The organism is Streptomyces sp. NBC_01255, from assembly GCF_036226445.1.
Classification (GTDB): domain Bacteria; phylum Actinomycetota; class Actinomycetes; order Streptomycetales; family Streptomycetaceae; genus Streptomyces.
The window spans coordinates 1,204,501-1,262,171 of the sequence record NZ_CP108474.1; the positions used below are offsets into that span (position 1 = coordinate 1,204,501).

Annotated in this window: 48 protein-coding genes and 2 pseudogenes (2 of these 50 only partly in view); 21 read left to right on the forward strand and 29 right to left on the reverse strand. The window is 71.7% G+C overall.

Annotation, left to right across the window (positions count from 1 at the left end):
* Both tmpA and OG357_RS05055 read left to right on the forward strand, forming a co-directional pair.
* On the forward strand, window positions 1-324 hold the 3' end of the coding sequence (tmpA, locus tag OG357_RS05050) for a 2-trimethylaminoethylphosphonate dioxygenase (protein WP_329619980.1). 771 nt of this gene lie to the left of the window's left edge; only the last 324 of its 1,095 coding nucleotides appear in the window; its start codon lies off the left edge, out of view; the stop codon is at window positions 322-324.
* A complete protein-coding gene (locus OG357_RS05055; RefSeq protein ID WP_329619981.1) occupies window positions 321-869 on the forward strand; it encodes a phosphonate degradation HD-domain oxygenase in 549 nt (182 codons plus the stop codon). Before tmpA ends, OG357_RS05055 begins: the two co-directional genes overlap by 4 nt.
* A 34-nt stretch (window positions 870-903) precedes the next feature.
* Here OG357_RS05055 and OG357_RS05060 read toward each other — a convergent pair whose 3' ends face one another.
* From OG357_RS05060 to OG357_RS05085, 6 genes are all read right to left on the reverse strand, one after another.
* The gene (locus OG357_RS05060) at window positions 904-1,659 is read right to left on the reverse strand and encodes a GntR family transcriptional regulator (RefSeq protein ID WP_329619982.1); all 756 of its coding nucleotides are present in this window, start codon (window positions 1,657-1,659) and stop codon (window positions 904-906) included.
* Between the two features lie 25 nt (window positions 1,660-1,684).
* A complete protein-coding gene (locus tag OG357_RS05065) occupies window positions 1,685-2,338 on the reverse strand; it encodes an HAD family hydrolase (protein WP_329619983.1) in 654 nt (217 codons plus the stop codon).
* The gene (locus OG357_RS05070) at window positions 2,335-3,408 is read right to left on the reverse strand and encodes an ABC transporter ATP-binding protein (protein WP_329619984.1); all 1,074 of its coding nucleotides are present in this window, start codon (window positions 3,406-3,408) and stop codon (window positions 2,335-2,337) included. Before OG357_RS05070 ends, OG357_RS05065 begins: the two co-directional genes overlap by 4 nt.
* Complete coding sequence (locus OG357_RS05075) at window positions 3,405-4,238, reverse strand: ABC transporter permease (protein WP_329619985.1); 834 nt, start codon at window positions 4,236-4,238, stop codon at window positions 3,405-3,407. Before OG357_RS05075 ends, OG357_RS05070 begins: the two co-directional genes overlap by 4 nt.
* Window positions 4,226-5,107: an ABC transporter permease gene (locus OG357_RS05080; RefSeq protein ID WP_329625489.1), complete on the reverse strand. Its 882-nt coding sequence runs from the start codon at window positions 5,105-5,107 to the stop codon at window positions 4,226-4,228. The genes OG357_RS05075 and OG357_RS05080 overlap by 13 nt, the downstream gene beginning before the upstream one ends.
* A gap of 133 nt (window positions 5,108-5,240) precedes the next feature.
* The gene (locus OG357_RS05085) at window positions 5,241-6,461 is read right to left on the reverse strand and encodes an ABC transporter substrate-binding protein (protein WP_443066626.1); all 1,221 of its coding nucleotides are present in this window, start codon (window positions 6,459-6,461) and stop codon (window positions 5,241-5,243) included.
* A 144-nt stretch (window positions 6,462-6,605) separates the two neighbouring features.
* Between OG357_RS05085 and OG357_RS05090 the strand changes: the two genes are divergently transcribed.
* From OG357_RS05090 to OG357_RS05100, 3 genes are read left to right on the forward strand one after another with little or no spacing between them, the layout of a single operon-like run.
* Window positions 6,606-7,010, forward strand: a complete 405-nt coding sequence (locus OG357_RS05090) for a GntR family transcriptional regulator (RefSeq protein ID WP_329619986.1) — start codon at window positions 6,606-6,608, stop codon at window positions 7,008-7,010.
* On the forward strand, window positions 7,007-7,903 hold the full coding sequence (locus tag OG357_RS05095) for an ABC transporter ATP-binding protein (RefSeq protein ID WP_329619987.1): 897 nt from the start codon (window positions 7,007-7,009) through the stop codon (window positions 7,901-7,903). Before OG357_RS05090 ends, OG357_RS05095 begins: the two co-directional genes overlap by 4 nt.
* Window positions 7,900-8,910: a transporter gene (locus OG357_RS05100; RefSeq protein WP_329619988.1), complete on the forward strand. Its 1,011-nt coding sequence runs from the start codon at window positions 7,900-7,902 to the stop codon at window positions 8,908-8,910. Before OG357_RS05095 ends, OG357_RS05100 begins: the two co-directional genes overlap by 4 nt.
* A gap of 131 nt (window positions 8,911-9,041) precedes the next feature.
* Here OG357_RS05100 and OG357_RS05105 read toward each other — a convergent pair whose 3' ends face one another.
* The 10 genes from OG357_RS05105 to OG357_RS05150 form a co-directional block, all read right to left on the reverse strand.
* Complete coding sequence (locus tag OG357_RS05105; protein WP_329619989.1) at window positions 9,042-9,980, reverse strand: ATP-grasp domain-containing protein; 939 nt, start codon at window positions 9,978-9,980, stop codon at window positions 9,042-9,044.
* Window positions 9,981-10,313: 333 nt separating this feature from the next.
* Window positions 10,314-10,730 (reverse strand): ankyrin repeat domain-containing protein, encoded by a 417-nt coding sequence (locus tag OG357_RS05110; protein ID WP_329625490.1) that lies wholly within the window; start codon window positions 10,728-10,730, stop codon window positions 10,314-10,316.
* Window positions 10,731-10,744: 14 nt separating this feature from the next.
* Entirely contained in the window at window positions 10,745-11,878 is a 1,134-nt protein-coding gene (locus OG357_RS05115) for a M48 family metalloprotease (RefSeq protein ID WP_329619990.1), read from the reverse strand.
* A gap of 366 nt (window positions 11,879-12,244) precedes the next feature.
* Window positions 12,245-12,796, reverse strand: a complete 552-nt coding sequence (locus OG357_RS05120) for a Pycsar system effector family protein (protein WP_329619991.1) — start codon at window positions 12,794-12,796, stop codon at window positions 12,245-12,247.
* Window positions 12,793-14,010: a PE-PGRS family protein gene (locus OG357_RS05125; protein WP_329619992.1), complete on the reverse strand. Its 1,218-nt coding sequence runs from the start codon at window positions 14,008-14,010 to the stop codon at window positions 12,793-12,795. Before OG357_RS05125 ends, OG357_RS05120 begins: the two co-directional genes overlap by 4 nt.
* A 102-nt stretch (window positions 14,011-14,112) precedes the next feature.
* Entirely contained in the window at window positions 14,113-16,485 is a 2,373-nt protein-coding gene (locus OG357_RS05130) for a hypothetical protein (RefSeq protein ID WP_329619993.1), read from the reverse strand.
* Complete coding sequence (locus OG357_RS05135; RefSeq protein WP_329619994.1) at window positions 16,482-17,375, reverse strand: hypothetical protein; 894 nt, start codon at window positions 17,373-17,375, stop codon at window positions 16,482-16,484. Before OG357_RS05135 ends, OG357_RS05130 begins: the two co-directional genes overlap by 4 nt.
* 177 nt (window positions 17,376-17,552) lie before the next feature.
* Entirely contained in the window at window positions 17,553-18,239 is a 687-nt protein-coding gene (locus OG357_RS05140) for a Crp/Fnr family transcriptional regulator (RefSeq protein WP_329619995.1), read from the reverse strand.
* A gap of 159 nt (window positions 18,240-18,398) precedes the next feature.
* Complete coding sequence (locus tag OG357_RS05145; protein ID WP_329619996.1) at window positions 18,399-19,169, reverse strand: helix-turn-helix transcriptional regulator; 771 nt, start codon at window positions 19,167-19,169, stop codon at window positions 18,399-18,401.
* A gap of 31 nt (window positions 19,170-19,200) precedes the next feature.
* Window positions 19,201-20,922, reverse strand: a complete 1,722-nt coding sequence (locus OG357_RS05150) for an amidohydrolase (protein ID WP_329619997.1) — start codon at window positions 20,920-20,922, stop codon at window positions 19,201-19,203.
* A 253-nt stretch (window positions 20,923-21,175) separates the two neighbouring features.
* Here OG357_RS05150 and OG357_RS05155 point away from each other — a divergent pair, with 253 nt between their 5' ends.
* The 9 genes from OG357_RS05155 to OG357_RS05195 all read left to right on the forward strand — a co-directional run bounded on the left by OG357_RS05155 (window position 21,176) and on the right by OG357_RS05195 (window position 32,546).
* Window positions 21,176-22,432, forward strand: a complete 1,257-nt coding sequence (locus OG357_RS05155; RefSeq protein ID WP_329619998.1) for a hypothetical protein — start codon at window positions 21,176-21,178, stop codon at window positions 22,430-22,432.
* Complete coding sequence (locus OG357_RS05160) at window positions 22,429-24,063, forward strand: VWA domain-containing protein (RefSeq protein WP_329619999.1); 1,635 nt, start codon at window positions 22,429-22,431, stop codon at window positions 24,061-24,063. Before OG357_RS05155 ends, OG357_RS05160 begins: the two co-directional genes overlap by 4 nt.
* Window positions 24,047-24,841: a hypothetical protein gene (locus OG357_RS05165; RefSeq protein WP_329620000.1), complete on the forward strand. Its 795-nt coding sequence runs from the start codon at window positions 24,047-24,049 to the stop codon at window positions 24,839-24,841. The genes OG357_RS05160 and OG357_RS05165 overlap by 17 nt, the downstream gene beginning before the upstream one ends.
* Before the next feature lie 78 nt (window positions 24,842-24,919).
* A complete protein-coding gene (locus tag OG357_RS05170; protein ID WP_329620001.1) occupies window positions 24,920-26,017 on the forward strand; it encodes a LacI family DNA-binding transcriptional regulator in 1,098 nt (365 codons plus the stop codon).
* Window positions 26,018-26,154: 137 nt separating this feature from the next.
* Window positions 26,155-27,468: an ABC transporter substrate-binding protein gene (locus tag OG357_RS05175; protein WP_329620002.1), complete on the forward strand. Its 1,314-nt coding sequence runs from the start codon at window positions 26,155-26,157 to the stop codon at window positions 27,466-27,468.
* A gap of 129 nt (window positions 27,469-27,597) precedes the next feature.
* Window positions 27,598-28,494 (forward strand): carbohydrate ABC transporter permease, encoded by an 897-nt coding sequence (locus OG357_RS05180; RefSeq protein WP_329620003.1) that lies wholly within the window; start codon window positions 27,598-27,600, stop codon window positions 28,492-28,494.
* A complete protein-coding gene (locus OG357_RS05185; RefSeq protein ID WP_443066627.1) occupies window positions 28,491-29,357 on the forward strand; it encodes a carbohydrate ABC transporter permease in 867 nt (288 codons plus the stop codon). Before OG357_RS05180 ends, OG357_RS05185 begins: the two co-directional genes overlap by 4 nt.
* 24 nt (window positions 29,358-29,381) lie before the next feature.
* Window positions 29,382-30,407, forward strand: coding sequence for a hydroxyacid dehydrogenase (locus tag OG357_RS05190; protein WP_329620004.1), 1,026 nt, complete (start codon window positions 29,382-29,384; stop codon window positions 30,405-30,407).
* A 105-nt stretch (window positions 30,408-30,512) separates the two neighbouring features.
* Window positions 30,513-32,546, forward strand: a complete 2,034-nt coding sequence (locus OG357_RS05195; RefSeq protein ID WP_329620005.1) for an outer membrane protein assembly factor BamB family protein — start codon at window positions 30,513-30,515, stop codon at window positions 32,544-32,546.
* A gap of 72 nt (window positions 32,547-32,618) precedes the next feature.
* On the opposite strand, the gene OG357_RS05200 is transcribed toward OG357_RS05195, so the two are convergent.
* Window positions 32,619-33,221: a GOLPH3/VPS74 family protein gene (locus OG357_RS05200; RefSeq protein ID WP_329620006.1), complete on the reverse strand. Its 603-nt coding sequence runs from the start codon at window positions 33,219-33,221 to the stop codon at window positions 32,619-32,621.
* A gap of 163 nt (window positions 33,222-33,384) precedes the next feature.
* Here OG357_RS05200 and OG357_RS05205 point away from each other — a divergent pair, with 163 nt between their 5' ends.
* A complete protein-coding gene (locus OG357_RS05205; RefSeq protein WP_329620007.1) occupies window positions 33,385-34,017 on the forward strand; it encodes a hypothetical protein in 633 nt (210 codons plus the stop codon).
* A gap of 15 nt (window positions 34,018-34,032) precedes the next feature.
* Here the strand turns inward: OG357_RS05205 and OG357_RS05210 are convergent, their stop codons facing one another.
* Together OG357_RS05210 and OG357_RS05215 are read right to left on the reverse strand one after the other, a co-directional pair.
* Complete coding sequence (locus tag OG357_RS05210) at window positions 34,033-34,695, reverse strand: response regulator transcription factor (RefSeq protein ID WP_329620008.1); 663 nt, start codon at window positions 34,693-34,695, stop codon at window positions 34,033-34,035.
* Window positions 34,692-35,822, reverse strand: coding sequence for a sensor histidine kinase (locus OG357_RS05215; RefSeq protein ID WP_329620009.1), 1,131 nt, complete (start codon window positions 35,820-35,822; stop codon window positions 34,692-34,694). Before OG357_RS05215 ends, OG357_RS05210 begins: the two co-directional genes overlap by 4 nt.
* Window positions 35,823-36,042: 220 nt before the next feature.
* On the opposite strand from OG357_RS05215, the gene OG357_RS05220 reads away from it, so the two are divergent.
* Window positions 36,043-36,429, forward strand: a complete 387-nt coding sequence (locus OG357_RS05220) for a DUF6223 family protein (RefSeq protein ID WP_329620010.1) — start codon at window positions 36,043-36,045, stop codon at window positions 36,427-36,429.
* A gap of 27 nt (window positions 36,430-36,456) precedes the next feature.
* Here the strand turns inward: OG357_RS05220 and OG357_RS05225 are convergent, their stop codons facing one another.
* Window positions 36,457-37,998, reverse strand: a complete 1,542-nt coding sequence (locus tag OG357_RS05225; protein ID WP_329620011.1) for a hypothetical protein — start codon at window positions 37,996-37,998, stop codon at window positions 36,457-36,459.
* Window positions 37,999-38,183: 185 nt separating this feature from the next.
* On the opposite strand from OG357_RS05225, the gene OG357_RS38790 reads away from it, so the two are divergent.
* Window positions 38,184-38,678 carry a protein kinase domain-containing protein gene (locus OG357_RS38790; protein ID WP_443066628.1) on the forward strand — a complete coding sequence of 165 codons (495 nt, stop codon included), beginning with the start codon at window positions 38,184-38,186 and terminating at the stop codon, window positions 38,676-38,678.
* A 25-nt stretch (window positions 38,679-38,703) separates the two neighbouring features.
* On the opposite strand, the gene OG357_RS05235 is transcribed toward OG357_RS38790, so the two are convergent.
* From OG357_RS05235 to OG357_RS05250, 4 genes are all read right to left on the reverse strand, one after another.
* Entirely contained in the window at window positions 38,704-40,212 is a 1,509-nt protein-coding gene (locus tag OG357_RS05235; protein WP_329620012.1) for a DUF4246 domain-containing protein, read from the reverse strand.
* Between the two features lie 102 nt (window positions 40,213-40,314).
* Window positions 40,315-42,057, reverse strand: a complete 1,743-nt coding sequence (locus OG357_RS05240) for a pentapeptide repeat-containing protein (RefSeq protein WP_329620013.1) — start codon at window positions 42,055-42,057, stop codon at window positions 40,315-40,317.
* A 363-nt stretch (window positions 42,058-42,420) separates the two neighbouring features.
* On the reverse strand, window positions 42,421-43,830 hold the full coding sequence (locus tag OG357_RS05245; protein ID WP_329620014.1) for an esterase/lipase family protein: 1,410 nt from the start codon (window positions 43,828-43,830) through the stop codon (window positions 42,421-42,423).
* Between the two features lie 20 nt (window positions 43,831-43,850).
* Window positions 43,851-48,407, reverse strand: a complete 4,557-nt coding sequence (locus tag OG357_RS05250) for a peptidase C14 caspase catalytic subunit p20 (protein WP_329620015.1) — start codon at window positions 48,405-48,407, stop codon at window positions 43,851-43,853.
* 45 nt (window positions 48,408-48,452) lie between these two features.
* On the opposite strand from OG357_RS05250, the gene OG357_RS05255 reads away from it, so the two are divergent.
* Window positions 48,453-49,445, forward strand: coding sequence for a translation initiation factor 2 (locus tag OG357_RS05255; RefSeq protein ID WP_329620016.1), 993 nt, complete (start codon window positions 48,453-48,455; stop codon window positions 49,443-49,445).
* On the opposite strand, the gene OG357_RS38795 is transcribed toward OG357_RS05255, so the two are convergent.
* Both OG357_RS38795 and OG357_RS05265 read right to left on the reverse strand, forming a co-directional pair.
* On the reverse strand, window positions 49,423-50,265 hold the full coding sequence (locus tag OG357_RS38795; protein WP_443066795.1) for a discoidin domain-containing protein: 843 nt from the start codon (window positions 50,263-50,265) through the stop codon (window positions 49,423-49,425). The two genes, OG357_RS05255 and OG357_RS38795, sit on opposite strands and share 23 nt — an antisense overlap.
* Window positions 50,251-51,030: pseudogene (locus OG357_RS05265) on the reverse strand (Tat pathway signal sequence domain protein); the annotation flags it as partial. The gene OG357_RS38795 and the pseudogene OG357_RS05265, both read right to left, overlap by 15 nt.
* 169 nt (window positions 51,031-51,199) lie before the next feature.
* On the opposite strand from OG357_RS05265, the pseudogene OG357_RS05270 reads away from it, so the two are divergent.
* Both OG357_RS05270 and OG357_RS05275 read left to right on the forward strand, forming a co-directional pair.
* Window positions 51,200-51,450: pseudogene (locus OG357_RS05270) on the forward strand (hypothetical protein); the annotation flags it as partial.
* Between the two features lie 453 nt (window positions 51,451-51,903).
* A complete protein-coding gene (locus tag OG357_RS05275) occupies window positions 51,904-52,278 on the forward strand; it encodes a DUF6193 family natural product biosynthesis protein (RefSeq protein ID WP_329620017.1) in 375 nt (124 codons plus the stop codon).
* Between the two features lie 384 nt (window positions 52,279-52,662).
* Here OG357_RS05275 and OG357_RS05280 read toward each other — a convergent pair whose 3' ends face one another.
* From OG357_RS05280 to OG357_RS05290, 3 genes are all read right to left on the reverse strand, one after another.
* Window positions 52,663-53,922 (reverse strand): acyltransferase family protein, encoded by a 1,260-nt coding sequence (locus tag OG357_RS05280; RefSeq protein ID WP_329620018.1) that lies wholly within the window; start codon window positions 53,920-53,922, stop codon window positions 52,663-52,665.
* Between the two features lie 2 nt (window positions 53,923-53,924).
* A complete protein-coding gene (locus tag OG357_RS05285) occupies window positions 53,925-56,075 on the reverse strand; it encodes a bifunctional polysaccharide deacetylase/glycosyltransferase family 2 protein (protein ID WP_443066629.1) in 2,151 nt (716 codons plus the stop codon).
* Window positions 56,076-56,234: 159 nt separating this feature from the next.
* Window positions 56,235-56,432: a hypothetical protein gene (locus OG357_RS05290; RefSeq protein ID WP_329620019.1), complete on the reverse strand. Its 198-nt coding sequence runs from the start codon at window positions 56,430-56,432 to the stop codon at window positions 56,235-56,237.
* Window positions 56,433-56,822: 390 nt separating this feature from the next.
* Between OG357_RS05290 and OG357_RS05295 the strand changes: the two genes are divergently transcribed.
* Window positions 56,823-57,671 carry the 5' portion of a glycoside hydrolase family 16 protein gene (locus OG357_RS05295; protein WP_329620020.1) on the forward strand. It continues 102 nt past the right edge of the window, so the window shows 849 of its 951 coding nt (coding positions 1-849); its start codon is at window positions 56,823-56,825; the stop codon falls past the right edge of the window.

A 57,671-nucleotide genomic window follows, 5' to 3' on the forward strand; every position in this document is an offset into this window, starting at 1 on the left:
CTGATCGGCACCGACCCGGCCGGCCGGATCCGTGAGATCCGCTTCAACAACCGTTCCATCGGTACGCTGCGGCTGCCCGCCGACCTCCTCGACGCCTTCTACGCCGCCTACCGGCGCTTCGGCGAGCTGCTGCTCCGCCCCGAGCTCCAGCTGGACTTCCGGCTCGCGCCCGGTGACTGCCTGATCTTCGACAACACCCGGCTGCTGCACGCCCGGACGGCCTTCGCCGAGTCCGGCGCCCGTCACCTCCAGGGCGCCTACGCCGACATCGACGGCCTCGCGTCGACCCTCGCCGTCCTGCGCCGGCAGGAGAGCACCCGGTGAACCCGCTCGACACCCTCGCCGGGCTCTTCACGGGCGAAGGCAGCGCCGAGTACCTCGGCGAGGCCGTGACCCAGGCCGAGCACATGCTCCAGGCCGCCGCCCTCGCCGAGGCCGCGGGCGCCGCGCCGCATCTGGTCGCCGCCGCGCTCCTGCACGACGTCGGTCACTTCCAGGGCGCGGTCACCGGTCGCGACCTGATGGAGAACGGCACCGACAACCGGCACAGCCACACCGGAGCCGACTGGCTCGGCCAGTGGTTCGGGCCGGAGGTCACCGAGCCCGTACGCCTGCACGTCGCCGCCAAGCGGTACCTGTGCGCCGTCGAGCCCGGCTACCTCGACCTGCTCTCCGAGGCGTCCGTCCACACCCTGGCCGTGCAGGGCGGGCCGATGACCGAGGAGCAGGCCCGCGCCTTCGAGGCGCACCCGGGGGCCGCCGACGCCGTCGCCGTACGCCGCTGGGACGAGCAGGCGAAGGACCCGGACATGGACACGCCCGGGTTCACGCACTTCAGGCCCCTGCTGGCCGGGCTGCTCACCCCGTAGCCGATCAGTGCGCAAGGCTCGAAGGGGCGCCGGTTCAGGACCCGAGCCGGCGTCCCAGCGCGCTCGTCGCCGTCGAACTCTGCATCGTGAAGGCCACCGTCCCCGGCAGGTAGCGGTCCTGGGACCACTCCACCGGGTTCCCGGCCGGGTCGGTGGAGTGCCGCCGCTCCCGCAGCAGGGACTCCCCCGCCCGGCAGCCGAGCAGCTCCGCGTCGTCGGCGTCGGCCGGCACGAGGTCGATGGTGTGCCGGGCGTCGGTGAACAGCACGCCGTGCAGCTCCAGTTGCTCCGAGTGCGAGACCGTGTCCAGCGGCATCGCGGCCACCAGCTCCCCGATCCGCTCCGGGTACGTCGTCCGCTCCACCATCACCGGCGTGCCCGCGAGCGTCCGCAGCCGCCGCACCCGGTAGACGGGCGCGCCTTCCGCGACGCGCAGCTTCCCGGCCTCCTCCGCGTCCGCCGGGACCCGGTCGACGGCCACGATCCGGCCTCCCGGCTCCTCGCCGAGCGAGCGCGCCCAGCGGGTGAAGGAGCGCAGTTCGCCGAAGCTGTGCAGCCGGGGCCCGCCGAGTACCACCCGGCGCGAGCCACGCCGTGAGGTGATGAGCCCGTCGGTCCGCAGCGCGGCCAGCGCCTGGCGGACCGTTCCTCTGGACACGCCGTAGCGGCGGGCCAGTTCGTCCTCGGCGGGCAGCTTGGCCCCCGAGCCGTACTCGCCCGCCGAGATGGCGGTCCGCAGATCGGCGGCGACCGTCAGATACAGCGGCGTCCTGCCCCGTCCCTCACTCACACGCCCACCCTGTCACGGACTTGCCTCAACGGACCAGGGAGATCAACATCTCGGGGTCCACCTCGGTCAACGAGTCCGCGAGCGTGACGCCTTCGGTGCCGGCGAAGTCCACGAGCGGTTCCGTCGAGGGCACGGCGAGCACCCGGCAGCCCGCGGCGACCGCCGAGGCGACCCCGGTCGGGCTGTCCTCGACGGCCACGCAGCGGGCCGGTTCGACGCCGAGCGCGCTGGCCGCCGCCAGGTACGGATCGGGTTCGGGCTTCGTGCGTACGGTGTCCTCGGCGCCGAACAGGACGTCGAAGCGGTGTCCGTCCAGGGTGTCCGCGACCTGGGCGACGACCGCGCGCGGCGAGGCCGACACGAGCGCCGTCGGGACCCGGCGGGCGCGGAGCGCGGCGAGGAGCCGCAGGGCGCCCGGCCGGGGCACGGCGGCCACTTCCAGCCGGGCGGCGAAGTCCGCGCCCAGCTCGGCGGCGAGCTCCGCCGCCGGAGCGTCCAGGTGCTCCTGGAGCAGGGCGGCCGTGTCCTCCACCGACCGTCCGGTCACCGCCCTGCGGTGCTCGGCGTCGAGGGTGCGGTCCCGGCGTGCGGCGGCCGCCTCGACCACGTCGAGCCAGACGCCTTCGGTGTCGACGAGCGTCCCGTCCATGTCGAAGAGGACGGCCTGGAGCCGGGTCATCGGGCACCGCCCGCGGCGGCGAGGACGACGGGCCGCCGCCGGGGCCGTACGGTGACGGCGGCACCGGGCGTCAGCGGGGCGGCGGCGTGCGTCGGCACGTCGGCCTTGACATCCGTACCGTCGGCCAGGGTGACGCGGACGCGGGTGGTCGGTCCGTGGAACGCGGTGGCGACGACGCGTCCCGTACCGTCCTCCGCCGCCTCGATCTCCAGGGCCTCGGGGCGGACGAGTGCGGTGACCGGGCCGGAGCCGGCGGGGCCCTCGACGGGGAGCCGTACCCCGAGGACGTCGACGGAGCCGTCGCCGTCGGCGTGGCCCGGCATCCGGTTCATGGTGCCGATGAACTCGGCGACGAAGTCCGTCGCGGGACGCTCGTACAGCTCGGTCGGCGAGGCGCACTGTTCCAGGCGGCCGCCGTTCATGACCGCGACCCGGTCGGCCATGGACAGCGCCTCCTCCTGGTCGTGGGTGACGAAGACGGTGGTGATGCCCAGCTCCAGCTGGAGCCGGCGGATCTCCTCGCGCAGCGTCAGCCGCACCCGCGCGTCGAGCGCCGACAGCGGTTCGTCGAGCAGCAGGAGCCGGGGGCGCAGCGCGAGTGCGCGGGCGAGCGCGACGCGCTGCTGCTGGCCGCCGGAGAGCTGGTGCGGGAAGCGGTCGCCGTGGCCGGCAAGGCCGACGAGTTCGAGCAGTTCGCCCGCGCGCGCCCGCCGTTCGGCGGTCCTGACCTTGCGCATCCGCAGCCCGAAGGCGACGTTGTCGGCGGCCGTGAGGTGCGGGAAGAGGCTGTACGACTGGAACACCATCGCCGTGTCGCGACGGTCGGCGGGCACCGGCACGATGTCCTCGCCGTCGAGCAGGACCTGGCCCTCGTCGGGCCGCTCGAAGCCGGCGAGGACACGCAGCGCGGTCGTCTTTCCGCAGCCGGACGGGCCGAGCAGGGCGAGGAGTTCGCCGGGGGCGACGTCGAGGTCGAGGCCGTCGAGCGCGAGGGCGGAGCCGAAGGACCGGCGCAGGCCGCGGATCCGGAGGGCGGCGCCGGTGCGCACCGGCTGGTCGAGCACGGTCATCGGGAGGTCTTTCCTTCGGAGGTACGAGAAGAACGCGGCGAGCGGCGGCGGTTGCCCACCGTGGTGAGGGCGAGCAGCAGCACCCAGGTCAGCAGCAGGCTCAGCAGCGAGACGGCCACGGAGAGCCGGGCGTCCGAGCCGGACGCCTGCACGATCCAGACCGCGAAGGGCTGGAAGCCGAGGAGCGAGGCGACCGTGAACTCGCCGAGCACCAGCGCGAGCGTGAGGAACGAGGCGTTCAGGAGGGTGCCCCGCAGATTGGGCAGGACGGCCGAGACGAGCGCCCGCGGCCAGGACGCGCCGCAGTCCCGCGCGGCCTCGACCAGGGTGCGGACGTCGACGGAGCGCAGCCCCGCGTCGAGCGCGCGGTAGACGAAGGGCAGCGCCATCACTACGTACGCGAGGACGAGGACCAGAGGGAAGTCGGGGTTCTGGACGGCCACGAACGTCTGGTAGAGAGGGGTCGTGGACAGCTTCTCGGGGCCCCAGCGCAGGACGGTGCCGAGGCCGGCGGTCAGCGCGACGGGCGGCACGACCAGCGGCAGGGTGCAGACGACTTCCAGGACCGCGCGCAGCCGGGGCGCCGAGAGGCGGGCCGCGACCGCCGCGGGGACGGTGACGAGGAGGACGAGGGCGACGGTCGCCGCCGCGAGCCCCAGCGAGAGGAGCAGGCTGCCGGTGAAGCCGGGGGCCGTGAAGATCCGGGTGTAGGAGGACAGGGTGAGCCCCTGTCCGGGGATGTTCACGGTGAAGACGGTTGAGGCGAGCAGCGGCACCAGGAAGTAGACCCCGGCGAGCAGGAGGACGAGGGGGCGTCCTAGGCGAGCCATCGGGTGCTCCTTCGCTGGAGGGGGAGGTGGACGGCCATCACGAGCGCCGCGACGACGACCATGTCGAGGCTGAGCGCGAGGGCGACGTTCTCCTGGCCGACGAGGACGTTCCCGGAGAGCGCGTCCGCGATCTGGAGGGTCACGAGGGGTACGGAGCTGCCGACCATGGCGGCGGCCGTCGCGTACGCGGCGAAGGCGCTGCCGAAGAGCAGCACGAAGCCGCCGAGGAGCGACGGCAGCAGCACCGGAAGGCCGACGTGGCGCCAGTACTGCCAGGCGGAGGCGCCGCAGTCGCGGGCCGCCTCCCGCCACTGGACGCGCAGTCCGTCGAGCGCGGGCGCCACGGTCAGCACCATCAGCGGCACCAGGAAGTACAGGTAGGTGAGGGCGAGGCCCCAGAAGCCGTACAGCGACCAGCCGTGGTCGGCGAGGCCCAGGCTCGTGGTGAGGACGCCCGCGTTCCCGAGGGTCGCGACGAACGCGAAGGCGAGGGGGACGCCGCCGAAGTTGGCGAGCACGCCGGAGGCGGTGAGCACGGCCTCGCGGAGGGCGCGGCCGCGGGAGGAGACCACGGCCTGGGCGAGGAGCAGCCCGAAGAGGGTGCCGGCCGCGGCGGTGAGCGCGGACAGCTCGATGCTGCCGATGAGGGCGGTGCGGTAGGCGCCGTCGACGGACCGGGTGAGGTTGTCGAGGCCGTACGAGCCGTCGGCGACGGTGAAGGCGCCGTCGGTCATGGCGAGCGCCGGCAGCCCGAAGGCGAGGCCGACGACGAGGAAGAGGGGCAGGGCGGCGAGCCAGCCGCCCGGGCGGGGGCGGCGGCGGGCCGCCCGCCGCGCGGGGGCGGATGACGTGGCGGGGCCGTCGGTCATGGGGGAACCGGCGGTCCCGCGGGCGGTGCCGGAGGGGGACCCATCGGGCCCGGCGCCCGCCGGGGCCGGCCGCGCGTCGTGCGCGCGGACGGCCCCGGACGGGGCGGTGGAGGAGTGCGAAGTCATCGACGGGTCACCCGGAGACGGCCGCGGACCAGCCCTGCGACAGGGTCTCCTTGGCCTTCGACGTCTGCTGCTCGGTGGGGAACTTCGGCGTGCCCGTGACCTTCGGCAGCGCCGCGGCGGCCGTCTTGTCGAGGGTGCCGTCGGCTTCCATGGCGGGCATGAGGACGGGCCGGGCGTAGCCCTTGAGCCACAGGTTCTGGCCCTCGGCGCTGTAGAGGTACTCCTGCCACAGGCGGGCGGCGGCCGGGTGCGGGGCGTCCTTGTTGACGGCCTGCGAGTAGAACTGGGCGTAGACGCCGTCCGTGGGGACGGCGACCTTCCAGTCGACGCCCTTCGAGGCGAACTGCTCGGCGTAGCCGGCGTTCAGGTAGTCCCAGTCGATGGAGATGGGCGTCTCGCCCTTCTCGACCGTGGCGGGGGTCGACTCGACCGGGTTGTAGTTGCCGTTCTTCTTCAGCTTGCCGAAGAAGTCGATGCCCGGCTTGATGTCGTCGAACGAGCCGCCGTTGGCCAGGGCCGCCGCGTACACGCCGCCGAAGGCGGAGCCGGACTTGGTGGGGTTGCCGTTGAGGGCGACCTGCCCCTTGTACTCGGGCTTGAGCAGGTCGGCGAAGGTCTGCGGGCAGACCTTGACGCGCTTGGCGTCGCAGCCGATGGAGACGTAGCCGCCGTAGTCGTTGAACCAGCGGCCCTGCGGGTCGCGCTGCGTCTCGGGGATCTTGTCGAAGGCGGCGACCTTGTACGGGGCGGTGAGGCCCTGCTCGCCCGCGGCCTGGGCGAAGGAGGCGCCGAGGTCGAGGACGTCGGGTGCGCGGTCCTGGCCCTTGCGGGACTTCACCGCGTTGATCTCGTCCTGGCTGGAGCCGTCGGGGTTCTCGACGTTCACCTTGATGCCGTACTTCGCGGTGAAGCCGTCGATGAGCGCACCGTAGTTCGCCCAGTCCCGGGGGATGGCGATCGCGTTGAGCGTGCCTTCCTTCTTCGCGGCGGCGACCAGGGCGTCCATGCCGCCGGCGTCGGCCGCGGAGGCCGCCGTGGCGAGGTTCTTGCCGTCGGCGCCGACGGCGTCCTTCGTGGGGGCGGCGCCACAGGCGGTGAGGGACAGGGCGGTCAGGCCGAGGGCGCCGACGAGGATCGCGGCGCGGGCAGCGGAGGTCACGCGTACTCCATGAGGGGTGGGGGCGAGGCCAAGCTGTATGAACAACTGTTGTCCATACAACTCCTGCATTACGGAGGGCCCCGGTGTCCCGCCGGTGAACGCGGGGCGACACCCGCCCGACCATTCCCCGGCGGATCGGGCCCGGGCAGGCCCGGCGAGCGCCGACCCTTGCCTGAACGATCGAGAGAGCTATAGTGCTAGGCAACTAGATAAATGGAGGAACCGGTGATTGAGTTCCACCTGAACAGCCGGTCCGGCCTGTCCCCGTACCAGCAACTGGTCCAGCAGGTCCGGCACGCACTGCGCCTGGGCCTCCTGAAGGAGGGGGACCGGCTGCCGACGGTCAAGGACGTGGCGAAGCAGATGGCGGTCAACCCGAACACGGTGCTCAAGGCGTACCGCGAGCTGGAGCACGACGGCCTGGTGGCCGCCCGCCCCGGCGTCGGCACGTTCGTCACGCGGACGCTGGCCGACGGCACGCTCGCCGCGCACGGGCCACTCCGCAAGGAGCTGGAGCGCTGGCTGACCAAGGCCCGCCTGGCCGGGCTCGACGACGAGAGCATCGAGGCGCTGTTCGTGAACACCTTTCGTCACGCCGCCGGAGAGGAAGTAGCGTGAGCACTGTCCTGCGAGCCCAAGGCCTGGGCAAGAGGTACAAGCAGCGCTGGGCGCTGCAGAACTGCGACCTGGACGTCCCTGCCGGGCGGGTGGTCGGCCTGGTCGGCCCCAACGGCGCGGGCAAGTCGACCTTGCTGAACCTGGCCTCCGGCATGCTGACCCCCACGGCCGGCACCATCGATGTGTGCGGTGGCCGTCCCGCCGAGGGTGTGGAACAGCTGGCCAAGGTCGGCTTCGTCTCCCAGGGCGCTCCGACCTACTCCGCGCTGAGCGTCGCCGACCACCTCGACTTCGGCAGGCGCCTCAACCCGAACTGGGACGACGACCTGGCGCGCGACCGGATCCGCCACCTCGGTCTGGACCCCAAGCAGCGGGCCGGCAAGCTGTCCGGCGGCCAGCGCGCGCAGCTCGCTCTCACCCTGGGCATCGCCAAGCGCCCGGAGCTGCTCATCCTGGACGAGCCGGTCGCGGCCCTGGACCCGCTCGCCCGACGGGAGTTCATGCAGGACCTGATGGAGGCCGTCGCCGAACAGGAGCTGAGCGTCGTGCTCTCCTCCCACCTGGTCTCCGATGTGGAGCGGTCCTGCGACTACGTCATCGTGCTGGTCGACTCCCGGGTGCAGGTGGCCGGTGACATCGACGACCTGATCGCCTGCCACCACCGGCTCACCGGACCGCGCCGGGACCCGGACACGCTCCCGTCCGGTGTGCACGTCATCACCGCCAGCCACACGGACCGGCAGACGACCCTCCTGGTGCGCGCCGACACCGCGGTCCACGACCCGTCCTGGACCGTGAGCCCGCTCGGTCTGGAGGACATCGTCCTGGCCTACATGACCCGGCCCGCCGATGCGGTGCGCGACACCCGACCCGCACTGGAGGTCCTCCGATGATCTGGCTGACCTGGCGCCAGTTCCGTACCCAGGCCGCCGTGATGCTCGCCGCGGTGGCCGCCCTCGCCACCGCTCTCGCGGTCACCGGCCCGCAGCTGGCCGACCTCTACCGAGCTGCCGGCAGCCGCCTGGTGGACCAGGTCTCCAGTGCGGACCAGTCCCTCTACTACACCGGACTGCTGGTCGTGCTCGCCGTACCGGCGGTGATCGGGATGTTCTGGGGCGCGCCGCTGATCTCCCGTGAACTGGAGACCGGCACCCACTACCTCGCGTGGAACCAGGGCGTCACCCGCACCCGCTGGCTGGCGACCAAGCTGGGCCTCGGCGCGGCGGCCTCCATGACCGCCGCCGGACTGGCCGCACTCGCGGTGAGCTGGTGGAGCAGCCCCATCGACCGGGCAGTCAACGGCGGTGGCGCGACGGACACATACTTCCCGCGGCTCGACCCCGTGGCCTTCGCCTCACGGGGTGTCGTCCCCGTGGCCCATGCCGCTTTCGCGTTCGTCCTGGGCGTCGCCCTCGGCCTTGCCATCCGCCGCACCCTGCCCGCGATGGCCACCACGTTCGCCCTCTACGTGGCCGTCCAGCAGTTCGTCGTGCCGATGTGGATCCGGCCCCATCTGGCCGCCACGGAGCGGACCACCGTGCCGATCGAGCCCGACGGCGCCCCCATCAGCATCCAGGACGGCGCCAAGGAGATCGTCGCGCATCTCGAAGCGCCCGGCGCCTGGCTCACCTCACAGCAGACGGTGAACGCCGCCGGTCAGCCGGTCCCCGTGCCGTCGTCCTTCGCCGACTGCCTGCGCACCGAGTCGGGCCCGCCCACCCTGCAGCAGGTCGACGGCTGTGTCGCCGACCTCGGCGCCCTGGGCTACCAGCAGCAGGTGACGTACCAGCCCGCCGGGAACTTCTGGGTCCTTCAATGGGCCGAGACCGGGCTCTACCTCGGCCTCGCCCTGGCCCTGGCCGGGTTCTGCGCCTGGTGGATCCGTCGCCGAGTGACCTGACGGCGCCGGTCCCCGTACGGGCGTAACGGTGAGGGGCAGCCGGAACCCGGCTGCCCCTTGCGCGCGCGGCCGCACCGGGCCGAGGCACTGCCGACCCCGGGCGCTTCCTACGGCGCCGGATTCGGTGGCGTTCAGCCGGATGCTTCGAGGCGGCTGCGGCAGGCGAGGGCGATGGCTGCGGCGATACCGGGCATGTCGGGCCTCCAGGTGGGGTTGCAGTTCACCTCGCACACGGTGAAGGAACCGTCCGCTTCGAAGAGGAGATCGACGCCGGCGACGCCGAGGCCGATGACGTCCGCCGCTGCGACGGCCAGCGCCTCCGCCTCCGGATACCGGCCCGTGCAGACCGTGTGGGTCCCGCCCTGCGCCAGGTTGGAGACGAGTCGGTCGTCACCGGCTGTGCGCACGGCGGCGGCCACGGCCCGGCGGTCGACCACGATGACGCGCAGGTCCCGGCCGTGGGAGTGGGCGACGTACCGCTGGAGGAGATAGGGGTGCCGGTCGTCCAGACTGCCCACCACGGCTCGCAGCGACTTGTCGTCGGCGGAAAGGAAGACCCTTCTGCCACGGTGGCCGCGCACGGCTTTCACCACGCAGGGCTGCGGCACACCGCTGCCGACCACGTGCTCCAGCGGCGCGTCGGTGTGGGTGCGGGTGTCGGGGACGGGGATGCCCGCGGCGGCGAGCTGTTGAAGGTGCCAGAACTTGTTCGCCGCCGCCATGACCGCCTCGGCGGGGTTGATCACCTGCGTGCCCATCGTGGCCAGGTGCCGCAGCAAGGTGACTTCTCTGTCGGCCGACAGCTGAGGCGTCGACAGGCGGGCGTAGGCCACGGCGGGCGCGGGGACGGGTCGCCCGCTGGTGTCGGCGAGTGTGAGCCGTCCGCCTTCCACGCCGAGGACGAGCCGACTGCTGCGGACGACCGCGGCCTGGTGCCCGAGCTCCGCGGCGAAGGAGGCCATGAGCGACGACGTGACCGGACCCGGGTTACCACCGGCGGCACCGTCCGCGCCCGGGCTGAGCCCAGGGCACAGCAGCAGCCACACACGCGCTTCGTCCACTGACGACATGGCCGTCCCTTCGCCCACGGGTGCCTCCTGCCAGTCACGACAGATGATAGGGCGAGCATCCACCGACGTCCGCCGCGGCGCCGGGATGCGTCAACGCCGCGCGCGACAAGCGATCTGATCGCCCGACCGGAGGAACCCGCCCCCCATCTGACGACTCGCCTCAGCGCAACGACCGTAGCGGCCCCGTCCGACACCAGCCGCCGCGACGCGGGCAGGGTCGTTCGGGCTGGTGGTGGCGGGGCTGATGGGCCGACCACGCCGTTGCAGCACTGGGGCATGTTGCGAAAGCGAGTGCTGAGGTCGCGCCGGCTACGGAGCCGGGTGAGCTGTCGGTCACGCCCCTGCTGCCCGGAAGATTTCCGCAGTGTCAGGGTGAGGGCCGTCGTTCGCCCACTCCAGCGGGGACTGGCCTGTGCCGTGGTCTTCGCGAAGGTGGGGATCGGCGCCATGCGCCAACAACTGCCGGACCGTTTCGGCGTGCCCCCAGCAGGCGGCTGCGCACAGCGGTGTGCCCTCCGAGCCGAGGCCGCTGCTTTCGGTGTCGGGAGAAGCCCCGGCTTCCATGAGCAGACGAGCTATCTCGGCCTCGCCCTGCACCGAAGCCAGGTACAGCGGAGTGGTGCCGTCACTGTTCCGTCTCTCTGGACTCGCTCCCCTGCGCAACAGGGCCTTCGTGTGCATGGCGTCACCTGTCAGGACTGCCTCGAAGAGGCGGCGGGAGAGCTTGCCGAGCGCCTGTCCGACCCTGATCCGCCGGACAGGTTCTAGGAGGCCGAGCGCTGGATCTGCTGGGACATGACGAGCCGGACGTTCCGCAGGCGCGTCTCGGTGTTCGTGTGCGCTGCCCGGGCCACGAGACGCCCGCTGCCCGCGGCCTTCCAGGACTCCGGGTAGGGCTGTCCTGCAGGGGGCTGCCCGGGGGACGGCTGCGGGTACGCCGGCGGCATCCCCGGGGGCAACGGCATCGGCTTCGGCACGGGCGTCGCCGTCGCCTGGGCCTCCGCCATGAGGACCGTCTCCAGCGCCTGGCCGAACCCGAGCCCCACCGCGTACGCGTCGGCGCGGAACTCGGCCCGCCGGTGCAGCCACGCGATGAGCAGCGGACCGGCCGCCACCGGTAGGACGAACCACCAGTGCCCCTCCACGAACGTGAAGACGAAGAGGAACTGAACGATCATCAGCGAGAGGCAGCCGCCGCAGGCGACACCGGCCCAGTGCCTCGTCCGGAAGAGGAGGAAGAGGAGGGCGAGGATGCCCCGCCCGGCCGCCCGCGCGGGCAGGGCGTACCAGTCGGCCAGCATGGCCGCCCAGGTGTGACCGCCCACGTGGTGCCCGAGCTCGTGCGCGAGCACCGCGCCCAGACGGGAGTTGGGCAGCCGCTCCATCGCGTGCCGGGTGACGGCGACGATGTGCCCGGCGGCGGCCGTCGCGTTCAGCTCGGTGCGCTCCTGGATCCAGAGTTCGTACGTCTCCTGGTCCACGCCCGCGCGCCGGGTCACCTGCTCCCACACCACGTCCAGCCGCCGGGCCTCCTCCGGGGTGGGCCGGCGCATCCCGAACAGGCGCCGGGCGATGGCCGATTCGACCTTGCGATGGAAGACCAACGGCCCGGAGAGCAGCCAGACCACAGGCACGACGACCGCGAGGACGGGGTTGACCAGAGCGGACAGGAAGGTGACCACGCCCAGGCTGATCAACCCGATGGGCAGGGTCACGAGGAGATGGGACAAGGCGGCGCCGTCGATCCCCCGCTGTACGGCCTTCACCATCCGGCGGCCGTGGTCCAGGGCCAGGTCGTCATGGCTGACGACGAGCCCCGGAACCGGCGGGGGCGGGGTCGGGGTCGGGGAGGGAGGCTGCTCGGCGGCAGCCGTCGGCACGTACGCGTCGACGGGCACCGCCGCGCCGGGGTAGGCAGGCGCTACCGCACCACCCGGGTACACAGGCGGAGCCGACTCCCCCGGATACGCGGGCGGAGCATCCCCCGAGTGGGCGGGAGGCGGATCCTCTCCCGGGTATGGCGGAGGAGCGGGCTCACCCGGGTATGACGGGGGCGGCGTCGCCTCCCGGTGTGCGGGCGGCGCGGGCGCCTCTCCGGGATACGGAGGGGGTGTTCCCCGCTCTCCCGGATACGGGGGCGTGACCTCCTCCCCCGGATACGGCGGCGGGACGTCCTCGTGGTCGGACATGTCGATGTGTCTCCTGACGGTTTTGCGTGACGAATCGTCGACGGCGCCGCCCGCACGCGCTGCGGCCCCTCCGTCTCAGCCGGCGAGCAGCGCGCCGGGCAGCAGCACCAGCGCCAGCGTGAACCCGGCGATGCCCACCCTCAGCCATTCGTACTTGATGGAGACGATCCGGCTGTTCTCCATGAGCGAGGCGATGACGGCGGCCCTGGGGGCACGGTCGGTCTCCCGCAGCGCTTCCTCCAGGACCTCCTGGCCTCGGCGGGCCGCGCCGCGGATGTCCGCGAAGTGGGTGAGGGGGTCGCCCGGCTGCCAGCCGACCGTCCGGTACCGGGGTACGACGGCCATGAGCAGGGCCGCGAGCGAGACGACGAAGCAGGCGGCCCCGGCCCACCACAGCACCTGGCCCACCCCCGAGAGGTCGGTCGGGTGCCAGCCGCGCGCGGCGAGCACGCCGACGAGCGCGGCTGCGGCCATGCCCTGCGCCGCCACCAGGATGGAGCCCTTGGTGTCGGCGCGGACGGCCTCCTGCCGCAGTTCGCCCAGGAGCCGCTCGGCCGCGCCCTGCGACAGGTGCTGTGCCTCCGGTACGGGTACGGGACCCGCTGCTTCGGGCGCGGTCTCGCTCATCGCGGCGGCTGCCGGGGCGTGTTGTAGCCGAAGACGGGCGCGTCCTCCGGTGGGGCCTCGGCTGCCGCGGTTCCTGCTCCTGCTCCGGTTCCGGTTCCGGCTCCGGCTCCGGCTCCGGGCAGCTGCTCCTCGGCGGGGACAGGGGCCGGGGCCGGGACCGCGGGCCGCGGCTGCGCCGGGCCCGGGGAGAGTTTCGCGCCCAGGACTTCCTTGATGACGTTGGCCGCGAGCCGGCGCGGTTCGTCCATCTGGTGCTCCTCCAGGCCGCCCGGCCCGCCGCCGAGCGCCTGGATGGCGACCGTCAGCTGGTTCTTCATCACCAGCAACTGGTCCTGGCGCAGGTTCTCCATCACGAGCCGGGCGTCCTCGGGGTGCCGGGCGAGCTGGAAGGCCATCGCGGCCGGGCCGCCGCGCTCCAGGTAGTAGGCGTAGTAGTCGATCTTCTTGGCCTCGATCTCCTGGAGCTCCAGCTCCTGCTGCCCGCGGGCGAGGCTGCGCTCGTGGTCGAGCTCCTGCTGCTGGAAGTCGATGCGGTGCTGCTGCCGGCCCTGCACGAGCGCGCGTTCCGCGGCCAGTTCGTCCTCCCGCATGAGCAGCGCGTGCTGCGGTTCGAGCTTCTCCCGCGCGAACGCGATCTCGCGCATCTGGCGTTCCTGTTCGAGGGCCGCCTCGTCCCGCCGGATCTGCAGGATGCAACGGACGTCGAGCCCGGCCCGCGCGCCCAGCGGCCCGGTGGCCTCGATGGCCTTGCGGGCGTGGGATTCGGCCGCCGCGCTGTCCTCCATGGCGAAGCCGCGGAGCACGGGCCGGACGGCCTGCTCGACGAGGCGCTGCACCATGGCCGGGACGTTCCGCTCGCCGCTCGCCACGAAGGCGGCCGGGTCGAGGACCTGCCAGGTGCAGCTGAGGGACACCTCGAACAGGAAGGCGTCGCGCTGACTGGGGATGGCGAGGAGGGTGGCGGCCTCGTGCCACCCCATGTCCACCTCGTACACGCTGGTCCAGCGCCGGGTGGCGAGGTCCGTACGGCTCGGGCGGCTCGGCGGCAGATAGGTGTCGAGGCTTCCCTGGGCCGTGGTGAACACGAGGGCGTGGTCGATGCGCGTGGCGCGCAGCGGCTTGAAGCGGGACAGCTCCTGGATCGTGACCACCGGGTCGACGAGTGCGGTGTGGCGGTTCGCGTCCTGCTGCCACTGGGGCGGCTGGCTCATCATGGTGACTTGGGCTCCTTGGGACCGTGCTGGCGGCGTGCGCCCGAGAGCTCACGCCGAAGATGTACGCGGGGCGGTTTACGCGGGGGGGGGTACGCGGGCGGTCTACGCCGGGGTACGGGCGTCCGCGTCCCGTGGCGCGGACACCAGGACGAGGGCGCGCAGCCGGAGGGCCACGGAGGGCGGGGCGGCGTCGCCCTCGCTCCGCAGGTTCTCCAGCAGGTACACCAGGCGCCTGTGGTCCTCGGTGGAGACCGCGAGCAGCGGCAGCAGATCGGCGAGCGCGGTCTCGGCTCCCCGGTCGTCCTCGGCACCGCGGACCCATTGGCGCAGGGTGACGAGTCCGGACGCGGAACACTCGGGGTCGTTGAGGACGCCGCGCCACAGCGCGGCGAGGGCGTGCCGCAGCACCGCCCCGCCCGTGCCGGGTGTCGCGTCGCTGCGTGCGAACAGATCGAGCAGCAGAGGACGTCCCGTACCGCCGGGCCCGTCCGTGGGTCCGCAGGCATGGACCGTGGCGCGCAGCGCGAAGTCCCTCGTGGTGCCGCGCATCAGGGGCGGCAGCGCGCCCCACAGGCCGGCGACGGTGTCCCAGTCGTCGCGCGCGGCCGCTTCCTGGCCCGCGGCGAGGAGCAGGGCGGCGGCGGACTGGGCGAGTTCGTCGCGTTCGTTAGCCCAGCCGCGGGCGGGACCGCCGCGGGCCTCCAGGCCTCGTACGGCCTCGGTGAGCGCGGCGAGCGCCTCCGCGGGGAAGGCGTCCCCGACCAGGGCGTAGCCGCGGACGGCCGTCCAGCGGAGCCGGTGGTCGGGGGCGACGCACCACTCCGCGAGGATGCGGGAGACGTGCGGGGCGCCCAGGTGATGGGCGAGGGCCAGGGCGTTGGCGGCGGCGAGCCGGGCGCGCAGCCGGCGGTCCGCCGCCCAGGAGCGGATGAGGAGCGCCATGGCCGACGGCAGGTCGGCCTCGGCCATGACCGCGGCGGTGGCGGCGGCGCGGGTCCGGACGACGGGCCGGGGGTCGTCGGCGAGGCGGCGCAGCCACGCCACGAGCGCGGGCCGGGCCGAGGGGTGGCCCGTCCAGACCTCGCGCAGCAGGGTGATGGCGGTGAGCCTGTCCCTGAACTGCACCTTCGTCTGGAGCACCGGGCCCCACTCGGTCTCCTCCGGCTCCTGGTAGCGGTCGGCGAGTGCCTGCTCGACGCGTTGGGCGCTGGAGGTGCCGAAGACGGGGATGCGGGCGGGTTCCCCGGGGTTCTCGATGCGCTGGAGGAGGGCGAAGAGGACGTCGCTCAGTTCGGCGGTGAGGGGGTACGGAGCCTCGTCGAAGGTGGCGAGGGCGATGAGGAAGGCCTTGTCGTGCAGGCTGTGGTCCGCGCTGTCGAACCACTCCCTGACCTGGCGTTCGGCGGCGTAGTGGCCGAACGCGCCGAGCTCGGCCAGGGACACCGTGCCGCGGGCGTGGCCGGCGACGCGTTCGGCGAAGCGGGCCGTGTCGGCGACCGGCCGGTGGTGGGCGAGGACGGCTCGTACCTCGGCGAGGGCGAGGAGTTCGTCGACGGTCCGTCCTGCCAGGTCCTTGTGCCTGAGGTGTCCGGCGAGCAGGGCGGCGGGCTCGGGCGGCTCCCAGGGAACCGGGCTCACACTGCCGTGGACGACGGGGTGGGGTCCGACGACGACGACGAGGTGACTGTCGGCGGCGTGGAGCCGTTCGCCGAGGGCGCGGATGTGGTGTTCGCGCAGGGGGCGTTCGGCGGTGGTGACGAAGTCGGCGACGAGATGGCCGCAGCCTTCGCGGAGCTCTCCGGCGAGCCGGCCCGGCGGGAGCGCCGGGTCGAGGGCCCGGTAGGAGCGGGAGCCGGCGGCGCGGAGCAGCATGAGGGCGGCCGCGCGGCGGCCCGTGGTGGCGGGCCCGGAGAGGACGGCCACGCGGTGTGCGCGGAGTCCGGCGAGAGCGAGGGCGAAGGGGCTACCGGGCTGCCACGGCTCGTCGGGTAAGTCCGCGTCGGGGCCGCCGTCGACCGGGGCGGTCCCGCCGACGTACGCCGCCGCGTCCTCCCCCTTCTCCACGGGGTGGACGAAGGTCCGCGCGAGTGCCTCGACTTCGGTACGGGGGATCTCGCCGGAGCGTTCCTCGGTGTCGCCGCCGAGGTGGTACTCCACTTTGCTGCCGCCGAGGATGACGTCTCCGGTGACCTGTCCGCCGCTGACACCGTGCTGGTCGCCGCCGACCAGCGAACCGCCGATGCGGGCGGAGTGGCCGAGCATGATGCCGGGGCTGTGCCGGTAGAGGTCGCGGCGGGAGTCCCAGGCGTGCTCCGTCTCGCTGTCGGCGCCGGCCGACTCGTCGGCGCCGGTGGTCGCGTCGGCGCCGGTGGTCGCGTCGGCGGTCCCGTCCGGGGTGTGGGGGTCCGTCGCGGCCCGGTCCGGGTGCGGGCCCTGCCCGTCCGGGTCGGCCTGGTGGTCCTGGGGTGTGTTCACGACCGGCTCCCGTCGGTGGGGTCGTCCTCGGCACGGGTGCCGCCGAGGACGACGTCACCGGTGACCTGTCCGCCACTCACGCCGTGCTGGTCGCCGCCGACGAGCGAGCCGTGGATCACGGGCGCACCGTGGAAGTGGAACACGGCCCCGGCGGCCGGCGCCTGCGGAGCCCCTGCGGGCGCGGGCGCGGGGGCGGGTGCAGCAACGGCCGCAGGTACGGGGGCAGACCCGGCGGCAGGTACGGGGGCAGACCCGGCCGCAGGAGCCGCGGCGGGCGCGGTGGCAGCCCCGGGGGCCCGGTCCGCAGCGGCGCCCTGGTGGATCCAGGCGGGCAGGACACCGTCCTTCACAGTGACGTCCGCACGCCGGAAGAGTTCCGGCCGTACCCCTCGGTGGCCGTGCCGGACCACGCCCTCGTACACCGGTGCGCTCACCGCGAGGACGCAGTGCTCGTCCCCGCGCTCGGCGAGGGCGGACCGCAGGACGTCCGCGTCGAGCAGCCGGCAGGCCTGGTTGAGGTCGTGGCCGACGAGTCCCCCGGTCGTCCCGGCGTGCGGGTCGTGGGCCACCTCGCCGGCGGCGAGGACGATCCTCAGCCGCATCTGGGCGCTGTCCGAGGCGAGCAGGTTGTGCTCGTGGAGGAGTTCGGGGGTGGTGGTGAGCAGCGACCGCAGGAGCACGGTCTTCGCCACGTCCCCGCTGAGCAGCACGATCAGACCGTCGCCGCGGTCCTCGCAGTACTGCTGGGTGGCCTCGACGCCGGCAGCCTGGAGCGTCTGGTCCACGATCTTGTTGAAGGTGCGCCGCAGGACGGCCTGCACCACGTCGTCGCGACGGCTGAACCGCTCGATGTCGAGCAGCAGGATGGTCCGGTTGACAGGCTCGCGCATGGCCGCCTTCCGCTGGAGACGCTGGTGAAACGGCCCGCTCGGGGCCTTGTGGACATCAAGAAGATGCCAGGGGAGGGGAGTTCGAGGCGACGGAACCTAGCACACTCGTTATGTGACCATGTGCACAGAACGGGTCCGGCGCCGGCCGGTCCCGCGGCCCTCGACGGGCCTTTCCGGTCAGCCGTTCCCGGAGCGCGCCATCTGCCGGAGTACGTCAGGTCGTACGACGACGATCCCGCGCCGCCCGGTCCGTACGATGCCCCGCTCCCGTAGCTGCTTGAGGAGTCGCGCGACCGCCTCGCGCGAGGCGCCGACCGAGCCCGCGAGTTCGCTCTGACTGAGACCGGCGGTGAGCTGGACGCCGTCCTCCGACTCCTCGCCGTGGGTACGGATCAGTTCGAGCAGGAGCAGGGCGAGCCGCTCCTGCACGGCGAGCGAGGCGAACTGCACACGCCGCCGGTCACCGGCGCGCGTGCGGTCGGCGGTGAGGGCCAGCAACTTCCGTGCGATGCCGGGCCGTTCGTCGAGGAGGGCGCCGAACCGCTCGGCGTCGACGGCGAGTGCCTCGACGGGTTCGAGCGCGATGACGGTCGCGCCGCGCGGCCGCCCGCTGAGCAGGGCCTGCTCGCCGACGATGTCGCCGGGTCCTCGGAGCGCGAGGAGTGCCTCGTATCCGTTGGGCGCCGCGGAGGTCACCTTGGCCCAGCCGGAGAGGATGATCAGGACGTGGGTCGAGGGCTCGTGCTCCCGCAGCAGGATCTGCCGTGCGGGGAAGGCGAGGTGGCCGCCGCCGCGGAAGAGCTCCTGCCGGTCTTCGGTGTCCAGGCTTGCCACGAAGGGGACTTGGTCCTCGAACTGCGTCAACTGTCTCTCCCGACTGCCTCTTCGGGCCTTGCACGACCGGGGCTTGCACGACTGGGCCTTGCACGACCAGGCCTTGCACGACCGGCGATGCACGACCGGGCGATCCACGCCCCGGCGATCAGCCGGGAGGTTAGCGCATCCGTGATCCGGCGGCTCACGTCACGGGGAGGGTTCGATTCCCCAGGCGGCGGCCCGGGCGGCGGCGGCCGCGCGGTTGGGGAGATCGAGCTTGGCGAGGATGTGCTCGATGTGCGTACCCACGGTGCGCGGCGTGATGTACAGCCGTTCGGCTATCTCGCGGTTGGTGCGGCCGGCGGTCAGCTCGGCGAGCACCTGGAGCTCCCGCGGGGAGAGCCCGCCCGGCCGCCGCGCGCCGCCCTCGGTGGGGGCGGCGAGCTCTTGAGACGGCGCGGCCGCGCGGGCATCGACGGCCGCGGCGAGGGCCTCGGTGAGCAGGGTGACCACGGCGCGCGCCGGATCGGGCGTGCGCCGTGGTCCGCGGGTGCTGACGTTGAGCATGCCGACGTACCGGCCGTCGGCGGCGAAGAGGCACTGGGCCACGCCGTCCTCGATCCCGAGGGGGCTCAGCACCTCCTGGAAGCCCGGCGACGCCGCGAGGAGCCGCCGGGGGACGTCCCTGAGCCAGAGCCCGCCCCGGTCCGGGCCGCGAAGCACGGGGAACACCGGGTCGCGGTGGAGGCGGGTCTCGATGTAGGCCGTGGCGTCGTCCGGGTAGCTCCCGGCCAGGGTGGTGTGGCACCGGCGCAGGGGATCCCAGCGGGCCAGGGAGGCGTGGTCGTACGCGATGACCTCGGACAGCGCGGCCAGGACCGTGTCGACGCCGGCCGCGCCGCTCGTGGCGCTCCTGGCGGCCTCACGGACATGGACGGCCGCGTCCAGGATGTCCGTCGTGCTCCGCGCTGCTGCCATCCCCCCAGGATGATCATCTGCCCGGAATACGTCAATCGCGCAGGGTGTCGTGCACGACACGTCCGTCCACGACGGTGAGGACGACGGGCATGTCCGGGATGTCGTGCGGGTCGGCGGTGAGCAGGTCCCCGTCGAGCACGCAGAGGTCGGCGGCCTTTCCGGGCTCCAGGGAGCCCTTCCAGTCGTCGGCGAAGTCCTGCCAGGCCGCGTCGATGGTGTACGTACGGAGCGCCTCGGCCAGGCCGATGCGCTGCTCGGGCCCGCTGACCCGGCCGGTGGCCTTCGACTCGCGCAGCAGCATGGTGGCGACGCCCTGACGCCAGTCCGGGTGGGTGACGGGCGCGTCGGATCCGCTTGCGACCCGCACGCCCGCGTCGAGGGCGTCGCGGTACGGCCAGGCGTAGGCGGCGCGTCCGGTGCCGACGAACTCCTCCTCCATGTCGGCGACGGTCCACTTGATGGTGGGGTTCATGTTGACGCCGAAGTCGTGCGCGGCGAGGACCTTCATGCTGTGCGCGGTGAGGAAGTCGCCGTGGATGACGTAGTGGCGGGCGTCGGGGCGCGGGTGTTCGGCCGCGGCGGCGGCGAAGGCGTCCGCGACGGTGTCGCCGGCCCGGTCGCCGGTGACGTGGACGCCCAGCTGGTACCCGGCGGCGTGGGCGTGCCGGATCATGGCGCCGATCTCGGCGATCCGGTCGGCGTCGGTCTCGCCGCCGACGCAGAGGGAGCCGCAGCCGCCGCCGACGTACGGCTCGTGCATCCAGGCCGTCTTGTTGGGGACGATGCCGTCGCCGAAGATCTTGACTCCGTGGATCGCGAGGCGGCGCGGATCGGCGGCGCCGGACTCGCCGGACTCGCCGGACTCGCCGAGTGCGGTGAGGGTGCGCGCGAACTCGTCCGCCGTGCTCGCCATTCCGGTGGGCAGGAGCAGGACACCGACGCGGGCGGTCAGTTCGCCGTCGGCGAGCAGCCGGCGGTAGGCGTCGAGGGTCTCCCCGCCGAGCGCGCCCCGCATGATGCCGTCGCCGCCGGGGCCGAGGCCGGGCTCGGTGTAGCTGGTCACACCGAGCCGGGCGAGCGTGGCGAGGGCCGATCTGATCGCGTCGGTCCGCTCCTGGCGGCTGAGCGGCGGCAGCGCGTTCTGGACGAGGGCCTGGGCGCCCTCGTGAAGCAGCCCGGTCGGCTCCCCGGCCTCGTCCACGACGATGGCGCCGCCGGGCGGGGCGACGGTGTGCCGGTCGATCCCGATGAGCTCCAGCGCCTTGGAGTTGACCCAGGTGGCGTGGCCGGAGAAGGAGTAGAGGACGACGGGGTGGTCCGGGCTGACGGCGTCGAGGTCGTGGAGCGAGGGCTGCCGTGTCGGGTGGGAGACGCACTCGTCGAGGTAGCCGGTGTCCCAGCCGTGCCCGGTGATCCACTGCCCGTCCGGAACCCGTCCGACGGCTTCCCGTACGACCTCGGCCACGTCCGCGAGGGAGGACACGGCGGGGTGGGCGACGTCGAGGGAGAGCGGCGGCGTCGCCATGCCGAAGGCGCATCCGTGCAGGTGGGAGTCGTTGATTCCGGGAAGCAGCGTCGCCCCCCGCAGGTCGACGACACGGGTGTCGGGTCCGACGAACGGCGCCACGTCGTCCCGCCCGCCGACGGCACTGATGGTCCCGCCGGTCACCGCCAGGGCCGAGGCGACGGAGAACTCCGCGTCGACGGTGAGCACCCGTCCGCCGAGAAACACCAGATCCGCATACGTGTCCACAGAAGGTCCTTTCCACAACCGGGCGCGCCACGGCCGCCCGCAAACGATCTCCCGAGGACTATCGCCGCGCCCCCGCGCCCCGCACATCGGTCATTCCACCGATACGCGCGGCGAGGGCCGGCCGCCCGCTCGACCACTCGGACCGTCCAACTCTCCACATTCCCAAGGGAGTTGTTCACCCGGAATTGACCCCGCCGCATGCCGTCGGCCACCAAGGCGGCACAAGATGCCACGGGAGGGGTGGAGCGGACGAGTGGGGGTACGGGTGGTCACCGGGGAGAGATCGGTCGTCGAAGAGCCCCGTCTGGCCGTGCGGAGCCGGTCGCCCGGCTCGTGGTCGCGGCGGAGTCTGCTGCTGTTCTTCCTCCCCGTACTGGCGACCGCGCTGACGGGACTCGCCACGCTGGCGATCTCGGGCAATCTGCTGCTGCCCTTCGAGCGCGTCGTCGTCCTGGAGGGCAAGATGGCCTCCAAACGGGACTTCTTCGAGGACGAGGAGGTCCAGCGGATCCTGCTGAAGCACCACATCAGGGTGCACATCACCAGCTCGGGTTCGCGCGAGGTCGCGATGCGGGACATCGCCGCCTTCGACTTCGTCTTCCCCTCCGGCCAGCCGGCCGGCGATCTGATCACCGGCCTGCGCGCGACGGAAGGCCGGTACGCCAAGGTGCACCGGCCGTTCGTGAGCCCCCTCGTGCTCGCGACCTACCGGGAGTACGCCGAGACCCTGCGCGACGCGGGCATCGCCACCCCACTGCCCTCCGAGGGCGCGGACCGGCCGCTCTACTACTCGCTGGACATGCGGAAGTTCCTCGACGGCATCGACCGGGGCAAGCGCTGGAACGACCTGGGCATCCGCCGGCACGGGATCGCCAACGCGAACCGGATCGTGGCGCAGAGCCCCGACGTCTGCGGCTCCAACTCGGCGGGCACCTACCTCGCGCTGGTCTCCTTCACCTGGCGCGGCAACGGACCCGACGTCCCCACCACCGACCAGGAGGCGAGCAGCCGGGCGCGGTCCGTCAAGCACCTCATGGAACAGGGCCTGCCCGCCGCCGACGTGTTCCGTACGTACATCTCACCGGACGGCAAGGGCATCGCACCCGTGGTCGTGGCGTACGAGCACCAGTACCTCACCTATCAGGTCCGGCACCGCGCCGAGACCGGGCGGCTCGACGCGGAGCGCGTCCTGCTCTACCCCTCCAGCCAGTTCGTCACCCAGCCCCAGTTCATCTCCCTCAACTCCGAGGGGGACCGGCTCGGCGAGCTCGTCACCACGGACCCCGATCTGCGGCGCCGCGCCATGGAGCTGGGCTTCCGGATCCTGGATCCGGCGGGCGAGGTCGCCGGTGACCAGCTGGCGCGGTTCCTGACCGAGCGGAACGTCCCGGTGCCGGCGCTGCGCGGTGACGACACCCGCTCCCCCATGCCCCGGATCCGCTACCTGGAGCAGATGATCTCCCTCGTCGGCGACTGCCCGCCCGCCCAACTCCCGGACCAGGCACGGTGACGGGGCCCGGCGGCCCCCTCCCGCCCCGTACACACCGCACACCCCGGGGCAGGGCGGTTGCCGCGCTCGCCCTGGCCTGGCTGTGCGTCGTCGTCACGGCCGGCCTGGCCTCCTGCACCACGGGCCGGCCCGAGCCGGTGACCCTGAAGGTCCTGGCGAGCTCCGAACTCTCCGACATGGAACCCCTGTTGGGCGACCTGCGGCGCGACACCGGCATCACCCTGGAGATGGAGTACCAGGGCACCGTCGAGGCCGCCGCCGGCTTGGCCGCCGGCAGATACCGGCACGATCTCGCCTGGCTCTCCTCCTCCCGCCCCTTCCAGCTCCTGCTGAAGAAGCACGGACGTCAGTCGGAGAGCCCGCTGTCGACGAGCACGATGCGCTCCCCCGTCGTCGTCGGCATGAAGCCCGAGGTGGCGCAGCGGCTGCGCCGGACGGCCCCCGACGGGCAGTTGTCGTGGGCGGACCTGGCCGACGCCGCGGCGGCCGGCACGCTCCGGTACGCCATGGCCGACCCCCGCAGCGCGAACAGCGGACTGTCCGCACTGGTGGGCGTGGCGACCGCCGCCGCGGCCACCGGCGGCGCGCTGCGCCCCGAGGACGTGTCCTGCGACCGGCTGCGCGGCTTCTTCGCCGGGCACGCGCTGACGGTGGACTCCTCCGGCGGCCTCGCCGGCGCGTACGCGCGGGGCGAGGAGGGCCTCGACGCGCTGATCACGTACGAGTCCGAGCTGCTCGCGCTGAACCGCGCGGGCACCCTCCGCGTACCCCTGGAGGTCGTCCACCCGAAGGACGGCATCGTGGTGTCCGACTACCCCCTGATGCTGCTCGACCCGGCCGCGCGGGACGCGTACGACCGGCTGACGGCCTGGCTCCGGAGCGAACCCGTACAGCGGAAGATCATGGAACGGACGCTGCGCCGGCCGATCACCCCCGACCTGCCCCGCATCGACGGTCTGCGGGCCCCCCTCGGCAACGCCCTGTACTTCCCCGACAGCCAGGCGGTCGTCGACCGGCTGCTCGCCGACTACGCCGGGGCGCGGAACGGCGGCCCCGCACGGGTCCTCTTCCTCCTCGACTTCTCGACGTCCATGCGGGGCGAGCGGATCGCGAACCTCCGCGCCACGATCGACGGGCTCAGCGGCGCGGACGACTCCAGGTCCGGCAAGTTCGCCCGGTTCCACCAGGGCGAGACCGTCACGGTGCTGCGCTTCGGCGGCCGCGTGCTGGACGAGCGGAGCGTGACGTACACGAAGGCGTCCGACCTGGACCGGCTCCGCGGCTTCGTCGCCGACGACGGCTTCGACGCGAGCACCGCCGTCTGGTCGGCCCTCGACCACGCCTACCGGTCGGCGGCCGCCGCCGTGGCGAAGGACCCCCGGCAGCGCGTCTCCATCGTGCTCATGACGGACGGGGAGAACAACGCCGGGCTGAGCCTCGACGCGTTCCTCGGCCGGTACGCGGCCCTGCCGCCGGCCGCCCGCGCGGTCCGTACGTACACCGTCCGGTACGGCGACGCCGACCCGCGGGAACTCGACCGCGCGGCCAAGGCCACCGGCGGGCACATGACCGATGCGACCGGACAGTCCCTTCTCAGCGCCTTCAAGGAGATCCGTGGGTGTCACGAGTGAAGCGTGGTGGGCCGTGTGGTGGCCCTGGATGCTGCTGTGGGCGTTCACGGGGGCCGGGCTCGCGACGCTCCTGGCGCTGACGCTGCTCCGGCTGGTCCGCGCCCGGCGGGCCGTCACCCCGGACATCACGGACGGCATCTGCTTCTACCTGCACGACAAGATGGTCATGGACCACTACCAGATGCGCAGTTACACGGCCGCCCTGCGCAAGGAGGTCGAGCAGCGCACCAGCGACAGCAAGGACGGCACCGTGCGCGCGAAGGTCTTCGGCGTGGGCGCGGACGGCGGCCGCAAGGAGAACACCGAGGTCGTCAGCCGCTATCTGGAGGTCGCGGAGCCGATCTCGGTGATCGGCCTGATCATGAAGGTCCTGGAGGAGAAACGGGTCATCGTCCACGTCGACCTCCCGAGCCGGTCCGTCACCCGCAGCACCGCGCTGCTGCGGACGGCCTCCGGCCCGCAGGACACCGTCCGCCTGCGCGACGTCGAGGGCTTCGTCCTGATCCGGGGCCGGTTCCGCGCGACGGATGACGGCCCGGCGCAAGACGCCCCGGCGGGCGGCGTCCCGGCGGGAGGCGACTCCACCGTCTTCCTCGCCCCGTACGGAGACCCGGCCGACCCCGCCCAGGGACCCCGCATCCGCGTCACCTGCGCCACGGAGGGGCTGCGCAACCAGGTCCCCCAGGGCACCTTCTCCGCCCGGTGCCTGGGCAAGGTCCAGGAATGGGACGCGGCCGAAGGGGTCCTGGAGGTCCAGGCGATGGCGATCTTCCGCTGAGCCGACCGGGTCTTCGTTGGTACCTTTCGTTTGTCGAGTGAAAGACAACGCCTTCACTCGCTTCGAGAGGGGTACGTGGTGCTGACGGAAGAACGGCGTGAGGCGATCCTGCGCATGGTGGAGCGCCGGGGGACGATCACGGTCAAGGAGGCGGCGGCCGAGATGGGCGTCTCCGCCGTCACCGTGCGGCAGGACGTGCGCGACCTGGCGGCCCGCGGGCTCGTCGTCCGCGTGCACGGCGGCGCGATGTCCCCGGCCGCGGCCCAGCAGGCCGACGTCCCGGGCCCCGCGGCGCCCCGGTCGTCCGACCGCCGGGAGTGCACCCTCGGACTGATGGTCCCGCCGGGCGACTACTACTACCCGGAGATCATCCGAGGGGTGCAGGACGCGGCGCGCACGCACGGGGTACGCATCGTGCTCGCGGTCTCCGGCGAGACGTGGGCCGACAACCAGGAGCAGGTGCGCCGGCTCGTCGCGGCGGGCGTCGACGGCCTGCTGCTGATGCCCCGCGCCGGTCTTGAGCCCGTGGAGCGCACCGAGGAGTGGCTGGCCGGCCTCGACGTTCCGGTCGTCCTCGTGGACCGCCGGGCCGCCACGCAGGCCGGCCGGCTGGAGCAGGTCGCTTCCGATCACGCGCACGGCGCGAACCTGGCCGTCCGGCACCTCGCGTCGCTGGGCCACGAGCGGATCGCCCTGGCCGCCAGGGCGGAGAGCCCGAACACCCCCTTGATCCGCGACGGTTACCTGGCGGCCTGCGCGAAGCTGGGGCTGACGCCGGGCCCGGAGTACCGCATCGGCCCGACCGACGGGACGGCGCCCACCGAGTGGTTCGAGGAGCTCGTACGGGCCGTCGAGGCGGGTGACGTCCGCGCCGCCCTCGTCCACAACGACCTCGACGCCGTCACCCTGGTCGGCCTCCTCCAGTCGCGCGCGCTGCGCGTTCCGGAGGACCTGGCCGTCGTGACGTACGACGACGAGGTCGCCGAGCTGAGCGACGTGCCGCTCACCGCCGTGGCGCCGCCCAAGAAGGCCGTCGGGGCGTGGGCGGTCGACCTGATGAGGCGCCGGCTCGCCGATCCCGCCGCACCGCTGGCGGAGTTGCTGCTCCGCCCGGAGCTGCGGGTACGGGAGTCCAGCGGGGCCCACGCGGTGGGGGAACGCAGCGCCCACGCGTAGGCCTCGGCGACCTCACGGAGGAGGCATCACCTTTCACTTTCTTTCGTTTCACATCAGATGAAGCCAAAAGCATTGACGAAGCGGGTGTGCTGTCGAATGATTCCGTTCGACGCCCCCGCGAACGATCGGTGCACATCATGCTTCGCAGATCCACTGCCGCCCTGGCCTGCTCCGTCTCGGCTCTCGCCCTCCTCGCCACCGCCTGCGGCGGGACGGACCAGGGCGCCTCCCCGGCCACGGCCGGCGCCAAGAAGGGCAAGGTCACCTTCTGGTCCTTCCTCAAGGGCTCCGACCAGGTGGCCGAGGCCTTCAACCGCAGCCACCCCGACATCGAAGTGACCTTCGAGACGGTCCCGTCGGGCCAGGAGTACTACTCCAAGCTCACGAACGCCGTGAAGGCCGGAACCGTGCCGGACGTCGCGGTCGTGGAGTACCCGCACCTGCCGGAGTTCGCGGCCCAGGGCAAGATCGAGGACCTGAGCGGAACGCTCGGCCCGACGGTGAAGGAGCGGTTCCCCGAGGCGGTGCGGCAACTCGTCGACCTCGGCGGCCGGACCTGGGCGGTTCCCCGCGACGCGGCCCCGCTGACGCTGATGTACCGGAAGGACTTCTTCACCCGGCACAAGATCGCCGTACCCACCACCTGGGACGCCTACCGGAACATGACCGAGCAGGTGAGGAAGGCCGACCCCGACGCCCGCGGCGGAGTCCTCTACACCGACAACCCCGGTCTCCTGACCGCGCTCGCCTGGCAGGCGGGCGGCCAGTGGTTCACCACCGGGAAGGACGCGTGGAAGGTCACCCTCGACGACGCCCCCTCCCGCAAGGTGGCCGACTACTGGGGCGGCCTCGCCCGTGAGGACCTCGTCCGCTCCCTGAGCTCGCTCGACCCGTTCTGGACGAGCGTCCAGAAGAGCGGCACCGTCGCCTACGTCTGCGCCAGCTGGTGCGCCGGAGCCCATCAGGCGACCGTCCCCGACCAGAAGGGCAAGTGGGCCGTGGCGCCCGTGCCCACCTGGGACGGCCGGCCTGCCTCGGCCATGTACGGAGGCTCGTCCTTCGTGATCCCGAAGGGCGCCGACAACACCGGTGCCGCCGCCGAGTTCATCAAGTGGATCACCACCGATCCCGAGGGCATGAAGGCCTGGGTGTCCTCCGGCACCAGCAGCATGTTCCCCGCCGATCCGAAGCTCGTTCCCGTCACCAAGGCGGCGTTCGGGACCGCGTACTACGGCGGGCAGGACGTCTACGGCGTCGGGGCGGCGTCCTACGGCGCGATCCGGCAGGGCTGGACGTGGGGACCCGTCATGGGCGCGACCAACACCGCCCTCGTCGACGAACTCCCCAAGGTCGCCGACGGCACGGCGTCCCTGCCGGAGGTCCTCGCACTCGCGGAGCGGACCACCGTCGCGCAGATGAGGCAGCGCGGCATGAAGGTCACCGCCCCGTAGGAGCCCGCGGGCACCGCGGAGCCGGAAGACCCCTCCCCGCCCGGGCCGCCACCCCCGCCCGCCCGGGCGGGCAGGCACCGGCTCCCTCCCCCGCAGCCGCTCGCCCCGCCCCACCCCGGAAAGGCCGCCATGGCATCCCCGTCCACTCGCGGACAGCGCCGTACCGCCGCGCTGCTCCTGTCACCGTTCCTCGGCCTGTTCGCGGCCGTCACCCTCGCCCCGCTGCTGTACGCGGCCTGGCTGAGCCTCTTCACCACCCGTACGTCCGGCCTCGGGTTCGGCGGCACCGAAAGCGTCTTCGCCGGCTGGGACAACTACGTCCGCGCACTGTCCGACCCGGCGTTCCGCGACGGCTTCCTCGTCGTCGCCGCGTACTGCGCCGTCTACATCCCCGTGATGATCGGCGGAGCTCTCCTTCTCGCCCTGCTGCTCGACACCGGCCTGGCCAAGGCCCGGTCCTTCTTCCAGCTGGCGCTGTTCCTGCCGCACGCGGTCCCGGGGCTGATCGCCGCGCTGATCTGGGTGTACCTCTACACCCCCGGCCTCAGCCCGGTCGTCGACCTCCTCGATTCCACCGGCATCGACGTCGACTTCCTCTCCGCCGACAACGCCGTCCTCTCCGCCGCCAACATCGCCGTGTGGGAGTGGACCGGCTACAACATGGTCATCTTCTACGCCGCCCTCCAGGCCGTGCCCCGCGAGACGCTGGACGCCGCGAAGGTCGACGGTGCAGGCGCCATACGGACGGCACTGTCCGTCAAGGTCCCCATGATCCGCCCCGCGATAGCGCTCGCGGTTCTCTTCACCGTCATCGGGTCCATCCAGCTCTTCACCGAGCCGAAGGTCATCTACAACGCCTCCAGCGCGATCGGCAGCACCTTCACCCCCAACATGTACGTCCAGACGGCCGCCTTCCAGAACAACGACTTCGGCCTGGCGGCAGCCGCCTCACTGCTGATCGCCCTGTTCGCCGCCGCGCTGTCCTTCGCCGTCACCCGTTTCTCACGCCGCGGGAGCGCTTCGTGAACACCTCCTCCCCACGCCGCTCGGCACTGCTGTCCAAAGCCGGGGTCGCCGCCATGCTGGGCCTCGCCACCCTCTACACCCTGCTGCCGCTGACCTGGCTCCTGCTGTCCTCCACCAAGAGCCGCGAGGATCTGTTCGGCACGAACGGCTTCGCCCCGGGTGACGAGATCCACCTGACGGAGAACCTGCACCACCTGTTCACCGCCGACGACGGCGTCTACCTGCGCTGGGTGGTCAACACCGTCGCGTACGCGGGAGTCGGGGCCCTCCTGGCGGCGGTGTTCAGCGTCGCGGCCGGGTACGCCTTCGACAAGCTCGCCTTTCCCGGCAAGGAGCGGCTGTTCTCGCTCGTCCTGCTCGGCGTGATGGTGCCCGGCACGGCACTCGCGATCCCGTTGTACCTGCTCGCGGCCGAGGCCGGTCTCGTCAACAGCTTCTGGGGCGTGTTCCTCCCCGGCCTCGTCTTCCCGTTCGGCGTCTATCTGGCCCGGGTCTTCAGCGCCTCCTACGTACCGGACGAGGTCCTGGAAGCGGCGCGGATGGACGGGGCCGGCGAGACCAGGGCCTTCTGCCGCATCGCGTTCCCGATGCTCGTACCGGGCTTCGTGACCATCTTCCTCTTCCAGTTCACCCAGATCTGGAACAGCTTCTTCCTTCCGCTGGTGATGCTGTCCGACCAGGACCTGTATCCCGTCAACCTCGGTCTGTACGTGTGGTATTCGTCCGCGCTGTCCCAAGGCCACCCCGAGGACTACCTGCTCGCCGTCGTCGGCTCGCTGGTGTCCGTGGTCCCGCTCATCGTCCTCTTCCTGATGCTGCAGCGGTTCTGGAAGTCCGGCATGACCGCCGGCGCCGTCAAGTAGGCCGCCACCGTGAGGAATTCCCCCATGCGCCCGACCCCGCCCCCGACCCCGACCGCTCGTCCCCGCGCCCTGTTCGCCATGGGCCGGCGCCACCGCGAGGCGCTGTTCCCGCCCTCCGAGACCCGACGACTGACCGCGTACGTCGACATCGACCCGCACCACGTGGCGGAGGACTTCGCCCACGAGCCGGCCCTGACGGACGTGGAGGTCCTGATCACCTCCTGGGGCTGTCCCGTCATCGACGCGGACGTGCTGGCGCGCGCACCGGCCCTGAAGGCGGTCGTCCACGCGGCCGGCAGCGTCAAGCACCATGTGACGCAGGCGTGCTGGGACCGCGGCCTCGCGGTGTCGTCGGCCGCCGCGGCCAACGCCGTCCCCGTCGCCGAGTACACGGTCGCCGCGATCCTCTTCGCCAACAAGCGGGTCCTGGACATCGGCGGTCTCTACCGCGCCCACCGGGCCGCTCTCGACTGGTCCGGGCTCTATCCGGGGTTCGGCAACTACCGGCGCACCGTGGGCGTGGTCGGCGCCTCGCTCGTCGGCCGCAAGGTCCTCGAACTGCTGCGTCCCTACGACCTCGACCTGCTGCTCGCCGACCCGCACGCGGACGCGGAGCAGGCCGCGGCCCTCGGCGCCCGGCACGTCGAGCTCGACGAACTGGTCCGCCGGTCGGACGTCGTCTCGCTGCACGCGCCGGCGCTGCCGGAGACCCACCACCTTATGGACGCGCGAAGGCTGTCCCTCATGCGTGACGGCGCCACGCTCGTCAACACGGCCCGGGGCTCCCTCGTCGACACCGAGGCCCTCACCGCCGAAGCCGCGGCCGGTCGCCTCCACGCGGTCATCGACGTCACCGAACCGGAGGTGCTGCCCGCGACGTCACCGCTCTACACCCTGCCGAACGTCCTGCTCACCCCGCACATCGCCGGCTCGCTGGGCGGAGAACTGCACCGGATCACCACGAGCGCCATCGACGAGGTCGAGCGCTACTGCGCCGGAAAGCCGTTCGCGCACGCGGTCCACCGCACGGCCCTGGCGACGTCGGCCTGACGGCCGCGCCCCCTCCCCTCCCCTCCCCTCCCCTCCCCTCCCCTCCCCTCCCCTCCCCATCTCCTCCCCCTCCGTGTCCCCGCACGACGACCCAAGGAGAGCCCCATGCAGCAACCTCCGTCGATGGACAGGCGCCGACTGCTCCGCGCGAGCGGCGCCCTCGGTCTGGCCGCCGCCGCGGCCCCCCTGTTCACCGCACCGGCCCAGGCCCAGGCCACTCAGGCGCAGGCCACCGGCCACCGGCCCGGCACCACCGTCACCGACCTGGGCCCGGCCATCGAGCAGTTCGCGCTCATGAGCGGCCTCCAGGTCGGCGACACGGTCTACATCGGTTCCCGCAACCTCACGCCGACCCGGCTGATCGCCTTCCACCTGCCGACGCGCAGGGTGGTGTCCACGACCGACCTCGGCACGGGGCACTCGGTCCAGGCCCTCGCGGCGGACCCCACCGGCACGTACCTGTACGCCGGCGTCCTGACGAAGGCCGACGAGGGCAAGCCGAACCTCTTCCGCTGGGACCTGACGACCCCGGCCGAACCGGCCGTCGGCATCGGCCGGACCGGGGACCGCGACATCCGCGAGCTCGCCGTCGCCCCCGACGGCACCGTGTACGCCGTGGGCGGCGTGCCGGGGAAGGCGCCCGCGCTGTGGATGTACGACCCGGGCACCGGCGCGGTGACCAGCCTCGGCATCCCCGACGCCCACGCCACCCTGGCCAGGGCCGTCGCCGCCACCGACACGACCGTCTTCTTCGGCGCCGGGAGCGTCCTGGCGGGCGGGGACGGGGCGAGCAAGGCGTCGCTGTACGCGTACGACCGCGCGGCGGGCACCTTCACCGACGTCACCCCGCCGGAACTGGCGAAGGATCCCAGCCTGCGCGAGCTCGCCGTCTTCGGCGACCGTCTCGTCGTCGGCACCTCGGGTTCGACCGAAGCCGCCAAGCTCGCCGTGCTGGACCTGGCCGACCTCTCCTCGTACACCGTGACGGCCACCGGCGGGAAGGTGGTCAAGAACCTGACGGCGGACGGCGACCTGATCCACTTCGCGGGTGAGGGCGGTCTGCACTCGTACGCGACCGCGACCGGCACCATCACCCCCCTCGACTTCGACGGACCGGACCTCGGCGAGATCTGGGGACTCGACCACGCCGACGGCACGCTGACCGTCGTCTCGGGTTACGGCTTCGTCGGCGAGATCGACACGGCCGCCGGGACGTCCGTCATCACCGACCTCGGTACGGCGGGCGCCCCCGTCACCCCGCAGACGACGATGGGCATCGCCGCCGACAGCCGGTACGTCTACGTCGGGGGGAACAACGTCATCGCCCGCCACGACCTGCGCACCGGCAAGGTGACCAACCTCCGCGCGCCCGGCGAGGCGAAGGACGCCGAGGTGCTGAACGGCGTGCTGTACACCGGCCAGTACAGCTCGCAGGGCATCTGGACGTACGCCCCCTCGCACGACGAACAGCCCCGGCAGCTGGCGGAGTTCCCCAGCGAGCAGAACCGACCGCTCGACGTCTGTTACGACGCGGTCAACCGGCTCCTGCTGGTCGGGGCGCAGTCGGACACCGAGGGCGGCGGCTCCCTGTGGACGTACGCGCCGGAGAGCGGCAGGAAGGCCGCGTACGTCAATCCCATCGACGGGATCCAGCTCGTGCGCGCGGTCGCCACGCGGGACGGCATGGCGTACCTCGGGGGTGACAACCCCACCACGCAGGGCCCGCGCGGCACCCTGGTCGCCTTCGACCCGGTCGCCGGGCGGGAGTCGTGGCGCATCGATCTCCCCCTGTCCACGGGTGTGGCCGCGCTGGCGGTCCGCGGCGGTCATCTCTACGGACTCACGAGGCGGGGCGGCTTCTTCGTCGTCGACCCGAGGATCCGCCGGGTGATCCACACGGCTGACCACCGCGCCCTCTGCCCCGGCTTCGCCGCCATGGTGACCAGCGGAGGAGTCGTCTACGGCGTCTCCGACACGACGCTGTTCCGCTTCGACCCGCGGACCTTCGCCGTCAGCACGGTCGTTCCCGAGATCAACGGCGCCTGGTACAGCGGCCCGCACGTGAACACGGACAGCAGGGGCGGGCTGTACACGATGCGCGGCCACCACCTCGTCCGCGTGGACGACAGGCCGGCGTGATGGCAGCCGGCCCGGCAGCCGGGCGGTCGTTCCGCCCGCGCTGCCGGGCCGGCTGTGGACCCCGAACCCGGCTCAGCCGCGCCAGAGGTTGGCGAAGGCCGAGTTCTCGATGGTCCGCCTCTGGCGTACGGCCTCCAGTTCCATCACCGCGTCGTGGACGGCGGCCACCACGGTCGTCACCGCCTCGTCGTCGAGGCCGGGCTCGCCGTCGGAGCGTGCGGCGCCGAGGCCCAGGGCCGAGGCGAGGGCGACCAGGACGGGTTCCTGCTCCTCCCAACGGTCGGCTGCCCGGCGGCGGCCGACCGAATCGACCGGTTCCACGACGTGCGGGCCGAAGGACAGGCGGCCGCTTCGCTTCCGCGTCAGCTCGCCGTCCTCCTCCAGTGCGGTCTGGTACGCGGCCGAAAGGTCGCGGCCCCGGCGCCACAGCCAGTCCTCGATCCGCTCGTAGGGCGGCTGCCGAACGAGTCGTGCCGCGGCCTCGCCGAGCAGCCGGTCGTCGAGCGTCGGCGACCCGTCCGGCAGAAGGTGATCGTCGTCCACGGCGACGGCTCCGGCGCCGAGGAGATCGACGAGCTCGGCTCCCGCGAGCGCGAGCGACAGGTCACCCTGTCCCACGGCCTGCTCCGGCTTCAGGTCTATGGCGATGATGAACAGGTCTTTCGCCGTGGTCATGAACGGCTCCCCTCGAAGACATCGACAGATCGACAGAGTGCATCCCCACCGGCCCACCGGCCCACCGGCCCACCGGCCCACCGGCCCACCGGCCCACCGGCAGGGCGAGTGCCACGAGCAGTATCGCCTCCGCCCGGTCGAGGAATGGGGCACACTTCGCCGGGTGATCGTGATGCAGCCCGTCCTGGAGATCTACACCCCTGACGGCTTCGACCTCTGGCCCGTCGCCGACTTCGAGCAGTTCGGCCTCCTGCCCCTCAGCGGCGGACTCTCGCCCGCCGAGGTCGGGACGGCGGTGATGCGCATCGCCGGCTGCAACGACATCGACCCCGACGGAGACCGCCCGCCCCGTCCGGCCGACGCGATCGACTCGTTCCTGCACGGCCTGCTGACCTTCGACGACGTCATCGCGGCCGGCGGCCTGCGCGTCACCGACACTTCCACAGGAGTCAGCTTCCAGCCCGGCTGCTGCGACGGACTGGAGGACTGGCGCGACTGGCACCGGTTCGTCCAGGGCGGCGACGTGCTCGGCTTCGGCCACGACCCCGCGTCACCGGTCGCGGAGCGCTTCGGCGACACCGTCCGACTCACCGTCAACGCCGACCGGAGCGACAGCCCGGTGATCGAACTGCCCGTCACCGAACTCCGCCACCTGCTCGCCGGCGCCGAGCGCGACCTGACCGACTTCCTCGCCCTGGCAGCCGACTGGTCGTCCCGGCATCTGCCTGCCCACTGCACATCCGTCACAGCCGCCCTCGCCCGCGTCCTCGACCTTTCCGGCCCGCGGGAGTCGTAGCCCGGCCCGTGGATGTCAGGAGCGGCGCGGGGCGACGAGGCCGGATTCGTAGGCGAGGACCACGAGCTGGGCGCGGTCGCGGGCGTGGAGTTTGGTCATGGCCCGGTTGATGTGGGTCTTCGCCGTCAGCGGGCTGATGACCATGCGGTCCGCGGTCTCGTCGTTGGACAGGCCCTGCGCGACCAGCACGACCGCCTCGCGTTCGCGGCTGGTCAGCACGTCCAGTCCGACGCGGGTGTCGGTGGGGAGGGACTGGGTGACGTACCGGTTGATCAGCTTGCGCGTGATCGACGGTGCCAGCAGCGCGTCACCGCGCGCGGCGACGCGTACGGCGTGCAGGAAGTCCTCCGGGACGATGTCCTTGACGAGGAAGCCGGCGGCGCCGGCGCGCAAGGCGTTGAAGACGTACTCGTCCATGCCGTAGTTGGTCAGGATGACGACGTGCACCCCGGCCAGGGCCGGGTCCGCGGCGATGCGCCGGGTCGCCTCGATGCCGTCGACGACCGGCATCTGGATGTCGACGAGCGCGACGTCGGGCAGGTGTTCCTTGGCGAGTTCAAGGCCCTCCTGCCCGTTGCCGGCCTCGGCGACCACCTCGATGTCGTCTTCGAGGTCGAGGAGCGCGCGGAATCCGCTGCGGATGAGCGGCTGGTCGTCGACCAGCAGGACGCGGATCACGAGGCGCGTTCCAGGGGAAGTTCGGCCTGGACGGTGAAGCCGCCCCCGCTGCGCGGTTCCGCGCGCAGCCGGCCGCCGAGGGCGGTGACGCGTTCACGCATCCCCAGCAGGCCGATGCCGGGCTCCGGCATGCTGTCCGGTGTGGCACGGCCGTCGTCGTCGATGCGTATCGCGAGGGCGTCCGGCTGATAGTCGATACGGACCGACGCCGTGCCGGCGTCCGCGTGCCGGGCGATGTTGGTCAGCGATTCCTGAACGACCCGGTAGGCGGTCCGGCCCACCGCGGCCGGCACGTCGTGCCGCTGTCCCTCGACGGTCAACGTCGCCTCCAGACCGGACTTACCGGCCCGCTCGACCAGTTCGGGAACGTGGTCGAGCCCACACGGCGGGGACTTGTCGTCGTCGCGCAGCGCCTCAAGAGTCGCCCTGAGCTCCCGGGACGCCTCACGACCGGCCTCCCGGATCGCCAGCAGGGCATCCGGCACCGGTTCGCCCCGCTTGCGGGCGACGTGAACGGCGGCCTCGGCCTGCACTTTGATGACCGAGATCTGGTGCGTGAGCGAATCGTGCAGCTCCCGCGCGATGTGCAGCCGCTCCTCGTCGGCACGGCGCCGCGCGGTCTCCTCCCGGGTCCGCTCGGCTTCGTCCGCGCGTCGCTCGGCTTGCCGCAGCGCCTCGCCCGCCGCACCGGCCGCGATCAGCCAGGCGATCTCCAGGGCACCTCTGGCCTGGGCGAACGCCTCGCCTGTGTCGTGCAGACCCGAGACCAGGGCCGCGACGGGAAGTACGGCCAGTACGGCCACGCTCGCCACGACCGTGACGACGCGATGTCCCGCCCGCATGGCCGCGTACACCGCGAACAGGTACGCGACGGCAGCCACGTCGAAACCGGCCGCCTGGTACCCCACCGCGCACACCCCGGTGACGGCCAACACGCGAACCGGAGCCCGTCGGCCGCCGGCCAGCGCCAGGCCACCGGCCACCAGCAGCACATAGCCGAGCAGGTCAAGACCGCCTGCGGCGGAGTGCTGCCCGGACGCCCCGGTGACCAGCAGCGCCGCCGCCACGCCGACGGCGATCAGCCAGTCTCGGACACCGGCGCGCACAGCGAACCGTCCTTTGCTCATGCGCGCACCCTAGCCGTGACGTTTCCGCGGGCGGATCCCGCCGACGGACGATCTGCCGGCTACCACGTACGCAGTAGCTTCGCGGCGCCTGCCGCGTCCGTGGGAGTCGGATGCCACATCGGCGGAAGGGCGAAGTGCGTGCGTCTGTGGGACGACCGACGGTGGGCCCGGCCGACATGCTCGGACGACGTCCCATCCCAGGAAGAGAAGGAGCACCTTCATGTCCGTTCGTCACCTGTCCGCGGTCCAGTCGCTTGCCGCCGGCGTCCACGACTTCAGCCTCGGACGACTCGGGGCCACCACGGGCGGGCTGCTGGGGCTGGTCGCCGTGGTCGTCGCCGTCCTGGCGCTGGCCCGGCCGGCCGGTCGCCTCGGCACGGCCAACGGGGCACTCGGGGCGGTCACGGCCATGGCGGCGGGCCTGACCGGCATGGCCCTCGGCGGGCTGGTCGCGGCGACCGCCGACGGCGGTCTCGGCACCGGGAACGGGCTGGGCGGAGCGTACGTGGCCCTGCTGCTGGGGCTGACAGGTACGGCTCTCGGCGGGTTGGCGCTGTCCCGCTCCCGCCGCACTGTCCGACCCGGCATCGGCTCCCGCCACGCGTGACCCGCGCGGCGGGAGCCGGCGGACGGACTACGGGGCGTCCAGCTGAGCCTTGCTGTGGGCGTAGAGCACGCGCTCGCACACAAGGCCCAGGCACCGTGCCGATGTGCCGTCTTCGAGGGCCTCGGCGTTCACCGCCGGACCGTAGTGCTCGGAGACCGACCACAGACGCTGGGCGCCGCGCTCGTAGTACAGGTCCTCGGCGCCCGTGGCGGTCTTGATCACGCTGCCGTTGGACACCAGCTCACCGTTGCTCCACCGGTAACGCCACAGGTTGCCCGGGTCGTTGTGGCCGGCGCTCTGGTTGACGTACAGCTTGTCGCCCATCGCCAGCGCACCCTGGGCGCCGCCGTTCGTCATCGGCAGGTAGTTGGCCCAGCCTTCGGCCGCCACCTCGCCGGAACGGTTCTCCAGCGCTTTGACGGGGAACGAGGCGATCCGGCCGGGCGACGGGTAGCCGCTCTCCGGACGGCAGTACTCGCCCATGATCAGCCGGTCGGGGGTCGTGCTCCGGTCGAGCGACAGGTAGGACGCCTTCGGGGCGCCCGTGCTGACGCACGTGAACGAACCCGTGGGATTGGACTGCGGGGCCTTGAACTTCCAGGCCGCCACCTGCGGCATCACATAGCGGTAGCCGAAGCTGTACCAGACGTTGTCGTGGCGGCCGACCTTCGTCTTCACCTCGACGTTGGACGTGGTCTTCACCCCGTCGGTGTCGGCACCCATCTCGTCACCGGCCTTGCCGTCCCCGTTGGGATCCAGGTCCATGATCTTCTCCATGTCGAAGATCCGGATGCCGTTGCGGGTGTCGGCGACATAGAGATAGTGGCCGTACCAGACCATGCCACCTGCGTGCAGGCCGTTCTGCATCTCCTTGTCCGGGTTCGGAACGGTCGAGCCCTCGGCGGCGTGCACTCCGTCGAAGGAGACGTGCTGGGAGTTGTTCGTGTACGCCCAACCCAGCAGCACATGCCGGTACTTCACCGTGCCGTCGGCACGGCGCTGCACGAAGGAGACCCGCACGCCCTTCTGGTTGCAGGCGTCGTTCGCTTCCAGCTCGTCGGGGTTGCAGTCGCCGACCTCGTTCCCATTGCTGTCACGGCCCGGGTCCCAGTTGTCGTAGGACGCGTAGAGCTGGATGTTCGTGTCGTTGCCGACGCCGTACTGCTCATTGTCCGCGGCGTCCGAGACGCCGGTCATGGCCTGGGGGATCCACTCACGTGAGGTCGAGTCGTCGTTCTCCAGGCACCACTTGAGCGCCGGAGCGGGCGCCGTGCCGAACGGGTCGCGGGTGCACGACGTGTCGACGGTGCGATTGGCGTCGGCAAGGAGCTTCGATACGCCCGACTTGGGCAGTACGCCGTCGAGGCGGGCGACGCGTTCGGCGGTCGTCCCGTTCATCGCGCCGGCCTGCAGGGTGAAGTCCGAGGGGTCGGCCTTCCCGCCGGGACTGGTCCACGCCATGGTGCCCACGGGTTCCTCGGCGTGGACGGGGGCCGCCAGGCCGGTCAGGGCCAGCGAGACCGCGGTGATGACGGTCAGCCACGCCCGTCGCATTCGGATGTGGGACATGCGTATCGCCTCCGTTGTTTGCTGCTGCGACAGCTGAATCGAACGAAGGCTTTCAGGACGCTTGCACGGATCGCAAGGGCGATCGACGGGTCAACCACCCACGTCTGAACGGGATGTGGGGTGTTGCCCCGGAACCTCCGATTCCGACGTGGCGGCTGCAAGCATCTCCATTTGCCCGTGCGACCTTGCCCTCAGGAAGTCGGCGAGGAACCCACGGCGGCCCCCGCGTCCTCGACTTCGGCATCGCCCACGCCACGGACGGCACTTCCGTGACCCGTACCGGAGTCATGACCGGCACCCCCGGCTGGGTCGGTCCCGAGCACTACCGCACCGGCGCCGCCGGGCCCGAAGGCGACGTCTTCACCTGGGGAGCGCTCGTCGCGTACGCCGCCACCGGCCGCCCGCCCTTCGGCACCGGCACACCGGACGTCATCGCCTACCGCGTGATGTCCGACGAACCCGACCTCCAGCGCCTCCCCGACGCACTCCACGAGATCGCCGGAAGGGCCCTCTCCAAGACCCCCGCCGAGCAGGCAGCCACCGTGGCCTGTCAGACCGTCCTCACTGAGTCCCGCGCCCGCAGGGAATGGATCTACTTCCTCTACGCGGTCGCGGTCCTCGACGATGACGGCGACGCACAGTTCCTCCGCTGGGGCTCAGCCGGGAGCTGCGACACCTGACCCACCCTGCACTGACCGCCGAGGTTCAGTGCTCGCAGAGGGAGAATTCGCGTTCGTAGAGCTGCTCGTTGTGTTCGTCGACGAAGAACTTGCGTTCCTGCATGAGCTGTTCGCGGAAGGCCTTGGCCTGCTCAAGCGTCATGGTCGAGGTGTCGGACCACGGTTGCTGCGGAGGCACATCGGACGTCGAGACGATCTTTTCCGACGGGTCGACCAGGAAGAACGCAAGAATCTTGCGGTGTCCCGGGCGGGTGGGATCCATGAGGCTGAAGTCGCCGACGCGGTGTTGCAGGACGTTCGGGAACGCCAGGCAGCGGCCCGCCGGCGTCGATGCCGATCCCAGCATCTGGTTCAGCGCGTCTTCGTTCTCCAGGCCGTAGACGTCACGAAGACCGTTGTCGTCGTTCTGCTCGTAGCGCGGGTCGTCGAGCGCCGCCCGGAAACTCAGCCGGCTCTCGGTGATGTTCTCGCTGTCCCAGTAGTAGATGCCGGTCGAGACGATCCGCTCGTTCAGCATGCCCTCGACATGCCAGGAACCGCCGGCGTACTCGGGCTCGTCCGGGGTGAGATGAATCGTGGCGAGCTTGACGATGACCTGGAGACCGCGGCCGCGCAGGTCGACTCGGGCGGATTCGTCGGGCGCCTCGGGCGGGGTGAATTCCGGGGCGTCGGGGATGACAGGGCGGCGGTTCTCCCACCAGTCTTCCTGCGCCACTTCCCACGCATCGAGGGCTTCTTCGTAGGCAGCGTCATCACTGTATGCGGATTTGTCCGGATGCTCCGGTTCCGAGTCGTACCAGCCGTAAGGATCGGCCTCGACCCGCAGCGCCCGCGGATGGCGCAGATCAGTGAGCACGTTCTCCAGCAGCGGGCGCATACGCGCGAACAAGTCCGGCAGGAGAGAGGCCAGTTCGTGATGGGCCTCGGGGTGGACGTTGTTCACGTACGAACGGAAGGCGACGTCGCCGTCGTCACTGACGTCGACGTCCGTGGGCAGCCACTGGAACTTCTCCGAGAACTCGTACTTCGAGTAGTGGTTCGTCGGGTTCTGCCACGCCCGCTCGGGCGCGCCGCTCGCCTCTCTCACCAGGCAGAACAGTGAGGGATGCACCAGATCCAGGACCTGCCCGTCGGATCCGGGATGCCAGTCCTGCTCGGCTTCGGGGACCTGCTCCAGGACCCGAACCGCCTCGATCAACCGGGACCTGAGCTTGTCGTCGATCAGCGTGTCCGACTGCCACACCCCGTCGACGGCGGACACCTCGATGCCGGTTCGCCCGTCCCGCTGTCCGGCGTAGTGCGCGAGCTCGGCGAGCACGTAACGAACCTGCGCCTCGGTGAGGCCCTGGGCGATCGCTTCCTGCGTCCACCGGGCGACGATGTCGGCATCGTTCATCTTCTCGAACCACCCCGGCTTCGTCCGGAGGTGCGCACTGCACTGCATCATCTCAAGTTCCCGCAGCGTTCGGGGTGTCGCGAACCCCATGGAACGGGAAGCGTGAAAGGGCAGCGGGAAGGCAGTCAGGCCGGTCAATTCTCGTGATCCCTACAGTCGGTGTGCGGTGGCCGGAAGGATAGCCCAGCCGTCTGACACCGCAGCCGTGGTCCCTGTCCGCATGCTTTTCGTCCTCTGCCGCTACCGCTTCACGCGGCTCCGGACCGCGAGGACGGTGAGGCCGATCAGGGCGGGTTCGAGGATGCGGGAGGTCATCTCGACGTAGGTTCCGGCGGTGGTCAGGTCCTGGCCGGAGGACCGGAAGACGACCGAGTTGATGACGACCCGCAGGGCCTTCTCGAACCGTTCGTCCGACAGGCGCCGGCTGTACGGGCCTTCCGGGTTGACGGGATCCGCCTTGTCCGTGGTCAGGGTGAAACCGGTGCCGGTGACCTGCCCGGTGCTCCGCGGTACGGGGTCGTCCTTCGGTACGCCCCACAGCATCATCGCCAGTACGGTCGCGGTCATGGCCAGCAGCAGCCAGCCGAGGGCGCGCGTCGCCCGCAGGCCGTACCCGGAGGCCGCCCAGTACAGGAGGAGGAGTGCCCGTTCGCCCCTGGGCGATTCGCGGTCGTGGCGCCGCATCTCCATCTCGCCGTAGTAGAAGTCGGCGGCTCCCGGCTCGTTCTTCCCGTCTTCGAGGGCCTTGCGCAACTGGCGGTAGACCGGCGCCACGGCTGCGGGTTCCCGTACGTCCGTACCCGCTGGTGCCGACGTCCAGCCGCCCGTGTGCTGCCTGGCGGCGCGCCAGTGGTGTTCCTCGATCAGCGTCCTCCGGCGCGTCCAGCGCACGGGCAGCCCTCCGCGCCGGTGCATCCCCGCGGGGACCTCGGGGAGCGGGCAGCGTCCCTCCAGTCTGAGCTGGTCGAGGTGCACCGTCTCCACGAACAGGCATTCCGTCAGGTCCACGTCCGCGAGCACCAGGTGAGCGGCGTCGGCGCCCCGGAGGGAGGTCACGCGTACCCGTGGGTCGGTGAGACCGGGCTCGTCCGGCTGTGTGCCGTCGTCCGAGACGAACGGACGGGAGCGGCCCGCGATGCTCACCGGGAACTCCAGGACGGCGTCGGCGAAATCCACCGCGGCATGACGGAGCCGGAGCGCTGCGGTCGATCCCCAGCGTGTCCGCCGGCAGCGCAGGTCCTTCGCCGCCGCCTCGATCGTCACCGCGGAGTGGAAGGCGGCCTCGGACAGGTCGAGCAGTCCTGCGAACACCAGCGGTCCCAGCCATGCCGTGCGCAGGAAGGTCGCCTTCCGGAAGACGACGTCACCTTCTATGGCGGTCCGGTGGAACTCCGCGTCGCCCCCGATGGTCGCGTCGCGGAAACCCGCGCCGCGCTCGAAGCGCGCGTCACTGAAGGAGACGTCCTGCCCCATCGTCGCCCCGGCGAAGTCGGCGGCCTCCCCGAACACCGCCCCGTCGAACCACGCCTTCCGGGCGATGCTCACCTTGTCGAACCGGGCGTCCTTGTCGAACACCGTCCCGTCGAACCAGGCTTCGCCCCCGACCGCCACCCCGGTGAACCCCGCGACCTCCCGGAATGCGACGCCGGTGAACTCGGCGTCCCCACCGATGACCAGCCCGTCGAAGACGGCGCGGCCGCCGACCTCTCCGACCTGGAACCGCAGGGCGGCGCCAAGGGTGGCCTGACGGAACCAGACTCCGTCGCGCATCTCCGATCCGTCGAACCAGGTGTCTTCCGCGACCACCATCTCGCCGAAGCGGGCGTCCGACCCGAAGACGGTCGCACGGAAGCTGACGCCTCCGTCGAAGCGCGCCCTCCCGAAGGACGCCACGTCGGTGAAATCGACCTGGTCGAACTGCACGTCCCCGCTGAACCGCGCCTCGTCGAACGCGGCACGCCCGACGAGACGCCGCCCGCTCACCGGGTCCCGGAGGGCGGCGAGGAGTTCGTCCAGAAGGCTCTGGGTGAAGGGCGTGCCCCGGTGGTCGAGGTCGGCGCCGGGTGACAGGGCGGCGTGGTACGCGACGCGCTGGGCGGCGTCGAGGTGCGCCAGGCACGCCGTGTGAGGCTCGGTCCTGCGGCCGCGACACCGGCCCTCGGCACCGTGGTGGTCGCACCGCGGCCAGTCGGGTCCGTCGAGCCCGTCAGGTCCGTCAGGTCCGTCAGGTCCGTCGAGTCCGTCGGGTCTGTCGGGTGCCGTGGCGTTCGTTGGCGTGGCGATGTCTGCGCTCCTTCGGCTGCGGACCCGGGTTCGGCGTGGACGTACCGGACCGGTGGTGGCGACTCAGCGGGCGAAGAGGGTCACGAGTCTGCGGTCCGTCCGGTTCGGTCTGTCGGCCATGGCCTGCACCACCCATTTCCCCGGGCCGGCTTCGAGTTCCCCCCGGAAGAGGTCCGACCGGGTCGCGGTGAAGACGACCGGCTGCTTGACGGCCCGCCCGACACGCCACATGACGGCGCGTACGTTCCGCTCCTGGAGGCCGGTCCCCACGACGGAGACCTTGAACGGTTCGCCGGCGAGTGCCGTGTCGGGGGCGTACAGGGAGATCTGTTCGTCTCCGGCGAGCATGCCGACCGGCGGATCGCCTTGCCGCACGGCGGCGAGGACCTCGCCGACAGCGGCGGCACTCGCCATGTCGGCGTGCCGGCATTCGATCCAGTGCATCGCCGTCTCGTCCTGGAAGGCCCACTCCGCGACGGCCGAATCGCCGGGTACGGTTCCGTCGCCGGGCGCGACGAGGCTGTCGCCGTGCCGCGTGACCAGCCGGGCTCCGTCGGAGGAGAGCCGCACGGTCCGTACGGTGGGGAACGCCCTGCTGCCCACGACATGGACCCGGTAGGGAAGGCGGCCGTCGGTGTCGGTGTGGCGATGGGCCTCGCGCGCTTCCTGGAACCACCGGTCGAAGGACAGGGCCTCGTCGACCAGCGCGGTGGGCAGGTCGGGAACGGGATAGCGGCGGTCGTCGACGGTGCGTGGCCGGCTCTTCCCGTCGACGCGCACCGCTTCGTAGACGGGCAGGAGCTGGGCGACCGACGGCAGGGTGAGGGCAAGGTCGCGCAAGGCCTCGTTCAGCGGTCGGGCCTCCACGCCCGGCGCCTCGTCGTCCCCGATCGCGTGGCCGGTCAGGAGCCGGACGGCCTGCGCCAGGCCCCGCTGGGGCGTGCCCAGCGTGACCAGTGCGCGGGCGGTCTCCCGCCCATCCGCGCACTCCAGGTAGGAGCGGCCGATCAGTCCTCCCGTGGAGTGACAGACCAGCAGGACCTTCGGGTCGTCCGGCCGGTCCGGGTAATGCCGCTCGACTTGTTCGCGCCACCGGGCGAGTTCCCGCTGCACCCGTGCCTTCAGCAGGCCGGCGACAAGACGGTGGGACAGGCGCCAGTCGTACGGGAAGGGGACGTACTGGCCGTCGACGGGATCGCCGAGCGCCGCGCGCAGGTCCGGATACCCCATGCAGGAGAGGAACCCGGGCATCGAGTCCGGCGCCGTGAGGAGCTCGTCCGCCGTCAGCCGGAACCGCTCGTCGGGTAACGCGTCGCCGAGGCCGGCGGGGAGGGCCAGCTCGGCCAGGGCCCGTGCGGCAGGCGGCCCGGAACCGAGCAGGGCCTCGCCGTACTCGCCCCAGACGTCCCTGCCGTCCTTCCGCAGCCGTGTGCCGAGAAGTCCCGGTACGAAAACCACGAGGTCGTGCTTCATCGCGTCCTTCTCCGTCCTGCCTAATCCGTGAAGTAGGTGCCGGGCAACCGGATCAGATCGCAGCGGTCGCTGCCCTGGAGCGCCACGACCAGGCCCTCGGGATCCAGGGCGGCGTCCACCGCGTGCACGGTGTATCCCCGCCAGGGGACGCCCGGTTCGTGCAGCCACCTCCGCGCTGCCACGTCCCAGACCCGCACCGTCCGTTCGTCGCACACCAGGAGTACGGGGTGCTCCGGAGGTCCGGCGAACGCCAGCGCCGTCACCTTGGACACCGGGCCCGGCAGCCGCTGGGGAGCCAGCCCGAAGCCGGCCGAGCAGTCCTTCACGTAGACGCCACCGTCCGTCCAGGCCAGTACGGGGAAGGACTCCTCGTCCTCCGGGTCGTACCGTTCCCCCAGCGTCAGATGGGCCGGGCGCACGGAGGTGAGCGGATGCTCCGTCGTACGGCGCTCCTCGCCGTGCTTCCACAGGCGCAGTCCGTCACTGAGGTCGGTGGCCAGCCAGTACGTCCCGTCCCGCATGACTCTGGTGTCGACGCCGCAGCACTGCAGCCCCACCCACGTCGGTTTCCCGTCGCTCCAGCCGCCGGAGCCGTCGGCCGGCGCGTCCGCGTGGACGACGCTCCCTCCGTCCGGCACGCAGAGCCGGAGCCTCGCCGAGGAGGGGTCGACGACGAGCCCGAGGGACGGCACCCGCTCCCCGGCGTCCCCTCCGAGCCGGAGGTCGTGCCGGCCCTCGGCGGACAAGTCGTCCTCGGACAGCCGCCACATCCGTACGGTGCGCTCCGCGGCGGCGACGACCGCCCACCCTCCTGCGGTGTGCACCGCTGCCACGGCCGTCACCAGCCCCTGATGGGTGAGCGTGGTGACGGGGGTGGCGGCCGCGGCGCCCGGGACCGGGCGGGACACCAGAACGCGGTCGCCCCAGGTGCGGCACAGGAGCGGTGGCCCGTGCGGTGCCTCGGCCAGCGCGACCTCCGGTCGCTGGTTGCTCGGACGCCGCCGGGTCCCGTGCCCGGTGTTCAGCGCCGAGGCCACATCGAGCATGCGGATGTCGGGGCCGTCGGCGACGGCGAGCAGTCCCCGGCCGTGGGGCTCGAAGGCCATGGCCCCGTCCCTGGGCGCGTCCAGTTGGAACGCCGCTTCCCGCCGCGCCCCGCCGACCGCCCAGACGCGGACGGTGACCTCCTCGTACCCGGCGATGAGGAGTTCGGCATCGTGACGCCCGAAGACGAGCCCCCGGGCCGGGGATTCGAGTTCCCGGACGAGCCGAACCGTGGGTGGCGCGAGGGGCGCCGCCGGGTCCGTCTCGCAGCACCAGACGCGTATGCGCCGTCCGTCGGCGACTGCGATCCAGCCTTGCCGCGCCTCGTCCCGTGCCCGTCCCGCCGACGGTCCGTGCGCTACCGGGGAGGGGACCGGCGCGGCGTACGCCGCGGCGGCCCGGGCGGGCGCGTCGAGGGCGCCGAGGTCCGACCGTTCCCGAAGGATCCTGTCGGCCCCCGTGGCAGCCGGATGGACTTCGTACAGCTCGGCTCGGTTTCCGGCGGCCAGGACGAACAGACGGGATCCGATGGACAGGGCGGCGAGCCGGTCGACGTTCATGCGGCGGATGTCCGTCAGGGGACCGCCGTGCCGGGGCAGGCCGCTCTTCCACGACCACATCCACATCCGCCGCCCGTCCGCCGCGAGCACGACGGTCTCCGACGCCCGCTCCGCCGCGGCGAGGGCGCCCACCGCGCCGCCCCAGCGATAGACCTGGTCGGGCAGACGGGATCCGGAGCTCCAGAAGTAGACGGCTTCGGCGTCACGGGCGACGGTCGTCCGGTGCGGTCCCGTCCCCACCTCCCGGGCCTCGGTCAGAGCGCTCGCGCGTTCGCCCGACGATCCCCGGGCACGACGGCTCATCAGCCGGGCGCCCGTCTCCGGGTGCAGGACGAGGAGTTCCCCGCGTCCGCCGGCGGTCAGCGTGTCACCGAGCAGGGGGTCCCCCGCCCCCGTACGGGCGCGCCAGCTCAGCGCCATGGCCCCGCCCGGGGGAGCGGCACGCCGCCATTCCACCGGCTCGGGACTCCTGTCCGTCCAGTACTCCTCCCACGGGAGGAAGCCGTCGGCCCCCGCCAACGCCCGGTAGGCCCCGTCCCGGTGGCTGACGAAGGCGGTGGCCCTCAACAGCGCCTTGCGGGCCAGCAGGGCGTCCGGGGAGGGCGGGAACGACGACGAGCCGAAGGAGCCGGCGACCCGCCCGTAGAGGGCGGCCTCGTCGCACTCCCGGGCGAGGGCGGCCACGAACGGGACCATCACGTCCGGGTCGGTCCGCAGCAGGAACTCCACGTCCTGGAACAGGCTGTACAGCTCCTCCGGCCCCGCCTGCGCGGCATGGGACCCCAGGTACGCGGCGGTGTACGCGTCCGCGTTGCCCCAATCGCGCGCGACGTGGACGCGCAGCGCCTCAAGGACCTTCCGATGGGCTTCCTGTGCGCTGAGCCCGGCGCCGGTGAGGAAGAACTCGCCGTAGCTGGGGTGGGCCAGCTGATGGACCGTGTACGCCGTCCCGTCGCCGTGCCGAGCCGTCTGTACGTCGACGATGCCGCCGCCGGCGCTCCCGCACACCGCCCGCAGGTCGCCGGGGGTGATCTCCGGTGTGCGCGGGTCCCGCAGGGCGTTGGCCATGGACAGCCAGGTCCGTCCCGGTGGCAGACCCGGTCCCTGGAGCACGGCCAGGGCGCGGAGGACTTCGTGTGCGCGTTCCGCGCCCCGCTGGCCCTGGAGGTGGCGCACCTCCTCGGCAAGACGCTCGTGCAGGTCCATTCCGCCGGACCTCATCCAGGACGCCAGGTGGTGCTCGGTGACGGCCCGGGGCCGGCGGGCGAGTTCCGCCGCGGCCAGTCGTGCCACCAGGAACGAGCCGTGACTGCCCTCGGCGACGAGCCGGGCGGTCGTGTCGCGGACGTCGGCCCTGTCCGGCCCCTCGTAGGGGGAGCCTTCCGTGTCGAGCACCGACAGCGCCATGTCGGTGATGCTCCGGCGTGCCTCCTCGTCGTCCCCGAGGACCACGGCGCCGACGCTCTGGTCCAGCGTGTCGAGGAGCGACTCCTCCTCGGTGGGCGCGATGGTACGTCTCCTGGGCTGCGCCCGGGTGGCCACGACGACGCGGACGCCCGAGAGACCGGCCAGCGGGTTGAGCAGCTGCCGGGCGATGTCGTGGGCCTGGTCCGGAAGCGCTTCGTCGAGAGCGTCGAAGAGCAGATTCAGGGAGCCGGCCCCGGCCACGAGACGGTCGACGGCGCGCCGGCACTGCTCCGGGGTGACCGGCCCTTCGGACGACGGTGGCGCCTCCATCTCCTCGAAGTGCGACAGCACCTGCCACAGCGCCGTGATCAGCGAATGGACCGAGCGGCCCCGGCAGCTCAGGGCGGCGTGCACCGTGCCCGTCCGCGGCAGTGTCGCGGGGTCCGCCTCCGTCCCCAGGACCTCCCGCCGTTCCGGCGTCGAGGTCAGGGCGATGCGCCCGAGCAGAGCGGTCTTCCCCGCCCCCGCCAGGCCCGTCACGACGAGCAGTCCCCGCGGGTGGGTGTCCATCCACCGGACGATCCGCGCCAGGGCCCGCTGCCTGCCCGCGAAGTGGCGGCGGAGATGCCCGTCCTCCCCGAGACCGAACTGTTCGGTCTCGTCCCAGGGCTTCCGTCCCACCAGTGTCGCGGGGGTGTAGATGCGGCGCTCGCCGTCCCGGAAGTGCGGGTTGAGGAGGAAGCTGTTGGGGAGCGAGCGGACCTCAGTGAACCCCGGGCGCTGCGTGGGCTCGTCGAGCCCCGAGGCCGCCGCCTCGGCGTCCACGGCGTCCCGCAGGTACGGCAGGGGCAGGTAGAGGGCCGAGGGCTCGAAGGGGCGGGCGTGGTCCGGTGCGACGAAGTCCGGCTTGACCAGGGCCTCCTTCAGCCACCTCACCCAGCGGCCTTCGGCGACCTGCGCGTCGAATCCCGAGGTGCCGATGACGGCGAACCCGGCCCGGCGGTGCTGCCGTGCCCAGTTCACGCTCCTCTGCTCCAGGCCGAGCGCGTGACGCAGCGCGGCGGTGAGGTGGTCGTGGGAGGAACAGGCGTCGATGATCAGAAGGGTGTCGGTCTCGCAGTCGGGGCGCAGCAGACGGTCCACGAGGTCGGTCACGGACAGGGCATGCTCGGGAGCGAAGCGGCCGGACCCCCAGGTGTCCTCGCAGGCGAGGAAGTACCCTCCGGACCCCCGGTGGACACCATGCCCCGTCCAGTAGAGGATCTTGCGCTCGGCGTCATGGGCGAGGAAGTCCTCAAGCCCGTCCCAGATCTGCCGACGACCGGTCCCGCCCCCGTCGATGGCCAGGTGGTCCCCGAAGCCCAGGTGCTCACGGGCGATGCCGACGAACTGGTCGCGGACGTCCGCCAGGTGCGGCCGCCTCAGCTCCTGCCGCCTGCCCTCGTCGGGATGCGCGTAGCCGGACACCACGACGGTGCCCACCAGAGACGAGGACTGCCGCGCGGACCTGACCATCGACAGGTGGGTGCCCACATCACTCCGTATCATGAAGGTGTTTGCGGCCATGGCTGTGTTCCGTGTCAACGGAGCTTACTTGAGGGGAAGTTGACGATGAACAGGGACAGGTTCACCGTGGTCTCCCGGGAGACCGGCTGCCACATCTACGAGGGTGACGGCACCCGTCCCATCCTGGAGGAGAACGTCCGCGTCAAGTACCGGCCGCAGCGCGTCGAGTTCCCGGCGGAGATCGGCGAATGGCGGCACACCATCGAGGCGGAGGAACTCCGCAAGGCGGCGCGCGGGCTGCCGCATCGCTGGAACAACGACCGCTTCGCCGTCGAGCGGGTGGTCCCGACGCGGACCCATCTGGACGAGGAGCCCGTCGTCACCCTCTCGCTGCAGGACGCGGACTACTACGACTTCCTGACCACGTCGCTCAACCTCGGGCGTCGGCAGGACAACGGCCGGACCTTGCGCGAGCAGTACCTTGAGGGCCAGGATCCGACCCAGACTCCGGCGTGGATGAACTGCAGCTTCGGCGTCAACGTGGCGGTGGAGACCGGCAAGGACGGCAAGATGCTGTTCTCCCGGCGCAGCAGTCACGTGGCCGGGCCGAACAGTTCGCGATGGAACTCGTCCGCCAACGAAGGCCTGGCGCGTAAGCACGACCTCCCCGAGGACGCCCGTCCGATCAGTCTGCACGCCGTGGCCCGGCGGGCCCTGCACGAAGAGCTCGCCGTCCACGCCACCGACCCGCTCGACCTCGAACTCCTCGGCTTCGGTCTCGATCTGGACAACCACCAGTGGGCGGCCTTCTTCCGAGCGGTGCTGCCCGACCTCGACGAGCAGACCCTGCGGCTCCGCTGGACGCGCGGCATCACCGACAAGTGGGAGCACGACCGCTTCGAGTTCGTACCCGCCGACCCGGCCTCCGTGCTCGGCTTCATCGCCGACGAGCCGGAGGAGCGCTGGTCGCCCTGCGCGCCGGCCCTCTTCTACCTCGCCCTGGTACGCGGCGCCGTACGGCGCGCGGGGGGCGACCCCGCCGCACGCTTCACGGTCGAGCGGGCCGAACAGGAGGTCATCGAGGCCAGGAACCTGTGAGCGGGCTGCGCCCCTGAGTGGGACGAGGCCCCCAGGAGTAGGCGACGCCGGCCTGCCAACTGCCCGACGGTGACGGTGACGGGGTGAGGGTCGGGGCCGGGGTGCCGGTGGTGCCGTACACCTTGAACTCGTGGAGCGAGTAGCCGTACGGCGTGCCCCGCCGGGTGCCGTACATCCGTACGTAGCGGGCGTCGCCGCTCACCGTGAGTTCGTCGGTGCCGCCGTCGCCTCCCGTGACGGTGGCGAGGTCGGTCCAGGTCGCCCCGTCGGCGGAGGACTGGATCCGGTAGGCGGAAGCGTGGGCGGCCTCCCAGTCGAGTCGCACACGGGAGAGCGCGGCGGTGGTCCCGAGGTCGACGCGGAGCCACTGGGGGTCGATGCCCTCGGCGGAGGCCCAGCGGGTGGCGCTCTGGCCGTCGACGGCCTTGTCGGGCTCGTAGCCGCTGGCCTCTACGGAGGAGGCGGTGGCCGGCCTGCCCTGGGAGAGCAGGGTCTCGGTGCCGGGTGCGGACGCGGTCGTGACGGAGAGCGGCGCGGAGGCGGCGGAGCGGTTGCCGGCGGCGTCCTTGGCCCGGACGGTGTAGCTGTACGGGGTGGCTGCGGCGAGACCGGTGTCGGTGTACGCGGTGCCGGTGGCGGTGCCGACGAGTGCGGTGCCGCGGTAGACCTCGTAGCCGGTCACCCCCGCGTCGTCGGTGGCCGCGTTCCAGGCCAGGGAGACACTGCCGGACGTGACGCCGGTCGCCCGCAGTCCGCCCGGGACGGTCGGGGCCTGGGTGTCACCACCCGGGGCGGTGCCGGTCTGCTGGTAGGCGCGCATGTCACGCAGGAGCAGATAGGTGTCGCGGAGGGAGCCCGAGGTGTCGCCGAGGGACCGGTAGATGCCCCACTTGGGGCGGACCCGGTCGGCGAGGAAGGTGTCGACGCCGGTCTTCGTCGCGTCGACGACCGTCGTGCCCGCGCTCTTGACCACCCAGCGGACGGCGCCGGCCGTGCCGTCGCCGATCTTGATCTCGTACTCGATGTCGATCCACTTGTTCTGGAGGGGCTCCAGGTTCGTCCGGCCCACCAGGACGTCCCCGGCGATGACCTTGTGCTCGATGGTCTGGACGCCCCCGACGCGCCGCAGCGACGTCACGGTGATCGGGGAGGTGCCCGTGCCCGGCTGCTTGGTCTGCATGATGTGGGTGAAGCTGGTCGTCGCCATCAGCGAGCCGGGGATGTACATGGAGTACGTGACCCGCCAGGTCTCGCCGAGCCTCCACTGCAGATGGCTCGACGACGAGGTGCGGTTGCCGGTGACCTCGTGGCGCTGCCGGTCGGTGGAGGTATCCCGATCCACCATGTGCATGTCAAATCGATACGCGCCGCTCGTGACCTTGATGTGCGGAGCGGCCCCCGTGTGCGAATCGGCCCGGTCGTCCTCGACGGTCTCGAAGGCACCGAGGCCCTGGACGGCCGGATCGGGGGACCAGCGAAGCGACCAGACGGGAGCCGCTTCGGCGGGGGCGGAGGGAAGGCCGAGGCCGAGCAGCCCCAGAGCAAGTGCGGCCAGCAGGGCCACTGTTGAGCGTCCGTACGTCATACGTCACCCCTCGATGAGGTTGTCAGGTACGGACCATGCTGCCCGAGGGGAAGGGGGTCAGTAAAGCTTCCTAACAAACAACCGCCGAGGAGCTCCAGCCCCTGTCCGCGCGCCGGGCCCCTCCCCCAAGGCCACTTCAGCCGGTAGGCATGCACAACAGCCTGTTCAGTTCGAACTGACCGGAGAGGGACGGACCACCGGCCTCACGGCCGAGAAATGGACCGAACGGTACGCCTACGACGAGGCCGGCAACCAGACACACGCCTCCTGGCCCGGCGCGGGCACGGCCGAAGGCCCCGTGAGTACACCGGCACCCGCATCGCCCGCGCCGGCGCGATCCGCTACGAGCACGACGCCCAGGGCCGGGTGGTACTGCGCCAGAAATCCCGCCTCTCCCGCAAGCCGGACACCTGGCACCACGACAGTGTCGTCCTCGGGCCGAACCGGCCGCCTACCTTCGCGTCGAACGACCTGGCCCGATATCTGGGCAACGACCCCGGCGATCCGAAGCACAACGAGAAGCGGGAGCAGGATCCGGGGGCACACACGGACCGTGGAGGCCTTCCGCGAAGCGGCGGTGTTCGGTTCCCAGTTCCACATGAGACATGAGCTATGAGACATGAGGACAACTACCCGCCCGCGGGTGCGGGCGGAACCGCGTGGGAGATGAGCCTGGTCGCCATGGCCGTGCCGCGCGCCAGTACGACGGGGACGCGGCCTGGGGAGAGCCGGACGAGGACCGCCTCGGCCGCCCCTGGAAGGAGATCCACTGGTACTCGAGCAATGAGAGGATCGAGGTTCCCGAGCCGGACATCCCGGAAATCAAACCCGACCTGCCGAAGCTTCCGAAGCACATGAGGTGAGAGCAGAGAGATGACGGACGACGCCGACGCGCGGAGCGCCGCGGACATCGTGGCCGAGGAATGGCGTTTTCTCCTCGGAGAGAGTCACGACCTGGTCGACGCGAAGACCGTCCGCGCGGCTTATGCGCAGCCGCGGCTGCGACAGCTCTTCCCCCTGGTCAGTCACGGAGTCATGTATTTCAGTGGCTGCACCGGAATGCCGGCCGCCCATGTCGGCGGACAGGTCTACCCGCGGGGCGCCGACGGACGGTTCTGGGTGCGCGGGCCCAAGGGCGTGGGAACTGTCGGCAGGACGGAGACCCTGGAGGAGGCGTTCGCGCTGGTAGTCGCCAACCTCCCGGAGGAGTGCGGGCCGGCCGCGTTCGGAGGCGCGGGCCGAGTCTGACCGCGGGAGCGAGATGACACGGCACCGCCGTCGGCGGTATTCACCATCCAGGACCAGTCGTGGACCTGCTCGCGGAGCCGTGCCGACTCGGCCCCGGCAGGTACTCGGGCACGCCGCCCACGATGAGCAAGCCCACCGGAGACCCAGTCAGGCCTGGGCCGACCGACACCGTAGCGGTCGCTGCACTCCGCGCATCACGCCGTACTCAGCACGTGACGCGATTGCATGAGGAGACCGGCACGGAGTCAGCCGGGTTGACCGTACCTGCGGGAGTAGGCCGAGCAGGGCACCCCGATTCACCGGCTCCTGAGCCTTCCCGCGCTCACCCGGCAGCGGCTTCCCCTGCCCCGCAGCTGCTCATGGAGGCGGTTCGGACGGCCCGCGTCAGGCGCCGGCCCGGCGCCTGCCCCGCACGCGGCGCGGGTACGGGAAGAGCCGCGGAGAGCGCTTCGCGGCCACGTCCTCGACCCAGCCGAAGGTCAGCACCAGCAGTCCGGTCAGTGGGACCGCCACCATCAGCGGAAACCACTGGCTGGTCAGCAGCCACTGGAAGTGCTCGTAGAAGAAGCCGACGGACCAGAGGGGGTCGATCAGCGGGATGGCGGCCACCAACGCGGCCTGGTGCCAGAGGTAGACGCTGACAGCGCGTGTGTTGAGCAGGCTGATCAGGCCGTTCCAGCGTTCCAGCGGTCGGGGCCACTGGTCCCAGGAGGGACTGACGTGGAGCAGGATGGCGACGAAGCCGAAGGACCACAGGGCCTGGGCTATCGGCCAGCTCTCGATGTCGGTGGGCACGGTCGGATCGACCGGTCGGGTCTGCAGGTACCACCAGCCGGCCACCATGATCAGCGGCGCGACGGACGGCACGACGTACTGCGGGATCCTCTTGAGCAGGCCCTCCTGGTGAGCCATGCCGAGGATCCAGCAGGAGCCGAACATGGCGAAGTCGCTGAGGTTCTCCCAGACCCGGCCGTAGAGGAACTCCTGGTCGATGAAGAACGTGTTCAGCACGACCGTCAGCGCGATCGGCACGGACAGCGTCACCACCGGCATCCGCCGCAGCGCCCACAGCAGCAGCGGTGAGAGCAGGACGTACCACAGGTACGCGCGGAGGTACCAGAGCGGGACGACGACCTGCACCGCCCAGCCCTGCCCCACAAGATGGTCGAAACCGTTCAGTGATTCGGCGTACGGCGGAGTGCTCAGCGGCACGAGCCAGAACAGCAGCTTGCCCCACCACCAGTTGGGATGCCCCTCGGCGTCGGGCCCCCAGCCGTCGACGATCTCGAGGGTGAGGATGACCGCGCCGAACAGCCACATCGGCGGCAGCAGTCGGCGCAGACGGCCCCGGATGACGCCGAGGGCGGGCCGGCTGAGGGAACGGGCCATCAGCGACCCGGCCAGCGCGAACATCACGCCCATCGACGGGAAGACGACGGGCAGCCAGAACCAGCCGAAGTTGTGGTAAATCACCACACGGACCAGCGCCAGCGCGCGCAGCAGGTCGAGATAGCGGTCTCGGCCGCCCTTGCGCGGGGACGGTGTCGACGGCTCCGGCTCCGGCTGGGACTCCCGTCGCAGAGCGGCGGGGATCCTCAGCCGGACGGTGTCCTGGGTTCCCCCGAACTCGAAGGATGCGGTCATGGTCAGGCCTCCACCGGTGCGGCGACCTCGCCGGTGCGCCGGAGCTTCTGCCAGCGCAGTCGGCCACCGGTCAGCGCCGTGATCGTGGACTGCAACAGGACGATGTACATCAGCTGCCGGTAGACCAGTTGCTGGATCGGCAGGCTGATCAGATGCAGGGGCTTCTCGCCGTCGAGCCGGAAGGCGTACCAGGACAGCACGGCCTGGAGCAGGATGAAGCCGCCCCAGCTGGCGAGGGTGATCGGGGCGTCCGCGAACAGCACGCCGTACAGCAGGAACATGTCGACCAGCGGCGCGAGCAGCGGGGCGACCACGCCGAACAGCACGACGAGGGGCAGCCCGATCCGGCCGAAGCGCCCGGCCGGACCCCGGGAGGTCACGGCGCGCCGGTGCTTCCACATCGCCTGCATGCTGCCGTAGCTCCAGCGGTACCGCTGGGACCAGAGCTGCTGGATGCTGGCGGGGGCCTCGGTCCAGGCGCGGGCGCGCTCGGCGTAGACGATCCGCCAGCCGTCGCAGAGCACCGCCATGGTGATGTCGGTGTCCTCGGCGAGGGTGTCGTCGCTCATCCCGCCGACCCGCCGCAGGGCCTCCTTGCGGAAGGCGCCGACCGCGCCGGGGATGGTCGGGATGACGTTGAGCATGTCGTACATCCGGCGGTCCAGGTTGTGGCCGAGGACGTACTCGATGTGCTGCCAGGCGCCGATCAGGCTGTCACGGTTGCCGACCTTGGCGTTGCCCGCGACCGCGCCGATCGCCCGGTCGCCGAAGGGCTGGACCAGCTCGCGCACGGTGGACGGCTCGAAGACGGTGTCGCCGTCCATCATCACGATGATGTCGTGCGACGCGGCCGCGATGCCGGTGTTGAGCGCGCTGGACTTGCCGCCGTTGACCTTGCGGATCAGCCGGACGAACGGCAGATTCATCTCCTCGACGATGTCCGCGGTGCCGTCCGTGGAGCCGTCGTCGATGACGATCACTTCGATCGGATGGTCACTGGCGATCAGGGAGTTGAGGGTGTTCGCGATGCACTCGCGCTCGTTGTAGGCCGGGACGAGGACGGTGACCGGCTCGGTGACGGGTGGTCCCCACGCGTCCCGCCGCCGGGAGCGCCGGGCGTGGAGCGGCGCGAGGACGAGCATCAGCGCGAACCGGCCGAAGTTGAGGAAGCCGACGACGGCCAGCAACGCGACCAGCACCGGCAGGGTGAGCACGGCGGCCTCGCTGGCCCAGATGAAGCACTTGCCCGCCCACAGCTGGTAGCCGTGCACCGGCACGGTGGCGTTGGTGGCGCCGAGCGCCTCGGAGACGGTGGCGAAGCGGTACCCCTCGCCCTGCAGCTTCACGATGATCTGCTCGAGCGCGGCGATGGTCTCGGTACGGTCGCCACCCGCGTCGTGCAGCAGGATCAGCTCGCCCGCGCCGGGCTTGCGCGGCATCGCCGCCTTGACGATCTCGTCGACTCCGGGCCGCTTCCAGTCGTGGGTGTCGCGGTCGATGAACGCGGTGAGGTAGCCGTGGGAACCCACGTACTTGATCACCGGGTAGTTCCAGTCGTCGAGCGCCGAGGCGTCGGAGGAGTACGGCGGGCGGAACAGCGCGCTGTGGACGCCCGCGACGCCGGCCAGCGCCAGCTGCGTCTGCGCCAGCTCCCAGCTGATCCGGGCGTGGGACTGGTACGCCAGATCGGGATGGGTGAAGGAGTGCACGCCGATCTCGTGGCCGCCCGCGACGATCTGCCGGATCAGCTCCGGGTGGCGCGTGGTCATCGCGCCGGTCACGAAGAAGTCTGCGCGGACGTTGTGGGCCGCGAGCACGTCCAGGATCTTCGGGGTCCACTCCGGCGAGGGGCCGTCGTCGAAACTCAGGACCACGGTGTGGTCGGGGATCCGATAACTCACCGGGTGCTCGTTCTTGGTGCCGCGCGCGTCGATGATCGGGCCGCCCTTGAGCAGGTTCTCCGGCACGGTCGTCTTGTCGACCGAGGTCGCGATCCGGGTGTCGTGGAACGCCTCGTTGGTGGCGAGGCCGCGCAGGACGAGGAGCGCGAGCAAGCAGGCCAGCAGGGACAGCGGCATGAAGAAGCGCAGCGGCGGCGCAGCCAGCCGGCGCGGCCTCAGCAGGGACTGCCGACGACGCTGGTGGCGGGACAAGGGCGCTCCTGGAGATGGGTGGTGCGGACGATCAGGCACGCTCGGCCGGCCCGCAGGCGTTGCTCCGGGTCGGCACGATGGTCGCGGTATGTCATGGAATGTCGCGATGTTCGGCGTGATGGCCGAACTTTTCGGGTGGGGTGTCGCAGACCGCGCCCTCTAGCGCCAGGAGGGCGACAAGGGGCCCCCGGCGGGCAAGTACGAGGGCTTCGGCGGTATCCCCATCGCCGGGGCGTCCGACTGCATACCGATCAGGCTGCCGCCCATGGCGGCCGCCAGGATCGCGCCGACCACGGAGACCGGCCAGCCGAAGCGCCGCAGCAGACGGCTGCGCAGACCCGACTGGTCGACGAACACCGGTGCCGGAGCAGGCTCCCCGTGACGCGATTCGGCCACCCCGGGCTGTGCCGAGTGGACCGATCCGCGCCCGGAGGATGTGGCGACTTGGCGCATTGTTCGTGGCCTTTTTGTGCAGGGTGTGGAGACCGCTGGAGCGTAGAGCGGACCGTAGCGCATGGCCTGAATCGATTGGTGTGCGATGTGCGTATTTGACGTAGTTCGATCGGGCGTCGTAACCGGATCGGTACGTCAACGGGCGCTTCTCGACCCTTGGGTGACCGGGTCGCGAACACGAGGCGGGATGGCTTGAATCTTTCGCTAGGATGACCGCTCGATTCATGCGATCAGCGATTGATCCGCGTGCAACGGGCGTGTCCAGTCACCGCCTCTACGCCCCAAGGAGCCTGTGTGAGCCAGTCCCGCCGCACCTCTCGTCGCCGAACGTGGACCGCGCTCACGCTGCCCGCCCTCCTGTGCGTACTCGCCGCGTGTTCCGCCGACCCCGCGACCGGCGGGGGCGCCGACGCCGCCGGGCCCGCGCGGGACGCCTCGCCGACGCCCACCGGACCGCCGGGAACCCTGTTCGACAACTTCAACTACACCGGCGCCGACGACCCTTCCCTCGCCGCGCACGGCTGGGAGATCCGTACCGGCGGGGGCGGCCCGGGGATCAAGGACACCTGGAGCGCCGACGGCGCCGCCTTCCCCTCCGACCCGACGGCCAAGGGGGGCAAGGTCCTACGACTGCGCTCCTCCACCGACGGCACCGAGCAGGGCACCACGCAGGTCGAGGTGCAGACCACGAGCAGGAACTTCTTCGAGGGAACCTTCGCTGCCCGGGTCCACCTCAGCGACAAGCCCACGAACGGACGCGACGGCGACCACGTCGTCCAGACCTTCTTCCCGATCTCCCCCTCGGACTCCTCGGAGAACTACAGCGAACTCGACTTCGAGTACCTGCCGAACGGCGGCTGGGGTTCTGTGGGTCCGCAGCTCGACAACGTCAGCTGGTACAGGGCCGACCCGCCGGACCGGGTCCACAACACCCTCAAGCGGCGCCTCGAGGGCTGGCACACCATGATGATCACCGCCATGGACGGAAAGGTCACCTACTCCCTGGACGGCAAGGAGCTCTTCACCAGCTCCGGCAAGTACGTCCCGCGCGAGCAGATGGACATCCACTTCAGCAACTGGCTCATCGACCTCCCCTTCACGGGTGGCCCGCGCATCTGGGACATGAAGGTCGACTGGGTCTAC

Coding starts and splice junctions, on each gene's coding strand:
- OG357_RS05065 (WP_329619983.1), bottom strand. CDS start 2,338: ATGACCCGGCTCCAGGCCGTCCTCTTCGACATGGACGGGACGCTCGTC.
- OG357_RS05070 (WP_329619984.1), bottom strand. CDS start 3,408: ATGACCGTGCTCGACCAGCCGGTGCGCACCGGCGCCGCCCTCCGGATC.
- OG357_RS05075 (WP_329619985.1), bottom strand. CDS start 4,238: ATGGCTCGCCTAGGACGCCCCCTCGTCCTCCTGCTCGCCGGGGTCTAC.
- OG357_RS05080 (WP_329625489.1), bottom strand. CDS start 5,107: ATGACCGACGGCCCCGCCACGTCATCCGCCCCCGCGCGGCGGGCGGCC.
- OG357_RS05085 (WP_443066626.1), bottom strand. CDS start 6,461: ATGCAGGAGTTGTATGGACAACAGTTGTTCATACAGCTTGGCCTCGCC.
- OG357_RS05090 (WP_329619986.1), top strand. CDS start 6,606: ATGGAGGAACCGGTGATTGAGTTCCACCTGAACAGCCGGTCCGGCCTG.
- OG357_RS05100 (WP_329619988.1), top strand. CDS start 7,900: ATGATCTGGCTGACCTGGCGCCAGTTCCGTACCCAGGCCGCCGTGATG.
- OG357_RS05105 (WP_329619989.1), bottom strand. CDS start 9,980: ATGTCGTCAGTGGACGAAGCGCGTGTGTGGCTGCTGCTGTGCCCTGGG.
- OG357_RS05120 (WP_329619991.1), bottom strand. CDS start 12,796: ATGAGCGAGACCGCGCCCGAAGCAGCGGGTCCCGTACCCGTACCGGAG.
- OG357_RS05125 (WP_329619992.1), bottom strand. CDS start 14,010: ATGATGAGCCAGCCGCCCCAGTGGCAGCAGGACGCGAACCGCCACACC.
- OG357_RS05135 (WP_329619994.1), bottom strand. CDS start 17,375: ATGCGCGAGCCTGTCAACCGGACCATCCTGCTGCTCGACATCGAGCGG.
- OG357_RS05145 (WP_329619996.1), bottom strand. CDS start 19,169: ATGGCAGCAGCGCGGAGCACGACGGACATCCTGGACGCGGCCGTCCAT.
- OG357_RS05175 (WP_329620002.1), top strand. CDS start 26,155: ATGCTTCGCAGATCCACTGCCGCCCTGGCCTGCTCCGTCTCGGCTCTC.
- OG357_RS05180 (WP_329620003.1), top strand. CDS start 27,598: ATGGCATCCCCGTCCACTCGCGGACAGCGCCGTACCGCCGCGCTGCTC.
- OG357_RS05190 (WP_329620004.1), top strand. CDS start 29,382: ATGCGCCCGACCCCGCCCCCGACCCCGACCGCTCGTCCCCGCGCCCTG.
- OG357_RS05195 (WP_329620005.1), top strand. CDS start 30,513: ATGCAGCAACCTCCGTCGATGGACAGGCGCCGACTGCTCCGCGCGAGC.
- OG357_RS05200 (WP_329620006.1), bottom strand. CDS start 33,221: ATGACCACGGCGAAAGACCTGTTCATCATCGCCATAGACCTGAAGCCG.
- OG357_RS05215 (WP_329620009.1), bottom strand. CDS start 35,822: ATGAGCAAAGGACGGTTCGCTGTGCGCGCCGGTGTCCGAGACTGGCTG.
- OG357_RS05220 (WP_329620010.1), top strand. CDS start 36,043: ATGTCCGTTCGTCACCTGTCCGCGGTCCAGTCGCTTGCCGCCGGCGTC.
- OG357_RS05225 (WP_329620011.1), bottom strand. CDS start 37,998: ATGTCCCACATCCGAATGCGACGGGCGTGGCTGACCGTCATCACCGCG.
- OG357_RS05245 (WP_329620014.1), bottom strand. CDS start 43,830: ATGAAGCACGACCTCGTGGTTTTCGTACCGGGACTTCTCGGCACACGG.
- OG357_RS05250 (WP_329620015.1), bottom strand. CDS start 48,407: ATGGCCGCAAACACCTTCATGATACGGAGTGATGTGGGCACCCACCTG.
- OG357_RS05255 (WP_329620016.1), top strand. CDS start 48,453: ATGAACAGGGACAGGTTCACCGTGGTCTCCCGGGAGACCGGCTGCCAC.
- OG357_RS38795 (WP_443066795.1), bottom strand. CDS start 50,265: ATGCGCGCCTACCAGCAGACCGGCACCGCCCCGGGTGGTGACACCCAG.
- OG357_RS05275 (WP_329620017.1), top strand. CDS start 51,904: ATGACGGACGACGCCGACGCGCGGAGCGCCGCGGACATCGTGGCCGAG.
- OG357_RS05280 (WP_329620018.1), bottom strand. CDS start 53,922: ATGACCGCATCCTTCGAGTTCGGGGGAACCCAGGACACCGTCCGGCTG.